At 41.0% G+C, this 48,171-nt stretch carries 38 protein-coding genes, 14 tRNA genes and 2 pseudogenes; 23 read left to right on the top strand and 31 right to left on the bottom strand.

The genetic code is table 11. The features are described 5' to 3' along the window. Nucleotides 1-146 precede the first annotated feature (146 nt). From NQT65_RS19855 to NQT65_RS19840, 4 genes are all read right to left on the bottom strand, one after another. A tRNA-Glu gene (locus NQT65_RS19855) sits at nt 147-222 on the bottom strand. A gap of 85 nt (nt 223-307) precedes the next feature. After that, nucleotides 308-383 (bottom strand) — tRNA-Glu (locus NQT65_RS19850). A gap of 141 nt (nt 384-524) precedes the next feature. After that, nucleotides 525-600 (bottom strand) — tRNA-Glu (locus NQT65_RS19845). A gap of 36 nt (nt 601-636) precedes the next feature. Next, nucleotides 637-712: transfer RNA gene (locus tag NQT65_RS19840), tRNA-Ala, on the bottom strand. Between the two features lie 949 nt (nt 713-1,661). On the opposite strand from NQT65_RS19840, the gene NQT65_RS19835 reads away from it, so the two are divergent. From NQT65_RS19835 to NQT65_RS19810, 6 genes are all read left to right on the top strand, one after another. Then, a tRNA-Val gene (locus NQT65_RS19835) sits at nt 1,662-1,737 on the top strand. A gap of 145 nt (nt 1,738-1,882) precedes the next feature. Next, nucleotides 1,883-1,958 (top strand) — tRNA-Val (locus NQT65_RS19830). Between the two features lie 49 nt (nt 1,959-2,007). Next, nucleotides 2,008-2,083, top strand: a tRNA-Val gene (locus tag NQT65_RS19825). A 33-nt stretch (nt 2,084-2,116) separates the two neighbouring features. Then, nucleotides 2,117-2,192 (top strand) — tRNA-Val (locus tag NQT65_RS19820). Between the two features lie 45 nt (nt 2,193-2,237). Continuing rightward, nucleotides 2,238-2,313: transfer RNA gene (locus NQT65_RS19815), tRNA-Val, on the top strand. A 578-nt stretch (nt 2,314-2,891) separates the two neighbouring features. Next, entirely contained in the window at nt 2,892-4,532 is a 1,641-nt protein-coding gene (locus NQT65_RS19810) for a response regulator (RefSeq protein WP_138685621.1), read from the top strand. A gap of 56 nt (nt 4,533-4,588) precedes the next feature. Here the strand turns inward: NQT65_RS19810 and msrB are convergent, their stop codons facing one another. From msrB to NQT65_RS19775, 7 genes are all read right to left on the bottom strand, one after another. Beyond that, nucleotides 4,589-5,029 (bottom strand): peptide-methionine (R)-S-oxide reductase MsrB, encoded by a 441-nt coding sequence (msrB, locus tag NQT65_RS19805; protein ID WP_064384881.1) that lies wholly within the window; start codon nt 5,027-5,029, stop codon nt 4,589-4,591. 294 nt (nt 5,030-5,323) lie between these two features. Beyond that, nucleotides 5,324-5,764 carry a hypothetical protein gene (locus NQT65_RS19800; RefSeq protein ID WP_055018776.1) on the bottom strand — a complete coding sequence of 147 codons (441 nt, stop codon included), beginning with the start codon at nt 5,762-5,764 and terminating at the stop codon, nt 5,324-5,326. 11 nt (nt 5,765-5,775) lie between these two features. After that, entirely contained in the window at nt 5,776-6,282 is a 507-nt protein-coding gene (locus NQT65_RS19795) for a DUF2919 domain-containing protein (protein WP_004588866.1), read from the bottom strand. A 9-nt stretch (nt 6,283-6,291) separates the two neighbouring features. Next, the gene (ligA, locus tag NQT65_RS19790) at nt 6,292-8,310 is read right to left on the bottom strand and encodes an NAD-dependent DNA ligase LigA (RefSeq protein WP_256851907.1); all 2,019 of its coding nucleotides are present in this window, start codon (nt 8,308-8,310) and stop codon (nt 6,292-6,294) included. Nucleotides 8,311-8,382: 72 nt separating this feature from the next. Next, nucleotides 8,383-9,138 carry a cell division protein ZipA gene (gene zipA, locus NQT65_RS19785; protein ID WP_256851906.1) on the bottom strand — a complete coding sequence of 252 codons (756 nt, stop codon included), beginning with the start codon at nt 9,136-9,138 and terminating at the stop codon, nt 8,383-8,385. Nucleotides 9,139-9,210: 72 nt separating this feature from the next. Next, a complete protein-coding gene (locus NQT65_RS19780; protein WP_256851905.1) occupies nt 9,211-12,606 on the bottom strand; it encodes a chromosome segregation SMC family protein in 3,396 nt (1,131 codons plus the stop codon). Nucleotides 12,607-12,673: 67 nt separating this feature from the next. Beyond that, nucleotides 12,674-13,405, bottom strand: a complete 732-nt coding sequence (locus NQT65_RS19775) for an RNA methyltransferase (RefSeq protein WP_256851904.1) — start codon at nt 13,403-13,405, stop codon at nt 12,674-12,676. Nucleotides 13,406-13,567: 162 nt separating this feature from the next. On the opposite strand from NQT65_RS19775, the gene NQT65_RS19770 reads away from it, so the two are divergent. The 3 genes and pseudogenes from NQT65_RS19770 to NQT65_RS19760 all read left to right on the top strand — a co-directional run bounded on the left by NQT65_RS19770 (nt 13,568) and on the right by NQT65_RS19760 (nt 16,251). Further along, nucleotides 13,568-14,677 (top strand): YjgN family protein, encoded by a 1,110-nt coding sequence (locus NQT65_RS19770; RefSeq protein WP_054983478.1) that lies wholly within the window; start codon nt 13,568-13,570, stop codon nt 14,675-14,677. Between the two features lie 9 nt (nt 14,678-14,686). Then, on the top strand, nt 14,687-15,709 hold the full coding sequence (locus tag NQT65_RS19765; protein WP_256851903.1) for a M48 family metallopeptidase: 1,023 nt from the start codon (nt 14,687-14,689) through the stop codon (nt 15,707-15,709). A 181-nt stretch (nt 15,710-15,890) separates the two neighbouring features. After that, nucleotides 15,891-16,251: pseudogene (locus tag NQT65_RS19760) on the top strand (DoxX-like family protein). Between the two features lie 53 nt (nt 16,252-16,304). Here the strand turns inward: NQT65_RS19760 and speB are convergent. Continuing rightward, on the bottom strand, nt 16,305-17,228 hold the full coding sequence (gene speB / locus NQT65_RS19755; RefSeq protein ID WP_029772730.1) for an agmatinase: 924 nt from the start codon (nt 17,226-17,228) through the stop codon (nt 16,305-16,307). A gap of 3 nt (nt 17,229-17,231) precedes the next feature. Continuing rightward, on the bottom strand, nt 17,232-19,145 hold the full coding sequence (gene speA, locus NQT65_RS19750) for a biosynthetic arginine decarboxylase (RefSeq protein ID WP_256846709.1): 1,914 nt from the start codon (nt 19,143-19,145) through the stop codon (nt 17,232-17,234). A gap of 251 nt (nt 19,146-19,396) precedes the next feature. Here speA and NQT65_RS19745 point away from each other — a divergent pair, with 251 nt between their 5' ends. Together NQT65_RS19745 and NQT65_RS19740 are read left to right on the top strand one after the other, a co-directional pair. After that, a complete protein-coding gene (locus NQT65_RS19745) occupies nt 19,397-20,260 on the top strand; it encodes an alpha/beta hydrolase (protein WP_256851901.1) in 864 nt (287 codons plus the stop codon). A 2-nt stretch (nt 20,261-20,262) separates the two neighbouring features. Beyond that, nucleotides 20,263-20,868 carry a TetR/AcrR family transcriptional regulator gene (locus NQT65_RS19740; protein WP_126007634.1) on the top strand — a complete coding sequence of 202 codons (606 nt, stop codon included), beginning with the start codon at nt 20,263-20,265 and terminating at the stop codon, nt 20,866-20,868. A gap of 43 nt (nt 20,869-20,911) precedes the next feature. Here NQT65_RS19740 and NQT65_RS19735 read toward each other — a convergent pair whose 3' ends face one another. The 4 genes from NQT65_RS19735 to NQT65_RS19720 all read right to left on the bottom strand — a co-directional run bounded on the left by NQT65_RS19735 (nt 20,912) and on the right by NQT65_RS19720 (nt 25,396). Further along, entirely contained in the window at nt 20,912-21,244 is a 333-nt protein-coding gene (locus tag NQT65_RS19735; RefSeq protein WP_256851900.1) for a YnfA family protein, read from the bottom strand. A gap of 120 nt (nt 21,245-21,364) precedes the next feature. After that, complete coding sequence (locus NQT65_RS19730) at nt 21,365-22,234, bottom strand: MYG1 family protein (protein ID WP_256851899.1); 870 nt, start codon at nt 22,232-22,234, stop codon at nt 21,365-21,367. A gap of 268 nt (nt 22,235-22,502) precedes the next feature. Beyond that, a complete protein-coding gene (locus NQT65_RS19725) occupies nt 22,503-22,973 on the bottom strand; it encodes a GNAT family N-acetyltransferase (protein ID WP_004588851.1) in 471 nt (156 codons plus the stop codon). A 158-nt stretch (nt 22,974-23,131) separates the two neighbouring features. Further along, nucleotides 23,132-25,396, bottom strand: a complete 2,265-nt coding sequence (locus NQT65_RS19720; protein WP_256851898.1) for a sensor domain-containing phosphodiesterase — start codon at nt 25,394-25,396, stop codon at nt 23,132-23,134. Between the two features lie 385 nt (nt 25,397-25,781). On the opposite strand from NQT65_RS19720, the gene cysZ reads away from it, so the two are divergent. Next, on the top strand, nt 25,782-26,495 hold the full coding sequence (cysZ, locus tag NQT65_RS19715) for a sulfate transporter CysZ (RefSeq protein ID WP_276537929.1): 714 nt from the start codon (nt 25,782-25,784) through the stop codon (nt 26,493-26,495). A 49-nt stretch (nt 26,496-26,544) separates the two neighbouring features. Here the strand turns inward: cysZ and NQT65_RS19710 are convergent, their stop codons facing one another. The 14 genes and pseudogenes from NQT65_RS19710 to hemA all read right to left on the bottom strand — a co-directional run bounded on the left by NQT65_RS19710 (nt 26,545) and on the right by hemA (nt 41,668). Beyond that, nucleotides 26,545-27,084: a hypothetical protein gene (locus tag NQT65_RS19710; RefSeq protein WP_256851896.1), complete on the bottom strand. Its 540-nt coding sequence runs from the start codon at nt 27,082-27,084 to the stop codon at nt 26,545-26,547. After that, nucleotides 27,085-30,399 carry a PKD domain-containing protein gene (locus NQT65_RS20270; protein WP_256851895.1) on the bottom strand — a complete coding sequence of 1,105 codons (3,315 nt, stop codon included), beginning with the start codon at nt 30,397-30,399 and terminating at the stop codon, nt 27,085-27,087. It lies immediately after the preceding gene. A gap of 17 nt (nt 30,400-30,416) precedes the next feature. Continuing rightward, complete coding sequence (rlmM, locus tag NQT65_RS19700) at nt 30,417-31,502, bottom strand: 23S rRNA (cytidine(2498)-2'-O)-methyltransferase RlmM (protein WP_138685611.1); 1,086 nt, start codon at nt 31,500-31,502, stop codon at nt 30,417-30,419. A 17-nt stretch (nt 31,503-31,519) separates the two neighbouring features. Continuing rightward, nucleotides 31,520-31,888 carry a DUF423 domain-containing protein gene (locus NQT65_RS19695; protein ID WP_024034182.1) on the bottom strand — a complete coding sequence of 123 codons (369 nt, stop codon included), beginning with the start codon at nt 31,886-31,888 and terminating at the stop codon, nt 31,520-31,522. Next, nucleotides 31,885-32,520, bottom strand: a complete 636-nt coding sequence (locus tag NQT65_RS19690) for an alpha/beta family hydrolase (RefSeq protein WP_126007642.1) — start codon at nt 32,518-32,520, stop codon at nt 31,885-31,887. Before NQT65_RS19690 ends, NQT65_RS19695 begins: the two co-directional genes overlap by 4 nt. Nucleotides 32,521-32,522: 2 nt before the next feature. After that, on the bottom strand, nt 32,523-33,419 hold the full coding sequence (locus NQT65_RS19685; protein WP_004588843.1) for a transcriptional regulator GcvA: 897 nt from the start codon (nt 33,417-33,419) through the stop codon (nt 32,523-32,525). 128 nt (nt 33,420-33,547) lie between these two features. Then, complete coding sequence (kdsA, locus tag NQT65_RS19680; RefSeq protein WP_054983446.1) at nt 33,548-34,402, bottom strand: 3-deoxy-8-phosphooctulonate synthase; 855 nt, start codon at nt 34,400-34,402, stop codon at nt 33,548-33,550. A gap of 9 nt (nt 34,403-34,411) precedes the next feature. Beyond that, complete coding sequence (locus NQT65_RS19675; protein WP_256851894.1) at nt 34,412-35,665, bottom strand: DUF819 family protein; 1,254 nt, start codon at nt 35,663-35,665, stop codon at nt 34,412-34,414. Between the two features lie 14 nt (nt 35,666-35,679). Next, nucleotides 35,680-36,507, bottom strand: a complete 828-nt coding sequence (locus tag NQT65_RS19670) for a tetratricopeptide repeat protein (RefSeq protein ID WP_004588840.1) — start codon at nt 36,505-36,507, stop codon at nt 35,680-35,682. 283 nt (nt 36,508-36,790) lie between these two features. Further along, nucleotides 36,791-37,165, bottom strand: a complete 375-nt coding sequence (locus NQT65_RS19665) for a SirB2 family protein (protein ID WP_256851893.1) — start codon at nt 37,163-37,165, stop codon at nt 36,791-36,793. Between the two features lie 312 nt (nt 37,166-37,477). Continuing rightward, nucleotides 37,478-38,419: pseudogene (locus NQT65_RS19660) on the bottom strand (DUF3369 domain-containing protein); the annotation flags it as partial. Nucleotides 38,420-38,476: 57 nt separating this feature from the next. Then, complete coding sequence (gene prmC, locus NQT65_RS19655; protein ID WP_126007648.1) at nt 38,477-39,316, bottom strand: peptide chain release factor N(5)-glutamine methyltransferase; 840 nt, start codon at nt 39,314-39,316, stop codon at nt 38,477-38,479. A 2-nt stretch (nt 39,317-39,318) separates the two neighbouring features. Next, nucleotides 39,319-40,404, bottom strand: a complete 1,086-nt coding sequence (gene prfA / locus NQT65_RS19650; protein ID WP_004588836.1) for a peptide chain release factor 1 — start codon at nt 40,402-40,404, stop codon at nt 39,319-39,321. Between the two features lie 7 nt (nt 40,405-40,411). Beyond that, nucleotides 40,412-41,668, bottom strand: coding sequence for a glutamyl-tRNA reductase (gene hemA, locus NQT65_RS19645; protein WP_004588835.1), 1,257 nt, complete (start codon nt 41,666-41,668; stop codon nt 40,412-40,414). 83 nt (nt 41,669-41,751) lie between these two features. Here hemA and lolB point away from each other — a divergent pair, with 83 nt between their 5' ends. From lolB to NQT65_RS19590, 11 genes are all read left to right on the top strand, one after another. Beyond that, a complete protein-coding gene (gene lolB / locus NQT65_RS19640) occupies nt 41,752-42,339 on the top strand; it encodes a lipoprotein insertase outer membrane protein LolB (protein ID WP_256851892.1) in 588 nt (195 codons plus the stop codon). Between the two features lie 2 nt (nt 42,340-42,341). Next, the gene (gene ispE, locus NQT65_RS19635; RefSeq protein WP_256851891.1) at nt 42,342-43,199 is read left to right on the top strand and encodes a 4-(cytidine 5'-diphospho)-2-C-methyl-D-erythritol kinase; all 858 of its coding nucleotides are present in this window, start codon (nt 42,342-42,344) and stop codon (nt 43,197-43,199) included. A gap of 90 nt (nt 43,200-43,289) precedes the next feature. Next, nucleotides 43,290-44,237 (top strand): ribose-phosphate pyrophosphokinase, encoded by a 948-nt coding sequence (locus NQT65_RS19630; protein ID WP_004588832.1) that lies wholly within the window; start codon nt 43,290-43,292, stop codon nt 44,235-44,237. Nucleotides 44,238-44,388: 151 nt separating this feature from the next. Then, nucleotides 44,389-45,003, top strand: a complete 615-nt coding sequence (locus tag NQT65_RS19625; protein WP_004588831.1) for a 50S ribosomal protein L25/general stress protein Ctc — start codon at nt 44,389-44,391, stop codon at nt 45,001-45,003. An 18-nt stretch (nt 45,004-45,021) separates the two neighbouring features. Then, nucleotides 45,022-45,606 carry an aminoacyl-tRNA hydrolase gene (pth, locus tag NQT65_RS19620; RefSeq protein WP_024033868.1) on the top strand — a complete coding sequence of 195 codons (585 nt, stop codon included), beginning with the start codon at nt 45,022-45,024 and terminating at the stop codon, nt 45,604-45,606. A 33-nt stretch (nt 45,607-45,639) separates the two neighbouring features. Beyond that, nucleotides 45,640-46,731, top strand: a complete 1,092-nt coding sequence (gene ychF / locus NQT65_RS19615; RefSeq protein WP_004588829.1) for a redox-regulated ATPase YchF — start codon at nt 45,640-45,642, stop codon at nt 46,729-46,731. Between the two features lie 743 nt (nt 46,732-47,474). Further along, a tRNA-Met gene (locus NQT65_RS19610) sits at nt 47,475-47,551 on the top strand. A gap of 67 nt (nt 47,552-47,618) precedes the next feature. Next, nucleotides 47,619-47,703, top strand: a tRNA-Leu gene (locus NQT65_RS19605). A gap of 37 nt (nt 47,704-47,740) precedes the next feature. After that, a tRNA-Gln gene (locus NQT65_RS19600) sits at nt 47,741-47,815 on the top strand. Nucleotides 47,816-47,820: 5 nt separating this feature from the next. Further along, nucleotides 47,821-47,897, top strand: a tRNA-Met gene (locus NQT65_RS19595). Between the two features lie 93 nt (nt 47,898-47,990). Then, nucleotides 47,991-48,075, top strand: a tRNA-Leu gene (locus tag NQT65_RS19590). The last annotated feature ends 96 nt before the right edge of the window (nt 48,076-48,171 follow it).

Raw genomic sequence — 48,171 nt, 5'->3', positions numbered from 1 at the left:
TGCTATTTCTAAGTAAGATGAGACCGAGCCTGCGAGGCGAATGGCATTATCTTCTCAAAAACGTTTTCTGTGTCACTAGGACAACTGAATGGTTTGACTCGTTTCAGACGAGTTTTTAATAACACTAACCTACTATAAATAGTAAGTGGCGTCCCCAAGGGGATTCGAACCCCTGTTACCGCCGTGAAAGGGCGGTGTCCTAGGCCTCTAGACGATGGGGACACTAAAAAGTGTCACTAGGACAACTGAATGGTTTGACTCGTTTCAGACGAGTTTTTAATAACACTACCCTACTATAAATAGTAAGTGGCGTCCCCAAGGGGATTCGAACCCCTGTTACCGCCGTGAAAGGGCGGTGTCCTAGGCCTCTAGACGATGGGGACACTAAAAAGTGTCACTAGGACAATTGATAAGTTTAACTCATATCATGAGGTGCTAAGGTAATACGTTTAATACACATAAAGACTCGAGCTTTAAGTGCTACGCTATTCTCTTGGTAAAACCACGCCTAACTATTTGTTAGATGGCGTCCCCAAGGGGATTCGAACCCCTGTTACCGCCGTGAAAGGGCGGTGTCCTAGGCCTCTAGACGATGGGGACACAGAAAACTGCTACCCTAGGACATGCACAAAGATTTGGTGGAGCTATGCGGGATCGAACCGCAGACCTCTTCGCTGCCAGCGAAGCGCTCTCCCAGCTGAGCTATAGCCCCAAACCTTTTAATACCTAACGTGTTTAACACGTTGTGTATCGCTGAGTGCGGGGCGCATTCTATGCACCCCCCAAAATAAAGTCAACAGTTTTTTATGCCACTTTATTTAAATGGTTTAATTTTCAACAAACTGGCTATCAGACATGCAAAAAAATACAATTTCGACAAAATTCGGCCTGTACTTCATCTCACAGTACTATAAACAGGTTAATTATCTATTTATACCTCGTTGATGAAGTAATAATGTTTAACATAAAAGGTATACATTTATATGCAAATTGAGTTGGGGTTAAAAAAGTACTAAAACCAAGGCTAAACCCCGTATTTAAGTGTGTTATTAAAATGCGAGGGCTCTATTCGATAACCTTATTATTAAATGCTCAACCCTTCCCTTTTTAAGTTGCTTGTACAAACATATAAAAATTGAAGTGAATTAGGCCGTCGTTAAAAGTGCTAGCAAATAATTCGTGCTGTTTTTAAACACTATGTTCCAGTTTGGGTAATAGGCTCTATTTTGTTGTCATTGTGCCAAAACCCATGGCGTTAATTAAAGTTTATTCGCACTAATGGCAATACAGATAACTGCTTATGCCCTTACCCCTTTAAAAAGTACCGTATACCAGTTCAATAATTTAAAACCTTATATAGTCATAAATCTTCTTTTTGATAAAACGTCACGCGTACTGTATCAATTTCAACATCGCCTTTTATTAGCTTATTTAAGCAATGCTTTTTATTGCAAGTAAAAATAAGGCAGTCACTTAGCTCAGATTCAGCTGTTAATTTACCCTAACAACTTAAATTTGATGATAAAGTAAACGCCAACCACCCTCCACTGTTTATAAAACCTTCATTCAGCACATTTTTATCATTCAAGTGTTGACACATTTGCAACTCTATCTATAATAGCGCCCCACAACAACGCAGCAATGTAATGTTGTTTAGATGTGGGTGATTAGCTCAGTTGGGAGAGCATCGCCCTTACAAGGCGAGGGTCACTGGTTCAAGTCCAGTATCACCCACCACTTTATTAAGTGTACACATCTAAAATTCTATATGAGTTGTTAACTCAGTTAGAAAAGAGAGCGTCACTGTTTTTAGTAAAAGAGGGTGAGGTTCACTGGTTAAAGTCCAGTACTATTATTAATAGTAGCGTTTTAATTTATATGTGGGTGATTAGCTCAGTTGGGAGAGCATCGCCCTTACAAGGCGAGGGTCACTGGTTCAAGTCCAGTATCACCCACCACATATAAAGCCTATTATTATATTAATAGTCGCGTTTTAAAATTTAATATGGGTCGTTAGCTCAGTTGGGAGAGCATCGCCCTTACAAGGCGAGGGTCACTGGTTCAAGTCCAGTACGACCCACCATTCTTAGAATGGTGCATATTAAATATATAATTTGGGTGATTAGCTCAGTTGGGAGAGCATCGCCCTTACAAGGCGAGGGTCACTGGTTCAAGTCCAGTATCACCCACCAAATTATACTAAACGTTAAATTGATAAAGTCATACCTATTATATGTGGGTGATTAGCTCAGTTGGGAGAGCATCGCCCTTACAAGGCGAGGGTCACTGGTTCAAGTCCAGTATCACCCACCACATATAAACACTTCAAAATACCTAAGTTAAAAACTTCCAAAAATATCACTCTTAATTTGTCTTTTGCAAAACGATTAATCTATACGCTATAAAATTATATAAAGGTAATTAACTCAGTTATAAGAAAAAGAGAGCATCGCTGTCCTTTACAAATAATGGCGAGGGTCACTGGTTTAAGCCAAGTAATCACCCACCACATATAAACATTTCTAAAGCATCTAAACTCTTCTTAATAATTATTATAAAAATCCTATTTGGGTAATTAATCTAGCGGTAAGAAAAAGAGAGCATCGCCGTCCTTTACAAATAAAGGCGAGTGCCACTGGTTCAAGTCCAATATCACCCGCCACGTACAAACACTCCACAAAAACCTAAATTATTTTAACTATTATTTAGAGCTGCTTTTTACCTATTAATTAAACATTGATTTTAAATCGCTAAGGCCAGGATAATATGAAGCCATCTAAACGTATGAAAATAACTTAATCTTCTAATAACCTCGGCTAATAGTTAAATTCCCTTGTAAGCAGCTAAACTGTTGATTATAGTCTGTGATAAATCAAACAACATGTAAGCCAATGCCAACTAAGATCTACGCCAAAGCCAAAATACTGATAGTGGAAGAGCAGCCCCTCGCTCAAAGCTATATGAAACAGTCGCTAGAAAGGCTTGGCTTTCGGCAATTGCACTTTGCCGATCATGCAATTGCAGCAAAAGAGCAATGTTTGGTTGAGCAATTTGATTTAATTGTATGTTCATTTAATTTAAGCAAACACCAAGACGGCTACCAACTCTACGAAGAACTCCGTGTTAAGCAACTGATAAAAAACTCCACCGCGTTTATTTTTATTTCTGCAGAAACCAGTGGTGCGCTAGTGCATAGCGTTTTAGAGCTTCAACCCGACGACTTTTTGGTAAAGCCATTTACGGTACAAGAGTTAAAAACGCGGATTGAGCGTATTCTAAAACGTAAAAATGAGCTTCAGAGCATTTATACATTAGTAGATGATGGCAACGACTCTAAAGCAATAAAAGTAATCGATGCTGCTTTAAATAAAAAAAACAATATATACAGCCCTATCCTCCTTCGCTTAAAAGGAGATGCACTGCTTAGGCTAAACCGCAGTGAAGAAGCTAAAGACTTTTTTACCTCGGTGCTAGACATACAAAAATTTGCCTGGGCTAAAGTTGGTTTAGTAGAAGCCCTGATTGCTAATAATGAGCATATTCTTGCTCAACGCATGTTAAAAACCATGCTTGAGCGCCATGAAACACGTTTAGTTGCACTGGATTTACTCGGCCGATTAGAAATAAAACTAAACCAATTTGAATTGGCACAAGATTTTTTAAGCCAAGCAGTCGATATCGCACCACGTAACATCCAAAGACAAAAATCGTTAAGCAATGTTTCGTTAATAAACCACGATTACGAAAAGAGCTATTTAACCCAAAAAGACATAGCCAGCTATGCGCGTCATTCTATTCATGACAGCCCCGACATCTATCTCAATGCTGCCCGTGCCGGTATAGACTTTGCTTTAACCACAGATCAAACAGACCAAATACAACGTATTTCGCGTCAAACTAATAAATACATAAATGATTTAAAAAAGCAGTTTCCTAACAACGCAAATCAATCTCAAATTGATGTACTTAATGCGCGTTTACACTATTTAAAAGACGAGCACCAAAAAGCCAAGCGCTTGATAGAGCAACTTGATGACGACGATACGTTAATACGCTCTGTAGATGGGGCACTTGATAAAGCAAAAGCGTTTCACGAGCTGGGTTTTCATCAAAAAGCACAAACATTATTTAACCAAATAATTAGCCATTGTAAGCGCCACCCCAATATGAGTGATACAACTTACCTGCGTTACATTCAACAGCAGCAAAGTGAGCGTCGCGATATTAAAATGGGCCCTAAAGAGCTTAACAACCATGCAGTAACTCAATTTAATAGAGGGCAATTAAATACGGCGTTAGAGGCGTTTACGCAAGCATTTAGAGTAATGCCGCGTAACCCAAGCATTGCGCTTAATTTATTACAGTGTTTGTTTGATTCGACAAAACAAAAAGGCGGCACTTTTAACTTGGTTATTGCTAAAAAGTGTTACGCCCTTTTGAGTAATTCTACACTGCAGCCAGATCAGTCGCAGCGATTAGATAAAATTTTGCATATGGCAAAAGAAATGAAACTCGATATTCAATCCCCCTAGCGCTAACTAGCGGCTAAAAATAGCTGTTTTATCTAGATTGAAGGCTAACTATATAATTAAAGCTTTTTCATTGCAGCGGCATTTACACAATAGCGCAAACCTGACGGTGCTGGTCCATCAGGAAAAATATGCCCTAAGTGTGCATCACACACATTACACACCACTTCAACGCGCTGCATACCATGGCTTAAATCGTTCACATAACCAATTGCATCGACAGTTGCAGGCTGCGTAAATGATGGCCAGCCTGTGCCGCTATCAAACTTTTCATCGGCATCAAAAAGTAAATTATCGCAGCATACACACGCGTATTTACCCGGTTCTAGTAATGTGCAACTTTGTGAGCTGTGTGGGCGTTCTGTGCCCTTTTTACGTGCCACATAATATTGCTCATCACTTAGCATTGCCTGCCATTGCGCGTCTGTTTTTACAACCTTTTCGCGTGGCGTAGGATTGCCATTATTCGCAAAATTTATAACATCATTCCAAGTAAGCATAGTAGCCTCCTTCGGTATTAATAAGTGATTAGGGTCTGTTGATCTTTCAAGGTTAAATTTGCAGCAGTCTGTTTGGTATTTAGGCAAGGCAGAGCCTATGCAGTGTGGTTATTCCCCATAATTGGGCGATAACGTAGCATTAATGCCAAACAGACGCTGCCCAACGGGTTCTTCCTAGGGGCTATTTACTCTTTGTTGCTCAGCTTTTACTTAGCCCACTAGGTTACAAACTTCGCGCCGCGATTAAATAGCCCCTAGTTTGAACAAACTTTAATCCGCAAAGTTCAACAGCCCCTAACTAAAGCGAATAGTTTGCTTTTCGTGATCTGAAAGTATGCGCTTCATGTAGGCGTCTATGTCATTTTTTTGTGCGGGTAAACTTACACTAAATTGTCGCTCGTTATTGCTATGAATAATAAGCTCATCGTTCTTACTTTCTATATGTTCAATGTTGCCAATAACAAGCCATTGCGGGCCAAATTTTTTATCAAAAAAACCTGCCAAGCTAAATAACATTAAGTGCTGTGCATCGCGCTGAATAAAATTATCAAGCGTATTGCGCTTTTTAAAGGCGGGTGTCAGCCTGTAACAACACGAACAAAACACAAATAACCATAATCCTATTACGGCAGAAAACCAAATATGATCAGTTAACGATGTAAACAACACCAAAGCGCCTAAAATAATGCCAATACCAAGCACTACAAGGGCAATTTTTTTATTAATGTTATCCATTTAGCTCCCTTTTATTTAGCGTTTTTATCATCTGCTTTTTCGGTAGGCTCTGGCCAATCGTTAAAAAACACCTGCAAATAACGACTCTTTGCCAAGTACCACATTACCCAAAACACAATCACCATTTGCACAGCTAAAAATAGTGAAAACCTGTAATGACTATGTGCAGCTTGTATTGTTAACCAGCTTAAATCAGTTATTGCGCACACCAGTAACGGCCAGCGCATGTAGCGCCACACCATCGCTAAACGCGCACTTTGCTGATGAGAGTCGCGCGGTCGTCTTAAGCAAAATAAAAAAGTGGGCACTATCGCAATAGCGCCAATCGAAATTGCGATAAAAAAATCGTTTTTAGATTTAAAAAATAGCGACATTAAATCAAGCTCAGGGCGACGACTCAGCGCCGCTATAACCCAAATAAAATACGCACGTAGTAACACCAATAAACTTAGATGAAATGCAATTGGCGTACGGTAGCTTCCGTATTTATCCCAGTACTCGGGTCCATATCGGCTCATTTTACTACCCTAAGCATTGTACTTATCAAACAGTGCAATTAAGTCGTCTTCGCTAAGTATGTCTATGCCTAAATCTTGTGCTTTAGTTAATTTAGAGCCGGCTTTTTCGCCCGCCACCAATGCATCTGTTTTAGCCGACACACTACCGGCTACTTTTGCACCTAACTGTTGTAAGCGTGCTTTAGCATCGTTTCGGTTTAAAGTATTAAGAGTGCCAGTTAATACATAGGTTAGCCCAGCTAAGGGTTGCTCATCCTCTGAAGGCGGCGTTAGCGCTGGCCAATTAATACCTTGTTCAATTAAAGCATTAACCACATCTACATTATGTTGCTCATCAAAAAAGCCTCGAACATGAGTTGCTACAATAACGCCTACATCGCTCACTTGTGTAAGGCTTTCAATACTTGCTTGGGTTACCTTTTCAAGTGTTAAAAAATGATTTGCTAAGTTTTGCGCTGTGGCCTCGCCTACCTCACGAATACCCAGCGAATATAAAAACTTTGCAAGCGTAGTTGTTTTTGCAACTTCAAGCGCATCCACTAAGTTTTTAGCCGACTTAGGGCCCATACGCTCAAGTGACTCAAAGTGACCTTGTTTTAATATAAATAAATCTGCGGGGGTTTTTACCAGCTCTCTATCAACCAGCTGATCAACTATTTTGTCGCCTAAGCCATCTATATCAAGCGCTTTGCGTGATGCGAAATGCTTTATCGCTTGTTTACGCTGAGCTTGGCACACTAAGCCACCGGTACAACGAGCCACGGCCTCGCCTTCTACTTTTTCAACGTGTGAGTCACAAATGGGGCAACTGGCAGGAAATACAATGTCGCGTGCATCATCTGGGCGGCGCTCAAGTACTACTTGTGTAATTTGCGGAATAACATCGCCGGCGCGGCGTATAATTACTGTATCGCCTACCTTTACGCCTAAGCGGGCTATTTCATCGCCATTGTGCAGCGTTGCGTTTGATACCGTAACACCGCCTACAAATACAGGCTCTAAACGCGCTACCGGCGTTATAGCGCCTGTGCGGCCAACCTGAAATTCTACATCAAGTAACTGGGTTATTTCTTCTTGCGCAGGAAACTTATAAGCAATTGCCCAGCGCGGTGCACGTGCAACAAACCCTAAACGCTCTTGTAAGGCTTTTTGGTTTATTTTAATTACTACGCCATCAATTTCATATTTAAGCTCACTTCTGCGCGTTAAAATATCACTGTAGTAATCTAAAGCCGCTTGCGTACCTTCAACTAACTTTGTTTCTGGGCACAGCGGTAAACCCCAATCAGTTAATTTTGCCAATTGTTGGTAGTGATCCTCAGGGATTATGCCATCGGCCACCAGCCCTGTGCTATACGCATAAAACATTAGCGGGCGCTTAGCGGTAATTTTTGAATCAAGCTGGCGTAGACTACCTGCGGCTGCATTTCGAGGATTTACAAATACTTTTTCGCCTCGTTTTTCGGCTTCGCTGTTTAGTTTTTCGAACCCTGCGCTATCCATAAATACTTCGCCACGTACTTCAAGCTCTGCTGGGTAATCGCCACGCAGCTTAAGGGGCACATTGCGGATTGTTTTTACATTTTGTGTGATATTCTCGCCAGTAAAACCATCGCCACGAGTTGCGGCCTGCACAAGCACGCCGTCACGGTAAATAATCGACACAGCCAAGCCATCTAACTTGGGCTCACAACAAAAAGTGAGCTCATCTTGGCTCATTAAACGCTCTTTAATGCGGCGGTTAAAGGCGCTAAATTCTTCTTCACTAAAGGCGTTATCAAGCGATAACATAGGCACTTGGTGAGCAACTTGTTCAAATTTACTCAGCGCAGCGCCTCCTACCTTTTGAGTGGGTGAGTCTGGCGTTAAAAATTCTGGGTTTTCTCTTTCAAGGGCGCTTAACTCGCGCAATAGTCTGTCGTATTCTGCATCAGGAATACTGGGTGTATCAAGGACATAATAATTGTAGTTGTGTTGCTCTAACGTACTACGAAGATGATTAATTTGCTCACTAATGCTGCTAGACATTTAAACCTCAAAAAACATAAAAAAAGCCACTTTTAGGTAAGTGGCTTAATAAAAATAATGTGTGCGTATAAATTACGCAGAAAATGCACGAACCTGCTCAACATATTGACGAACGCGCTCAACGGTCATTTCTTCACGCTCGGCATCTAAAATTTGTGCACCAAATTCATCGGCAATTTTCTTAGCTGCGCTATGTAACATATTAAAAGCAGCTAGCCCATCGCCTTCACAAGGTAAAGTCATAAATAAGCTAACCCCTGCGGTACTAAACTGTTCCATATTATCAATATCAAACGTACCTGGGTTATACATATTTACTAATCTAAATAACACTGGACCTTGCCCTGCAGGGTCTATGTGGCGATTAAAAAAGCCTTCTTCTGAATATTTAAATCCTAAGGTATTTACTGCAGGCAATAACTTACTGCCTTGCATGCTTAGCCCCTCAGGCATTTGAATATGCACAATAACAAAGTCAGACACATCTGCTGGCGCTTCTTTTTCGCTCTCTGGATCTGGTTCTAGCTCTGGCTCTTGAACTACTTGCAGGTCGTCTTCAATGGGTGTTTGCGCCACGCTAGTATCTATTTGCGGCTCGTTTGCATCAAAGTTTAACTCACCAAATTGCGGCTCATCTCGCTGGGCAACAACCGGCTCTTTAGGTTCAACTGGTGTATGCGAAGGTGTATCTTGCATTGGTTCAACCCGCTCTGAAGGCGCTACCTCTGGGCTGTCTTTTTTTCTAACTGACCATAAACCATGTACTAATAAGCCACCTATGACAAGTACACTGATCACAATTAAAACCAATCTTAGTTCTTCGGCCATCCCCTCACCTTTTATTATTTGTTATGCCTAAACCCGTGTATTAATTAACACTAATACGCTTAAAATAAACTGTTATGTGTGTGCAAGTTGCACTGCTTGTTCTATATCTACTGCTACCATGCGTGATACGCCTGGCTCTGCCATAGTAACGCCAGTTAAACGCCCTGCCATTTCCATCGCAATTTTATTATGACTAATATAAATAAACTGCACCGATTGTGACATTTCTTCAACCAAACGGCAAAAGCGTACCACGTTAGCATCATCAAGCGGCGCATCTACTTCATCCAGCATACAGAATGGAGCTGGATTGAGCCTGAATATAGAAAACACCAATGATAATGCGCTCAGCGCTTTTTCTCCACCACTTAACAGATGAATTGTCGAATTTTTCTTGCCTGGTGGCTGTGCCATTATACTAACACCACTTTCGAGTAAATCGTCACTGGTTAATTCTAAATACGCGCTACCACCGCCAAATACTTTTGGAAATAGCTCGGCAAAGTCGTTGTTCACTTGATCGAAGGTAGCTTTAAAGCGTGTTTTGGTTTCGCTGTCAATTTTACGAATCGCCCCTTCAAGCGTATTTAACGCTTTGGTTAAATCCTCAAGTTGATTATTCAGATAATCGCTGCGCTCTTTAGCTTGTTCAAACTCATCTATTGCGGCTAAATTAACTGGACCTAGCTTATCTAATTGATGCACAAGCCCACTGATCTGATTTTGCGCTGCATTTAAACTCAGTGAATCAGGCAGTGTATCTAAAACACTTTTTAAACTTTGCTTTAATTCTTCAAGCGGCTCAAGTGCTGCCTGCGCTTTTATAATTAGGCTTTGCTCTTCAATACTTAGCTTTTGATGTTGTTCTTGCAAACCTGTCAGCTCACCTTGAGAGTGCTTAAGGCTGGCTTGTTTACTTATAAGTGTTTGCTTTGCCTCGTTAAGCTTTTTTTGTAACGCAACCAAGCTAGCTTCGCCCTGCTGATGTTTTATTAAAAGCTGTGCTATTTGCTCAGTGAGCTCTTGCTCGGGTATAAGCAACGCTTCCATTTGCGCTTGCAGCTCTTTTGCTTCTTCTTGCGCACTAATGAGCTCTTGCTCAGCATGATTAAGCTTTGATTGACTAAGCTGCCACTCACTGTGTGCTTTTTGCTCTTTTAACGTGGCCTGATGCGCTTGTGTTTTATATTGCTCAAGTGTAGCTGCAGCTTGGCTGTATGCAGTATTACTGCGTGTGCAAGCGGCGTCGGCGCTTGCCAGTTCGTCAGCTAAATTATGTTGCTGTTGATGTAACACTTCAAGCGCACTGTTGTGCTCATCGCGCGTTTTTAATAATTGTGATTGCTCAGTGGTTAATGCACGCTTTTGTTGCTGGTACTTTTCTAGTTGCTGTAAAAATTGTGCTACTTGCTCTTTTAACATGTCGCTGCGCGTAGTGGCCACGGCAATGTTTTGTGCTAATTGATGAATTGCGTTTTTAAGTACCGCTAACTCATCACTCAGCTTTTGCTGCTGTGTTTTTAGCGCATTAAGATTCTCAAAATCCCTTGCGAGGGTATTTTCGGCCTCTACTAAGCTCGCTGTTTTTTGCTTTAACTGTGTGTGTTTTAAAAGTTGTGAGTTTTCGGCGTTTTTGTCTGCGCTACGGTGCCAGTTTCGAGCATGTAAAGCACCGCTTTTATCCATAACCGCAATATAAAACGTATCATTTAACACAGCGAGTTCGGCGTTTTCGCTGTACGCAATACGGGTCAGTAAATCTGGATAAACACCCTCAGTAATTAACGCCGCAACGCTATTTACTGGTATTTCACTCTTATGCGGCCACACACTATTGTTGCTTTGCACATCGGCTACATTTAGGTGCTCAAGCGTTTGCAGTGCCTGTTCAACTATATGTTCAAACCCTGGTTTTACCTGTAATTGATTAAATAAAGTGTGCTGCTTATTGTCATCTTCAATCCCTAAACTACTTTTAAGCCCAGCAATGCGAGCTTTTAGCTCATTAACGTGCTGTAAGCTTTGCTGATGTTGCTGCTCAGCGTCATTTACTAAATCGGTTTGCTCTTTAAGCGCTGCGGTGCAGTGTGTTTGCGCCGTTTGCTTACTGGCAAGCTCTTGAGTTAGGGTTTGTTTGTATTTTTGTTGCTCGGCTAGTTGCTGCTCTAAGTGGCTACTTTTAATATCGTCAATTTGGCTATTTAGTTGGCTTAGCTGTGTGTTTACATGGGTTAAGGCTTGCTCTGTTTGCTTAACACTACTTTGCTGCGCCTGTACTTTATTATTAAGCGCGTGTTGTTGTTGATTAAGGCTTTGCCACGCGTTTGTGTGCTTATTTTTTTCATCTGCTAAATCTGCAAGTGTAAGGGTAAGCTCTTCAACTTGTTCGCTGCACTCTAAACTGTACTCGCTTATCTCTTGGTGGCTCACAGATAACTGCTCACACACATTTTGTTGCTGTGTTTTTAGCGCTTCACTTTGCAGCTTTCGCTGCTCAAGCTTAACCACACTTTGTTTAAGTGTTTGCGTTTGCTGTTTAATATTAATGTGTTGTTGTTCGGCGCGGGTCAGTTCTGTGTGGGTAACGTGTTGCTGATGCTGCGCATCGTTAAGCGCATCTTGCTCTGCATTTACTTGAGCCTCTAGGCTTGCAAGCACATCGTCGTGGCCTGAGTGAGCCGTTTTAAAAAAGGCGATTTGCTCATTAAGCTTTTTGATTTGCTCACTTTTTTCAAGCTGTTGTTGATGCAGCTTTTGCCATTTCAATACAGCCACTTGGCCTTTTAAGGTACGCTCTTGCGCTTTTAAATCGCGGTATTTTTTCGCATCAACCGACTGCACAGCCAGTTTATCTAGTTGCGCTTGTAACTCTTTACGCACATCAAGTAAACGCTCAAGGTTTTCGCGGGTACTTTTAATTCGGGTTTGCGTTTCGCGGCGGCGTTCTTTGTATTTAGACACACCCGCGGCTTCTTCTAAAAATACGCGCAGCTCTTGAGGTTTGCTCTCGATTAAACGCGAGATCATCCCTTGCTCTATAATTGCGTAACTACGCGGGCCAAGCCCGGTGCCTAAAAATATATCGGTAATATCGCGCTTACGACATTTGCTCCCATTTAAAAAGTACAGCGATTGGCCATCGCGTGTTACTAAACGCTTAATCGCTATTTGGTTTCTGTCGGCAAATGTATTAGGTAAATCACCTTGAGTGTTATCAAAAATAAGCTCTACTGAGGCTTGCGAGATAGGTTTACGATTAGTTGAGCCATTAAAAATAACATCGGTCATGGCATCGCCACGCAAGTTTTTAGCTGAGCTTTCACCAAGCACCCATCGCACAGCGTCAATCACGTTTGATTTGCCACAGCCGTTAGGCCCAACAACACACGTCATTTGATCAGGAAATGGAATTTTAGTGGGCTCTACAAACGATTTAAAGCCCGCTAATTTAATAGTGCTTAAGCGCATCTTATTGTTATTACCGATTATTATTGTTATTACTTACAAACAATTTAACTCATAAACAGTTAAAAAGTTAAGTTTGGCGTTTAAAGTTATCTAAAATAATACCTGTGGCCATTGCCACATTAAGTGACTCTGCCTCACCAAAAGCCGGTATGGTTATTTTGTCGCTTACTAATTTTGCACACTGCTCGCGTATGCCATGCGACTCACTGCCCATAAGCAATACACCCTTTGCGCTAAAATCCGTTGTATGTACGCTTTGCCCATCTAAAAATGCCCCATAAATAGGCATATTTAATGTTCGTAAGTATTCAGGTAGCTCTACTTGGCTTACCGACACTCTGACAAACGAACCCATGGTAGCGCTAATTGTTTTAGGGTTGTAAGCATCGGCGCTGTCGGTACTTGTTACTATATGTTTAATGCCATACCAATCGGCAACTCTGATAATAGTGCCTAAATTGCCCGGATCAGAAACCCCATCAAGCGCCAATATTAAGCCGGTATTATTAGGTAAATCAGCCTTTGGCATATCAACCACTGCAATGGCCGCGTTATTACTCACTAAGGTACTGACTTTAGTCAGCGACTCTTCTTCTGCTGGCGTAAAATCTACTTCTGGAAACTGGTTTTGGTGAGTATTTATAAACGCCTGTGTTGCAAATATATCAACCGCCTTTAATGGGCTGTTTAACAACTCAAGTACGTTTTTTTCACCTTGTACAAGGTATTGATTATATTGCTTTCGGTACTTTTTTTGGCCAAGTTGGCGAATAAGCTTGAGTTGGTTTTTTGAAATCATAACAGCCCCATAAAATTATCGCCCTAGTATACCAGAGATGATTTAAAGTGCAGCACCACATATATTAAAAGCAGCGCCATTGTAGGCTGTAAGGCTATTAAAGATTGAGCTTTGCACCAAATTTAGGTAAATTAACAAAAAAACAACATGGATATAATTTTAATGGAATCAATACACCCTACTCCCCCAGAAACCACCCCTGCAGTAAGTGAACCTGCTGCCCCTATTTTTAGCGGCAAAGTACAGTTTAGCGGTAAAGGCGGTGAGTTTTTTGGTATTTGGATAGTCAATATTTTACTGAGCGTACTTACTTTAGGTATTTACTCGGCTTGGGCAAAAGTGCGCACAATGCGATACTTTTATGGCCACACCCGCATTGACGGACACAGCTTTGACTACTTAGCCACCCCTATGCAAATTTTAAAAGGCCGTATTTTAGCGGTTATTGTATTTTTAATTTACTCCTTTGGTAGCAGCTTTTTTCCTCTTGTAGGCTTACTATTTGCGGTTGCTTTTATCTTTTTAATGCCGTGGATTATTAACCAAGGCCTGCGCTTTAATATGCGTATGACCCGTCATCGAAATGTACGCTTTGCATTTAAAGGCGATTACGGCGAAGCCTTCATTAACTTTATTCTTTTACCTATTGCCAGTATTTTTACCCTTTATTTATTAATGCCGTATGTTTTAAAACGTATCGACACGTACATACATAGCAATATTAGCTACGGTGACACGCCATTAACCGTAAACCTTAAAGGTGAAACCTACTACTTAACCGCCCTTATTTGCTTTGTTGTGAGCTCTATCACTATGGTGATATTTATGGCTGTATTAGGCTTATTTGGGCTTGATTTAATGAATGTAGAAAACCAACAAGCTGCACAAGATCCAGCCAAAATGGGCATTATGTTTGGTGGATTAATGATTGCTTACGTATTTATGATTGCGATAGTAACCGCTGTTTGGGCTGCGGCTATTCGTAATCATATTTTTGATAACAGTCAATTTGAAGACGTAGCGTCATTTAAATCAGAGCTTAAGCCTATTCCTTTTGCCATATTACTATTAACCAATATGCTGGCAATCGTGTTTTCTTTAGGGCTTGCCTACCCGTGGACCAAAGTGCGTACATCGAGAATGCTTGCCGAGGTTACAACCGTTAATATTTACCCTAGTGCGCTAAATTTAGTTGATACCGCGCAACAAGAGCAGTCATCGTTTGCTGAAGAAGCAGCCAATGTATTTGATATTGACCTATCGCTAACCTAAGAGCTTATTATGCACGTACAGGGACATTACTTCCCCAAGGCATCAAGCAATTACCAGCAAGGTGTCGCTAGTATTAGCGACACCTGTGTTGAGATTAGCTACGATGACCAGCTTATTTCAAGCCATGCAATAAGCGATATAACACTCACCTCTGGCCTAGCTGGGCTTGCTGATGAACTAAATTTTAATGATGGCAGCCGCTTTATTCCTACTGATGTAAATTATCGCTGGCCTTTTAAAGCAAATAAGCATGACCTACTAAAGCGCCTTGAAAAAAGTAAATGGGCTATTATCGCGGCCGTTATTTTTACACCGCTTTTTATGTGGTTAATGCTTTATAAAGTTGTGCCCGCTATTGCTGTTTACAGTGTTGATACTCTGCCGCGCAGTGTAGTAGAGCAAATGGGTGAACAAAGCTTTACCATAATTGAAAAGCTCGCGCTTGATGACAGTGAGCTGCCTAATGAGCAACAAACTAAAGTACAACAACACTTTAATACCATGCTTAATGCGCTCTCGCTTGAGCCATCGGTTTATAGGTTATCGTTTTATAAATCAGAGGCCTTTGGAGCGAATGCGTTTGCAATGCCCCATGGACGTATTGTCGTAACCGATGAGTTAGCAAATTTATTAGCCGATAAACCCAACGCACTAAAAGCCGTATTACTTCACGAAATTGGCCATGTAGTCCACCAGCATAGCGTACGCATGACTGCGCAATCGGCAGCCAGTACCATTGTACTTGCGGTTATATTTGGTGATTTAGAAGGCATAGCAGAAGTGGTACTAGGTACGGGGGCATCTTTTGCACAGCAAGGGTTTTCTCGTGATATGGAGCGCGAGGCAGATAGCTATGCACTCATTCAACTTGAAAACTTAGGGTATTCAAGCAACGACTTTGCCGATGCCATTGAAGCATTACAAGGTGCGCACACCAGCGAAAACGAACACCTTGAAAAGGTAAATAATTTGCTCGAATATTTATCTAGCCACCCAAGTGCACAAGAGCGAATAGACAATGCGAGGAAATAACCCCGGTTATATACAAATTGCTCGCTACATAGTGAGTTTAAGTTGAGTATACTAATTCGATTAACTATAGGAGCTATTTTAACGATAAATAAATCATTTAGTAACTAGGCAAAAAATTTTGTGTTTAGTGGTTCTAAATAGAGATTTTTTAACGACGTTAGTAATTGATTTAGTACGTTAAATTGTTCAAATAGTTATTTGGGTTAGTATCATTCACGGCTTTTTTCCAAAGCTTTATCATATTGCCCCGCTTGAAAAACTAATGACTGGTAGTGCGGGTTTTTCAGCAGAAGTGTCCGACTTAATTACACGTTCGGCGGGTATTGGCGAAATTATATTTGGCGTGTGCTTATTAGTGTTTTATAAAAATAAGCACATCGTTATTTTAAATATTTTAGCGCTTTTAGGGCTTTTGTTAGCGGTTGTAGTAATGCAGCCACAATTACTCATTGAAGCATTTAATCCAGTAACCACTAACTTGCCGCTGATTGGCTTAAGTTTTATTTGGTTAAAAGAAATTACTAAATAATCGGTATCTTTAAAATAAAAAAGGTATGCCTGCGCATACCTTTTTTGTAGTGTTTAACTTATAGCGTTAATACTTATTTTTATGTGTCCACAGGTGCAATAATTCACTGGCAATTGTTGCTGCGGCAATAGCGGTAAGCTCACTTTGGTCGTACGAGGGTGAAACCTCTACCACATCCATTCCCACCATATTTATGCCTTTAAGTGCGCGCAGTATTTTAAGCACTTTATCTGATGTTAAACCACCGCATACAGGTGTGCCTGTACCTGGTGCAAATGCAGGGTCTAAACAATCTATATCAAACGTTAAGTAAACGGGTAAGTCGCCTACTCGCTCACGAATTTGCGCTGCTATTTCATTAGCGTGCAAATCGTTAGCTTGCATTGCATCAATCACTGCAAACTCATGCTTTGATTGGTCAAAGTCGGTACGAATACCAATTTGGATACTGTGCTCTACATCAATCAGCCCTTCCATGGGTGCATGATAAAACATAGTGCCGTGATCAAAACGCGAGCCATTGCTGTATGTATCAGTGTGCGCATCAAAATGAACCAGTGCCATTTTGCCATGTATCTTTGCATGCGCGCGCAATAGCGGAAGCGTTACAAAGTGATCGCCACCAAGGCCTAAGAGCGTTGCCCCTTGGCGAAGTATTTGCTCTGCAGCCATTTCTAGCTGTGCCGTAAAATACTCAGGATCGCCTACCGGATAAGTAAAGTCCCCCGCATCAGCAACCGTTAAACGCTCAAACAAAGGAAATGTCCACGGGTATTTAGTGTCTTCCCAGGCTAAATGTACCGACGCTCTGCGAATGGCATCGGGCCCTAAGCGAGCACCGGGGCGACCCGATGTTGCTAAATCAAAGGGTAAGCCTAGTACAACGACATCTGCATCAATGGCATTAATGTTTTGCACCATAGGACGACGTAAAAACGTCATCCCGTTTGAATACAATGAGTGGTCAACATGACCAAACAAGCTAGACATTGCTTATAACTCTTCTAAATAAGTGTAGCCATTAAGGCCGCTTTGCAACTCGTCTAAAACGCTTTGCTGTTCATTTTTATCTATTTTTGCAGACACTAACTGCGCGTACGACTGCTGAAAGCTCTCAACATCTAAATGTACATAGCGCATCATATCGGCTACGGTATCGCCTTGGTTTATCTCACTAATACTGGCAACGCCTTGCTCATCCATATTGATAATAGCGCTGTGCGTATCGCCAAATAAATTGTGCATATCACCTAAAATTTCTTGGTACGCACCCACTAAGAAAAAGCCCATTAAGTAAGGTTTATCAGCACTGTACTCAGGTACGGGTAATGTGCTTTCAATACCTTGGCCATCAACATAGTGCTCAAGCGCGCCGTCTGAATCACAGGTAATATCAAGTAATACAGCACGTTTTTTTGGTGCTTCGGTTAAACCACTTAATGGCAATACCGGAAACACTTGATCAATCCCCCACGCATCAGGAAGCGATTGAAAAAGCGAAAAGTTTACAAAAAACTTATCGGCTAAACGTGCGTTCAACTCGTCAATAATCGGGCGATGGAAACGGTTTTTGTTATCCATGTGTTTGTTAAGCTCATAACAAATACGTAAGTTAACTTGCTCTGCCCACGCACGCTGCGTTAAATCTAAAAGTCCAAGTGCAAACTGGTTATGCGCCTCAGCTAAATCCCCTTGGCTGTCGTGGTAAATTTCAATCAGTGCGCGGTCGTCAGTTAAATCGGTTAACTGCACAAACGATGCCCACATATTATTTAATAAAAGCGGTGCATCTGCTGCTGGCGCTACTAACTCTTCTGGCGTGTAACTTTCAGTACCAATAACATTAGAAATAAGCACCGCATGGTGCGCCGTTAGTGCACGCCCCGACTCAGAAATAATCGTCGGCATGGGCTGCGCGTATTGCTTACAGGTATCGCCTATGGTGTACACAATATTATTTGCATACTCAGCTAAGCTGTAGTTCATTGAGTTATGCGATTGGCTGCGGGTACCATCGTAATCAATAGCTAAACCGCCCCCTACATCTAAGCACTCAATGCTTGCACCTAATTTGCGTAGCTCACAGTAAAAACGCGCGGCTTCGCTCACACCTAAACGCACATCACGAATGTTTGCCATTTGCGAGCCTAAGTGAAAATGCACAAGTTGCATTAAATCAAGTTGGCCGGCCTCTTTTAAACGATTAACTACATGCAAAACTTGTGACGCAGATAAACCAAATTTAGATTTTTCGCCGCCACTTGCTTGCCACTTTCCTTTGCCTTGCGATGCTAAACGAACGCGAATACCAATACGTGGTTTAACATTTAGCGCTTTTGCTTGGCTAAGTACCATGTCGAGCTCAGAGAGTTTTTCAAGCACTATGTATACTTTGTGGCCTAGCTTTTCGCCAATCAGTGCTAAGCGCACATATTCTTTGTCTTTGTAGCCATTACATACAATCACTGCACTGGTTTTTTCTGCCATTGCCAAAACAGTTAATAGCTCTGGCTTGCTGCCCGCCTCAAGGCCTAATTGTTTTTTTTCTAATTCGGCTTGGCTTGCTACTATTTCTTCAACCACTTCGCGTTGTTGGTTTACTTTAATTGGGTAAACTAATAAGTAGTCTTTGGGGTAACCATAGTTTTCAATCGCGGTATTGAACGCGCCACATAAACTGTGCACACGATGATGTAAAATTTGTGGAAAGCGCACTAAAGCCGGTAAGCTTAAGCCTTTTTCTTCTAGCTGCTTTGCGATATCTGTTAATGCAATAGTTTGCTCTGGGGCGTGAGCCTTTGGCGCAACATACACATCACCTTGATCATTAATACCAAAAAAACCTTGGCTCCAATGACGAACATTGTAACTCGTGCGAGCTTGTTCTAGTGATGTTGTCTCTTTCATTTATCTTTCTCTTTTATTTAATGAATGCCGGTTCGGCCAAGTGCGCGCATTAAAAGAAAAATAGACTTTTAAGTCCAACAAGTATTTTTACTCGTAACGAGTGATTTTTAGTGTTGAGAGAAAAAACACCTACACCTTAGCTTTTACAGCTAACCGCCTTTAGTAAAGCAAGCTGGTTATGCGGCTAAAAAATAAGTACAGCTGTACTTTTTTAAGATAAAATAGAACAACTGTACTTATTTGGTATAAACATGAAACAAATTTATTTTAATCAAAACAAGCCACCTAAATTTTCTAAAATAACAAAGGCTGCCACTTTTGGTCTGACCAAAACATTTCCTAAACTCAGTGCCCGCCTTGCTATGAAGGTATTTTGTAACCCGCATAGCCGACGCCAATACGAATTTAGAACATGTATACAGCCAATTAATATTAAACTTACTACCGAGCTTGGCGCTGTAAACCTGTACTATTTTAGCCTAGCCGAAAACACTAAAACGGTATTTTTATCTCATGGCTGGGCCGATAGCACTAATCGGTTTACTGCTTTAATAGATGAACTACTTGAAAAAGGCTTTAATGTTTACTCAATTGATCACATAGGCCATGGCTATTCGCACGGCAATACCTCGCACTTATACGGGTATATGCAGGGCCTAACAGCGGCTTTTGAGTACTTTAATGGGCAAAATATTACAATTAATAGAGTCGTTACACACTCTATGGGCGGTGTTGCTTTGTTAAACTTAGCGCCTCATTATTTAGAGAATAAAAAAATTGTGATGATCTCTGCCCCTGCACAAATATTTGAAGCCATGTTTGCTAAGGTCAGGCAAGTGGGTATTTCTGAGCTCATGCTAGAAAATATGCTTAATAAGGTATCGGATAAATATGGTATTAGCTGGCAAAACCTTCACCCTGATCATTCTAAAAATAAAATTAACGAAAACATGTTGTTTATTCATGATAAAAATGACTCAGTGGCAAGCTTTGAGGCAATAAAATTATTAACTGAGAACACACCTGCAACACTTGTGGCCACACAAGAGCTGGGGCACGTGCGCATTTTAAAAAGCCAATACGTGTACGACCAAATAACACGCTTTATGGATTAACGATGAAAAAAAGTGAGAGCACAAAACGCAATATTTTGCACAAAGGAATGGCCTATGCGGCTGCACATGGTTTATATAGCTTGTCGATAGGAAAAATAGCGGCAGTGACTAACATGTCGCGTACCGGGGTGATCTCACACTTTGCCAATAAAGAAGATATGCAAGTGGCTATTTTGGCCTACACCGAAGAAGAGTTTAGAAAACAGGTTGTTGATATATCTGTTGATGAAGATGCGTTAATTCATTTAAATAATTTTCAGCAACGCTGGCTTGAGTGGCTCAATTTTTTAGATACGGTATCGCCTGGTAAGCAGGCAAGTTGCCCGCTCATTAAAGCATCGGTAGAGTTTAAAGCAAGCCCCAACTGTTTGGTAAGGCAGTTTATGCAAGACCAACACTTAAAAATGATTAACTACCTCACTAAACTTGCAGTTAACTGCCAAGCACAAGGCTACTTTAGCCAAGACAAAGAGCCAAGCATTTTTGCGTATGAGTTTTATGGCTTATATACCGGGCATGTTGTACAAACAAGCTTAATAGATAATCCAGCTTTATCGCTTACTTATAAAAAAGTAGTTGGCAATTTAATTGCGCGATATATGCGTTAACAGTGGCCTGTAAGGCGTTTTCCACCTTAATATGGCGTACTTTTTAAGCGCTTTTAGGTGCAAAAATAATAATAGCCATGCCCAGTAAGGCAACCGCCCCGCCCACTACATCCCACATTGTAAGCTTTACGTCATCAACAGCCCATAACCACAGCAAAGCCATACATATGTACACACCGCCATACGCGGCATACACCCGTCCAGCGGCTGTTGGGTGTAACGTAAGCAACCACGCGAATAGCGCTAAACTGACTGCTGCAGGTATTAAAAGGAATATGGATTTATCTTCTTTAAGCCAAAGATAAGGTAAGTAACAGCCAATAATTTCTGCCAGTGCGGTAATAATAAATAGCGCGATAGTTTTTACTTCAAACATAAAACCTCACGTGATTTAAATAACGAGAGCATAATAAAGCTAAGTAACTGCAAACTAGTTACTTAGCTAAATAGTACTAATTTGGGTAAAAAAATTTTACCCATATTTAAGTAAAACAGGTTACTCAGCTAAGGCCACGTCGGCCAGCTTCATTGTACTTTCGAACGATTTAGTACCGGCTATAAATAAGCCATTGTGGCAAAATACAGCGTCGTCTAAGCCTGTTTCAGCTTGAAACTCTTCATCAGATAAACCAGCCCACGCTTTAGGCAGTGACTTTCTGTCTTCAAACGAACCAGGCTCTACTGGTACAGTTTGAATAATCCATTGGCCGTTTTGCGAAGGGTAAACCATAAATAAAGCGTCGCTTGATAAATGGTGTACTGTTTTTTTCCATGGTGTGTATTTTTCTAAAATAATCACGCGGGGATCTTTTGCCTCTTCTATTGCTTTTGCAACAATATCTTTGGCGTTAATGCTTCCTTTTGCTGAGGCAATAAAACGGGTTAATAAACGCGCGGCAAACTCAACGGCTTCATCAAAGCATTCATCAAAGTTGCCTTCCTCTTCCCATGTTGGATTAAACATAGAAAGCGTTTGGCTAAGCGTTATGCCCTCAACCACACCCTTAACGTAACCACAATCTATGGCATCAATTGTAGAGACTAAACCAGCGTCAACTCTATCAGCCACCGCTTGGTTATTATCACACAGTGCTAAACCATACTTTTTCCAAATTAAGCCAAATGACGAGTATGGCGTGCCATTTTCGCGCTCGCCTGCGCCGCCGCGTTGGTGGTGATCAAAGCGTCCTGTGTCAGGGTTGTATTCACCACCTACATCAACAACAATATCGGCACTTTCTATTATTGCTTTATCGCGGGTTCGTACCAAGTTAAAGGCAGGCAATACATGCTTAAGTACCGCAATACTAAACACGTCATCGGCATGGAAATTACCACTGTGGGTTACTACTGTTAAATCGCTCATTGGTTTTGGGCTACTTTTAAAAAAGATAAAATTCTCACTTATGAAGTGCTAAATAAAGGTTTATACCCGTTTGCTTAATCAAGTAATTTATTTTGAAGCAAAAAAGCTTGTTTATAGCCAGGTTTTGCCTCTTAAAATCATTAAGTATTACTGTGCACAGGTATTAAATATACGTGGCGAATTTTATACGAAGATAGCAGTGAAAAACAGTGAAGTATTTTTTGCGCCTACAGAGTCAGCTATAGGCACACAGTAGTAAATAGCTTATTTATTCTGGCTCAGGGCTCAGGGCAAGCTCCATAAATACACTTTGTGGGTTATCTTGATACGAGCCAAAGCTTGCACAGCGCGCAAAACCTAAATCTTCATATAGACTAATTGATTCGGTTTGCTTTGGGCCTGTTTCTAATCGGATAAGTGGAATTTTTGTTTCGCCGGCGTAATGCAGTAAGTTTTGCATTATGCGTCTTGAAAAACCTCTACCACGGTAACTTGGTTTTACGTATAAACGCCTTATTTCGCCATATAGCGCGCCGTCATTTTGCTTAACAATAGCGCCACAGGCAATAATGCCATCTTCGTTTTTTAAACCAATTGCGTAAACGTTGTCTTTGCTTAATTCTTCTAATTTGAGAGATTGGGCTGTAGCCACGGGGTATAAGGAGTTTATCAGTCTATCTATATCTGCAAACACATTAACTACATCAGGATCCTTAGGGGTTAATTCGACTAACTGCATCTCTTGTCGTCCATTTTATTATTTTGAATCGTTATAGTGACTTCATAATATATACTTAATACGCGTGTTCCTAGTGTTGTTTAAACAAAATGTTTTAATAAGGTAAAAATAGCTTTATTAAAACGTTAGCTTAATTTACAAAAACTACGCACAGCCTGCTAAGCACTTAGGCTTTGCTTTTTTAATTGATGAGCATGCCACTTAATATAATTACTGGCATTCATAGGTTTTGCGACTAAATAGCCTTGTATACAATCTGCATTGAGCAAGTTTAGTAACTCAAATTGCGCCTCTTGCTCTACACCTTCAGCAACAACAGTAATGTCTAAACTTTTGCCCAGGCTTATAATCGTATTAACAATATTAAAGCCTTTGCCTTTATCTAAAATCTTATCGATAAAGCTTTTATCAATTTTTATTTCCTGTACGGGGAAAGCATTTAAATGGGCTAAACAGGAATACCCTGTACCAAAGTCGTCAATAGAAAACACAAAACCTTGTTCTTGTAGCTCCGTCATTTGCTTTATTGTGCTGTCAATATCGCCCGATAGCATGGTTTCGGTGATCTCAAGTTTAATATGCTGCGGTTTTATGTTGAACTCTTTAATTGTAGAGCAGAGCTCACGGGTAAGCTGCGCAGAATTAAACTGTATATGACTAATATTTATAGATACGCTAAAGTGCTCATCTATCATGTTTTTTTCATTAAGTTGATTAATAAGGCGGCATATATTGCGAAGCACTATGTTTTGCAGTTTTTGAATCAGGCCATATTGCTCTGCAATAGGAATAAACTGATTAGGCGCAATAACCCCTTTATTAGGGTGTATCCACCTTATCAGAGCTTCTGCACCTACTATCTTCCCTTGCATACTAATTTGCGGCTGAAAATACGCACAAAATTCGTTATTTGCGATTGCTCTTACAATATCCGTTTCTAATTCGGCTTGGTTTTCGAGTAAAGTTTGCAGTTTAGGGTCATAAAAGCTGCAGCTATTGCCACCTTTTGCCTTAGAGCGGTACATGGCGGTATCTGCAAATTTTAATATGTTATCGGTGGCTGTGTGCTCTTCGTTAATTAAGCAAATACCTATACTGCAGCTAACTTGAAATGCCAGCTCTCCTATTGCAAACTTATCATTAAACACGCCTTGTACTTTTTTAGCGACTATTTCGGATTCAATACAGGCTTGGTGGTTATGCTCGCCAATGTATTCGAGTAAAATAATAAATTCGTCACCGCCCACTCTAGCTAAAGTATCAGATGATCGTATTACGCCACCTAAGCGTTTTGCTAATTCTATTAATACTTGATCTCCGGCTCCGTGGCCTAATGAATCATTTATTCTTTTAAAGTTATCAACATCTAAAAACAGTAATGCGCCCGTTTTTTTGGTGCGTTTAATACGCTCCACACACTTTGCTAGGCTGTCGCTGAGCATTCGTCTATTAGGGAGCCCTGTTAGTGGATCAAAAAACGCAAGCCGTTGAACTTCTTGCTCGGCTTTTTTGCGAAGGGTCACATCTCTTGCCATCCACACTACGTGCTTAAGTTCTGGTTTTTCTGGCTGGTAGTTAGTAAGTGCAGCCGCTCTTCCTTCAAAGGTTATGTGGCCTTTGGGCACAGCTAAATCGTACTCAAATATTTGCATTTCATTGGTGAGAATGGTTTTTTTAATAATCCCCATGATCATGTCGGCATCTTTAACTGGGAACAAGTCTTGCACATTTTGACCAATTAAGTCGGTAGGCGATTCAAGTAATAAGTCACTCGAGGTACCGTAAATATCGGTATAGACGCCCTCTTCGTTCAAAATCAAAATAAGATCGGGCATCACTTGCGTAAATGCTTTAAATTTTTCATTACTTTTTTGCAGGTCTGCCACTAGCTGCCTAGCTTTGAGCGACTCTGCGCTTTTTTCTAGTGCTATGCTAGAAAAGTGTACAAAATAGTCAATGAGTTCTAAATCTTGCTGTGTAGGTGCTTTAGGGGCGCCGTGGTAAATAGCAAAAGTGCCTAATATTTCACTGGTGGTTGAAATAATCGGGGTTGACCAACAAGAATATAAACCGTAGCTGTGCGCTAAATCTTTGTAACCTTCCCACAAGGGCGAAAGGTCAATATTTTGCACAATAACTTGCTCATTTTTATAAGCCGCGGTGCCACAAGCCCCGACATTCGGGCCTATAAACACACCATTTATAGCCTTTAAATATTCATCGTCAATATTTGGGGCAGCACGATGAAATAACTGATTACCTGTTAAAGACAGTATTGAGCATCTTGCAGAGCTGTCTTCAATAACTTGCTCTATAGCTAAACAAATATCTTGTAAAACATCGTCTAAGGCAATGCCTAACGCGATTTTAGATAATATATCCTGCTGGTGAGATAACAATTGTTTTAGTTTTGCAGTATTCATACTTCACCATGCATCTAGGTACTTTTATGTTGCTACGCACTTTAAAAAGTGCAGTGCATCAACAAATTCCTGCTCTTAGTTCATATATTTAAAATGAGTATAGTTAATAAACTTACAGCGCGAGTTTTATTATTACGATTATGGAAATTGTTTTTTAATAAAATAGCTAAAAAACAACTTTAGTATGCGTTAAGCCTACATTATTTTGCAACAAAAAATAAACATCCATAACAAAAACAATCCAGCCAACACACTCTAAAACTTTTTAAAAATTTTGCAGGTTTAACACTTTGTTACTTAAAAAGGCTGTTCAAAATTATCAGTCTAATTATACTGCATGCAGATATGAGTCTTTTTTGAGGTTACTGTGCAGATCATACAAGGTATGGAATATTTTTTTTCAGGCTTTAAATTAATTAGCCAAAAAGGCCTTAAGCGCTTTGTGCTTATTCCACTTTTACTTAATATTTTATTGTTTGGTAGTTCATTATTCTTTTTATTTGGTTGGTTAAGCGACAGCTTTAATTATATAAACAACATGTTACCTGAGTGGCTAAGCTGGCTTGAATGGTTAATGTGGCCCATTGCCGTGCTTGTGGTGCTATTTAGTTACAGCATGCTATTTACGGTCATAACCAACTTTATTGCGGCCCCTTTTAACGGACTACTCAGCGAAAAAGTAGAGCTTTATTTAACGGGTCAAAAAATAAATGACGACGGTTTAGCTGATTTAGTAAAAGACATTCCACGCATGGTAAGCAGAGAGTGGACAAAGCTTTGCTATTACTTACCCCGCGCTATTGGCTTTTTTATTTTACTGTGGATTTTACCCGTTATTGGACAAGTGTTATGGGTTTTATTTACATGTTGGATGTATGCTGTGCAATACAAAGATTTTGCCTTCGATAACCATAAAGTAGGCTTTAAGCAAATGAAAGACGATTTAAAGTCTAAACAAGGTTTATCTTATGGCTTTGGCTTTGCTGTTATGCTGCTCACTGCAATCCCATTTATTAACCTAATTGTTATGCCCGTTGCTGTGTGTGGCGCTACTCGTTTGTGGGTAGATAATTATCGCTCTAAATACCGAGCGGGCTAAATAACACTACGGCAAATAATAAAAGCACCTTTTGGTGCTTTTATTTTATCTATATCAACTTAAGTGCAGTGTAATTTAGTCTTGCGCGCCTTGGCAGTGCTGCACTTTTTTCATCTTGTAAAGTAAACGCTGTGATCACTATCGAGAATAACTGCTTTTTAAAAGTAATGTTAATGACTTCGCCTATTTTAGTTTTATAAGTGTGTTGCTGATTAAACAATTTAAGTTCACCGTTTCCTAATTGCTCAACATACAAATAGGGGGTGTGCAAAGGCAGTTTTAACCTTATAACATTTAAACTGCTTTGCTCCTGTACTGCAACCCACTCCCCATCTTTATAAAGCGTATTAAAACGCGTTATGCCCTCGGGCTGTAGTACAGAGTCGTTTTGTATTAAACACGTGCTGCACCCGTTTACACGCCTTTGCTGCCAATTTACTGGCTTGTTATTATAATAAAGCGCATCAGTTAGTAACCATTCACTACTATGGCTACTACTGGCTTTATTAATAGCGCCTTGGCTACAGGCAGCAACTAAACAAATAATAGCTCCTTGTAAAAGTGCAGCTTTTATAAATCGGTAGCTCATTTAGCGCTCTTTAATTGCTTTAATTTGATTAATTATAGCCTCGCTTGGCGCTGCTTCTTTTATATAGCTAGGCAATGAAGTAGAAACAGCTTGAACACGCTGCTGTTGATACAGCTTATGGCTCATCGTATTTGCCACACCAAATCGGTTACCTGCACTTTGTGAGTAAAACTGTAAGTTAATCATGCTCCACTCATCGGTATCCGTTAATACAGTAATTTGCGAGTCTTGGTTTGCATCAAAGTTAGTTAATGTATCGCCTAAAATTGCATTACAATTATAATCGACCGCCTCAGAGCCAGGCCTGTTTAATCCTGCGCTTTCATCAATAGCACTTTCATTTATATTTGCAGCGCTGCCGTTTGAATAATCAATGATAAAATCATCCGTTGATCCTGTTTGATTATTGGTATTTGGCACAAGGTCGCAGTTAATGTTGTTGGTATAAAACCGGTCGTAATAACGATCACCTTCGTTATTACCTATGCTTGCAAGCCCCGTTAATTGATATAGATAATTCATTGAGCTTAAATGATTTGGCTTAAAGTTCACTTCTTCGTCGCCGCCATGATAAAGCCCTAAATTATGCCCCAACTCATGAAAAATAGTAGACGCTTGGTAATTATTCGTCACATTTTGTGATGTTTGATCATCAACGGATAACCCCCATCCGCCCATAGTCAGCATTAGGTCATTACCATTTATTTCGGCAATACCCGAGCCACTAATGCTGCCATCTTCGTTACCACTGTTTGCCATTAATAAATAATGAAAAATTGGGCGGCGCGTTGTATCGGCATATTCCATCTTATAGGCAAATAAATTAGCGGTACCTTGGTCATATTCAAAGGGCGTGTAGCTGTTAAACGGTACGGTTGTACCGCCTCCTAAATCAAAGTTAGCGGTGGAAATACCTGTGCTTTGGTCAAACAAATCGCCTACATCAAAATGCACTGTGTAACCGTTACTTGCAAATACGCTTACTACTTTTTCTAATGCTGTACGCTGTGGCGTAATACCTATATCGGTACTGTCCATATAATCAATTTCTATAAATATATCTTTTTGATTTTCCCGTGCGCCCCATTCATATAAAGGCAGCCCGCCAAATGTTGTGCCTTCTTGCTCACTGCAATCAGGGATCCCATCTAAATCTGTATCGGTATCACAGCTAATATCATTTTGCCCTGCCGGCGTATTAAACACTGAGTAAACCCAATCACTTGCTTGATTAGTATCTGTTGCATTAAGCGCACGTTTTAAGCTTGACCCTTGTTCGGCCTGCATTTGTGGTGCGTTATCGCCTTGCCATTGCGTGGCACTAACCGGTTGCTGGGTAGAATTACCAAATTTAACAAAGTCGATTGTTTGTGTGGCGGCGCTATTTAATAACTCTGCAAAGCCATTTATATACCAGTAAGGACGTAGCGCATCACTTTGGTTACCCACCAGCACAATTTTAGGGTTATTAAGTGCCGCACTTGCTAAAAACTCATCACCAAAACGACTTTGCAGTAAAATATAACTGCCGTTTTCTAATACTTTGTTGGGTAATGTAAATACTTGCTCTGCGCTCACTGAGCTATCAAGCATATTAATTGCGCGCGTTTTTAATGAATAGTTTTGTAAATTAACAGCCTCTCCAGTGCCGTTATAAATCTCTACCCAGGGCGTATCATTAGTAAATTGCACCGATATGAGTTCGGTTATTTTTAAATCTTGGGTTGAGGTGGTAAATTCACTCACTTGGCCTGCTGTCGCAGCAGTACCAGAAAAATTAACTAATTGGTCATTTACACGCACTTTGTAAAGCGTGTTTTCTGAAAAATCAGCGCTTAAGTTAACGTTTTTAAAATAGTCACTCGTCTCATCAGGCGCACCAGATACGCTCTCTACATTAAGTGCAACGCAGCTTGCAAAATCATCACTTGATACCTGAACACTGCCTTCACAGCTCCCCGCGCTACTATTTACGGTTAACGAACTGCTCAGCATCACATCTGAAAACGTAATGCTGATGGGGATGTCAACCAATACCGGTTCATCTGCCCCATTAGGCGTTATTTCTGTCACCGTTGCAGCGCTGGTATCAATAATTGTCGTATTAAGCAAAAAGTTGGTGCTGTCTTCACCATCACTAGCAGTCAGTGTGTAGCTTTTTGCAGAAATACTATTTACAGGCGGTGTATAGCTAAAGCGCAGCGCTTGGGCATCAATAACACTCACCTGCGCCCCTTCTAGATCATTTGGAAAAGTAATTTGTACCGTATCGCCATCGGCATCATTTACCGTCAAATTAAATTCAGCACTTAAGTTATATTGCACCTCAACGGTTACATCATCTGCCACAGGCGGATTGTTAGGCGGCACCACAATCACCGTTTTTTGGGCGCTATTAGTTGCATCGTCGTTATCTCTAACGGTGGCTAAAAAGGTAATATTGGTATTTTGAGCAACCGTTGGAGCATTAAACGTAATGCTGGAGTCGGTTTGCGTAAATTCGACCACGGGGCCGTTTGTTTGCTGCCAGCTTAGCTCGCTAATGGTGCCATCGCTGTCCTGCGCTGTAGCTGTTATTGTCAATGACTCATTTTGCATTGCCTCGTCAGGCCCAGCTAAGGTAACACTAGGTGCGCTATTTAATTGCGTAATAAGTACCGTCGCACTGCTTTGTACAGTGCCCCCGGCATTGTCGGTTACAGTAACACTAAAACCAAGCGTTTCACTTTCACTTACATTTGGGGCGGTAAAGCTTAATTCACCTTCAGTTTGGCTAAATTCGATGGAGGAGCCAGCAGATTGTACCCACACTATGGTGCTAATTGTGCCATCTATGTCTTGTGCATTAGCAATTAAACTCACTTGGGTATTAGCCAGTGCACTGCTTGGGCCTGTGATATTAACTGTGGGAGGCGTATTTTGAACCGTGATAGTCCCAGAAAACACTTGCTCTGTAGTGGCGCCGTCATTATCGGTTACTAGCACCGAAAAACTAAAATCAGTGTCGCTTTCTACACTGGGGGCCGTTGCTGTGAGTATGTTGCCATTGGCAGTAAAGGTAAATTCAGGCCCCGACAGCTGCTGCCATTGATAACTAGACACCTGCCCGTCACTATCGCTTGCCTGAGCCGTAATAGTAAAGGTTTGGTTAGCAACAATAACGCTGCTGCTTACATCAACACTCACAGTAGGGGCGGTATTGCCAGTTGAGCCACTATCGGTGGCGTCACTATCGCTGCCACCGCCGCCGCAACCGGCTATTAAAAGTGATAAAAAAAGTAATCCTAGCCATTTATAAACATTATTTAATACCACTTTTATGCCTCTATGATTTAGCTATACAAATTTTGGGGCACCTTAACAACGTTTAAATGAACGGTGATTTCCTCACGATCATGATACAAATGCTTAGCTTGCAACTCATAGGTTATACCGTACTTAGTAAGCTCTTCTTTGATCATCGTTAGGCATTCATAAACACTATCAAAGCGTTTTTTCATAGGCAGCTTTAAATTAAATATCAGCTCTTTGGCGTATGCGTTTACTGCCCAGTCAATCATTAGATTAGTCACTTTGGTTGGTTTTTCCACCATATCGCACACTAACCAGTTAATATTTCTTTTTTCTGGGCGGTATTTAAAACCATCGGCTCTAAAGTGTTTAACTTGGCCTGTTTCCATCAAATTATCGTTCATTGGGCCATTATCTATTGCGCTAACAAACATGCCTCTGCGTACTAATTGATAGGTCCAACCGCCTGGGCAAGCACCTAAATCAACCCCTCGCATGCCTGGTTGTACTCGCGCTTCTCGCTCTTTTTCAGGGATAAAAACATTAAAGGCTTCGTCAAGTTTTAACGTTGAGCGGCTCGGTCCGTCACTTGGCATGCGTAAACGTAAAATGCCCATAAAAAACGGCGAATTATTATAGCTATACGAATACCCTACATACGCGGCATTGTTTGCTAAAAATAGTACATGCATTACCGGGCGGTTTGCCTTTGGCTCACGCAATACCGTGTTTTGTTTTTCGAGTGCTTTTTTTAACGGCGTTGATATTTTTTTACAAAAGGTAAGCAGCTCTTTGCCTTCGTTAGTATCGGGAGTTTCTACGCGCAACTCACTACACAAAGGAAAATCCTTTGCGGCTTCTTTTAATGCAGTGACCCTATCTTCTACCGGCATATTTTCGATTAACGTGCCAGCAAACCACTGGCGCGCAAATACCATATTTTTAAAGTCGACCTTTTTGATTATTTCGTCGCTGTGTTGCGCTTCAAAACATTCATAAATCACGTAGCCGGTATTTGGTTTGGCTTTTACATAGCCAGCAAAACCTTGCTCGGCAGCATGAAACGTTATTTCAGCAGCCGCATCGTTTTCAAAACCACTACGACAATAAATCACAACACTAGACATATTAACCCTTAAACTCTTTAAAACTTAAATCGTGCAACTTGCACTAAAATAACAACCCAACCAATTATAAAACATAACCCACCTAATGGGGTTATTGGGCCTAACCACTTCATGCCGCTTAGGGCTAATAAATATAAACTGCCACTAAAAAGCAGTGTACCGGCAATAAAAAAACCTCCCGCCACGGTTAAATTAATACCCCACTTAATAAGAATCGCCACGGCTATAAGCGCTAAACCATGCACCATTTGATACTCAGCTGCGGTTTTAAATACCCCGAGTGAATACTCAGTTAAACGGCTTTTTAAGCCATGCGCGGCAAATGCCCCTAACATAACCGACAGCATGCAAAAAAAGCTGCCCGTGAGTAAAAATAATTTAATCATAATTGCTCCACTCTATTGGCTATAAATTTCCCTGCTTCAAGCGCTGCAGTTTCACGATTTTGCAGCTCGCTCACACCACTTTTTTTGCGTGGTTTAAGTGAATGGTCGCCATCGCTAAGCCACACATAACTTGGCTGTTTTGGCATAGAAAGTGTTTTAAGCTCTTCACGGGTGCCAAAGGTATCTCGCTCGCCTTGTAAGACTAAAAACGGGCAAGGTATGTCTGCAAAATGATCGGTGCGTAGCTTTTCTGGCTTACCGGGCGGATGAAACGGATAGCCAAACGCTAATACACCTGCAATCGGTTGTGTAGAGCTACAAGCAAGCATAGACGCCATACGCCCGCCCATCGACTTGCCGCCAATAAATAACGGTAAATTAGGTTGCGCATTTGTTAGTACTTGCTCGTAATAAGCTAACAGTTTAGGGGCTCGCTCTGGCGGTCTACGTTTTTGTGTTTGTTTAGCAATTTGCATGTATTCAAAATCAAATAAACCTACATCAATACCCTGCGCACTAATGAGTTTAGCCATATGCTGCATAAAATCAGAATCTGATCCAGCTCCGGCACCATGCGCAAATATAAACTGTGCAATAGCCGGCTGCGTTGCGCTTTTAAACCATTCAATCATTATTAATACTCTTGTTCTTGTTCAACTAAGCTCAGCATCCAATCTTTAAACGAGACTATTTTACCCAGCTCTGTTTGCGACTCTCTAATCACTAAGTAATACGCGTTTTTACTCTCTAAGCTGTGGCTAAATGGGATCACTAAACGTCCCGCGTCAATATCGGGTTTGGCAAGCACACTATTGCCTATTGCTACACCTTGACCGTGCACCGCGGCTTGGAGCACCATTGATGAGTGGCTAAATATAGGGCCTTGATTCACTTGTACATTACGTACACCCGCCGTTTTCATCCAGGTTTTCCAGTTACGGCGCGTGGTATCGTGTAACAAGGTGTGCTGGGCTAAGTCACTCGGTTGATTAAGCGGTTTATGCCCGCTTAATAACAGTGGGCTACATAAAGGCACTAAATACTCGGTGTGCAATTTGTAAGTTTGAACCCCACTCCAGTGGCCTCGGCCGTAGTAAATAGCAATATCTACATCATCGGTTAACGAGTTTTCGTCTTGGTCTTGCGCTTTTATACGCACATCTATTTCGGGGTGGAGTTCGTTAAATAAACTTAATCGAGGTACCAACCACTGAATTGCAAAACTCGGGGTTAAACTTACGGTAAGCGAGCCTTTTGCACCGCGAGCAAGTAGCTTTTCGGTGGCATCTATCAGCTGGGTAAAAATTTCTTTAATATCTAAAAAGTAGCCTTGGCCTTCTTCGGTTAATAATAACGAGCGATTTTTACGTAAAAACAATTTCAAGCCTAAATGCTCTTCAAGGGTTTTAATTTGATGGCTCACTGCCGCTTGCGTTACATACAGCTCTTCTGCTGCTTTAGTAAAGCTTAAATGGCGTGCCGCGGCTTCAAAAGCTTTAAGTGCGTTTAATGGGGGGACTCGTCTTGACATAGTAACCAAGCTTAGAATTAGTTTTTCTTATGCGTAAGATTATATACAGCATCGTTGTGTGTGTATATTAATGGAATAAAAAAAGCGACCTAAGTCGCTTTTTAACTATTACCTAAATAGGTGTTAAATTATAAATCGCTTGCGCTTGTATCAAGTGGTGCAAAGCTTTTAATTAAATCATCTACCGCTTTCATTTGCGATAAGTACCCTTCAAGCTTGCTAAGTGCCAATGCACACGGGCCATCACACTTTGCTTCATTAGGGTTAGGGTGAGCCTCAATAAATAGGCCCGCAATGCCCAGTGCCATGCCGCTGCGAGCAAGCTCGGCAGCTTGTGCACGGCGTCCATCAGCAGAGTCTGCTCGCCCGCCTGGGCGCTGTAGTGCATGGGTGGCATCAAAAATAACCGGTGCCATGGCTTTCATGTCATCCATACCTAGCATATCAACAACTAAGTTGTTGTAGCCAAAGCTTGAGCCGCGCTCACACAGTGCCACATTATCATTACCTGCTTCATTAAATTTAGTAATGATATGACGCATTTCGTGTGGGGCTAAAAACTGTGGTTTTTTCACATTAATAATGGCACCCGTTTTAGCCATAGCTACCACTAAATCGGTTTGGCGTGCTAAAAATGCAGGTAACTGAATTACATCAACCACTTCAGCAACAGGCGCTGCTTGGTGTGGTTCGTGCACATCGGTTATAAGCGGAATATTAAAGGTATTTTTAATCTCTTCAAATATTTTTAAGCCTTCTTCCATACCAGGGCCGCGGTATGAATTTATTGATGAGCGATTTGCTTTATCAAACGAGGCTTTAAATACATAAGGAATATTTAATTTAGACGTTACTTCTACATAGTGCTCTGCAATACGCATTGCTAAATCGCGCGACTCTAAAACATTCATACCACCGAATAATACAAATGGTTTGTCGTTTGCCAGCTCAATGTTATTAATATTAATTACTTGGTTGTTCATTTAAATTCCTTAAGGTGCAACTGCTTGCATCATTAATCCACAAATGTAGGCCATATATGTACCTACACCATACCCTAGTACAGCTAATAAAACGCCCACTGGCGCAAGCGAAGGGTGAAACGCAGAAGCCACCACAGGCGCCGACGCAGCGCCACCAACGTTAGCTTGCGAGCCCACCGCCATATAAAATAACGGGGCTTTTATTAGTTTGGCTACAATCAGCATTAAACTTGCGTGTGTTAGCATCCAAATAGCCCCAATTAAAAATAACCCAGGGTTACTAAATATAGCGGTTACGTTCATATGTAAGCCAATTGATGCCACTAAAATATATAAAAAGCTTGAAGCAACTTTTGATGCGCCAAACGCTTCTATTTGCCTTACTTTAGTAAATGATAAACTAATACCAATAGTGGTTGAAATAACAATTAGCCAAAAGAATTTACTGTTTAAGCTGTACTCTTTAGCCCACGCATAATTGTTTGCAAAAAACGGCCCTAAAAAGTCGGCACAAAAATGAGCTAGCCCCGTTATACCAAATGCTATGGCAATAATGGTCATGTAGTCATTGAGTGTCGGCATGCGGGCATGCTCTGCATGGTATTGCTCAACACGGTTTTTTAAATCTTCTATGGCGGTTGTATCAGCCCCTGTTGCGGCATCAATTTTTTTATGGTTTGCGGCCATTAGTAATAAAACAGCCATCCAAATATTCGCGACAATCACATCAACGGTCACCATAACCGAGAATATATCGCCGCCCACTTCAAACATTTCTTTCATTGAAGCTTGGTTAGCGCCGCCGCCAATCCAGCTGCCGGCAACCGTTGTCATACCACGCCAAACAGCTTCTGGGCCGTGGCCGCCTACTAAATCAGGGCTAAATACACTAACCACTAAAATAGATAAAGGCCCACCAATCACAATACCCAGCGTGCCCACTAAAAACATAATTAGCGCTTTGGGGCCTAAATTAATAATCGCTTTTAAATCAATACTAATGGTAAGTAAGATTAAACATGCTGGCAGCAAATAGCGCGAAGCAACATAGTAAACATTTGAACTATGCCCATCTACAATGCCAAACGTATTGAGTAAAGAAGGTAAAAAGTAACACAGCAATAATGCTGGTACATATTTATAAAATGCTTTTAGTTTGGGGTTTTCGCTGCTAGAGGTTTTAAAAATGAACCCTAAAATTATAGCAAGCAAACCCAGTACAACAGCATCATTAGTAATTAATGCAGTGTGAGTATCAGCCATATTTGTTCCTATTCTTAATGGTGTGTTTTATTATTATCTTCAAGTTCTTCTAGTTGATGCTGAATAATTTCAATTGCCGGATCGTCCGGGCACTCATCAATAAAAAACTGTAAATCATCGCGTGCCATTTTAGGACAATCTAACTGATTGAGTAAGTAACCTCTGTCGCGTCTCTCGTACGGGTCATCGCCTAATAGCTCCATTAGCAACTCAACACATACCAGCGCGTGGCCAAATTTATTTTCGCTAATAAACGACCATTTTTGCTGCGCTAAAAACAATTTATAAACTTCATCGTTATAAATAAGTTCAAGTGGCTCTTGCTCTTGGCCATTTTCTTCATCCGCATTTTCAGGAATGATGTACCAGCTTTGTTGCCCACTGCTAGGCTCAATAATGTAGCCTTCTTCATCACTTATTGCGACATGCACGCTAATATCGCCCTGATTAATACACACACTGGCATCTAATTGCGCTTGCTCAAGCAAATGGCTCAATAAAATACCTAATGTGGTTATAGAGCCGCTGCGCATAGTGAGTGTATAGCTTAAGCTATTTATTTTATGCTCTGGCACCTTTAGCCCAGAGGCACTAAATAGCCATTTGCTATAAAAAATATCAAGAAGGGCTTCTAATCTATCGTGTGGGTCTTTTTGCTTTGCGCACATAGCAGTGATCTGCTGCTCAAAGTCAGTTAATACAGAAAAAGTTGGCGCTAAATCTATTTGAGGGTCCCATTTCGACTCTGCATTAATACACCGATAAAGTGGCGGTGGAGTAAATTCATCATATGCATCATCTAAATAAGATTCGTCGTGTTCGTCATACCCGAGGGTGGTCATCAATACTACAACATTTATTAAAAAACGAAGGCGTAGTTTACCTAATTTTGCGGATAGTTACCAATACAGCGAAGCTCCCACCCGTAATTATACCCCAGAGGTGTGCTTTATAGTAAAAGGAGTAGGCCAGCCTGGCTGAAAAATGGTGAAGGCTATGAGACGGGCAAAGGTGTATTAACTGTTACTCAAGTTCCTTGGGGGTTTAAGTCCCATACTTATAAGTATCGTGCGTGTTTAAAAAGCATATACACGCACCGACACTTAACTTGCAACAGAGTAGCTATTATAAAAGTAGCGGCGATTTTGCCGTTGCCAAATACCCTATCGCTAAAATCACAAGCGTGTTAACTACCACATACATAACTTTTGGCAGCGTATTAGTTTGTTTAGCACTAATAATACCTATCGCAATATAAATCACTACAAGCACTATTTTTTCTAATAACCATAGTTGCTCAAAGGGGTTTATTTTTGCCATGAACACCAATGTTATTGCAGAAATAAGTAATAAAGTGTCAATGCTGTGACTGCCAATAAAAACCAGTTTATTTTTGGCAAGCTTGCCACTGCCCATACGCGAAAAAGAGCGGATGTAAAATAAGATAACGCTTAGCATAGCAATTGCCATGTGTGAGTGTTTTACTGCTAAATAATCCATAAGCCTCAGTACTTTTTGTTTTGTTAAATTTAGTTAAGTGCGTTTAATACCATTCCGCTTAATTAAGTGATCTATTTTGAGGATGGAAAAACGTGTTGATAGCTAGGCAAAAAATTTGCTATTTAGTTGTTCTAAATAAGAATTTTTTAACGCTGATAGCAACATGTTTAGCCCCTCAACATGATTAAGTATTATCGCGGCTTGTATAATACCAAGCCCTACGCACTGCTTTGGCTATTATGCCTCACAAACTAAAAAGCACATAGTCGCAAGGCTATGTGCTTTTTAAATTTATAGTAACGATTAACGTTGTTGTCGTTGCACGTTCTCAAATGCTAGTTGTACATTTTGCGAAAAAATCTCAATTAAATTACGTTGCGTATCGGTTATATTTTTAGGGATCCCCGATATAAATAACATCGAATTGTGATTGTATTCGCTACTACAATAAGCAAATAAGTAGTTATCTTTATAAATTATGCTTTTATCTTTAAGTGCTTGATGACACGCCTCTAGTTGCTCGTTTTGCAGCACCGCATCTAACTCTTTACCCTCGCTTTGCTCAAACTCACCGGTACCAGAGCGTACTATTAGCTTATCGTTACTATTTTCTTGCGTATTTTGCGCCACTAACGTAGTGGCATACACCGCTTGATCAGCAATGCCTAATAACGAGGTAAGTTGCTGCATCACCCCTTCAATAAACTGTTCTATTGAACGTGTGGCAAATATATCGCGCGAGGCAACAATAATTTTTTCAAGCCCTTCGCGAGATTGCTCTATAGAAATAATATCGCGATACGAGCGTAAGCTCGACATAATCACAGTAAACAGCTTTTGCGCTGTCAGCTCTGTTTTCGATTTATAGTCGTTAATATCGTAATTAATAATAACTTGGCGTTCAGGCGCCTGCCCAGGCTGACCGGTTCTTAAAATAATGCGAATATGATTATTATTAGCTTCTTCGCGAATAAATTTAGCAACCTGTAACCCAGCGTCATCTGTTTCCATTACCACATCTAGCAGTACAATAGCGGCATCTGGGTGCGCATTTATTAATTCTTTTGCTTCAGCGCCCGAGTATGCGCTTAAAAATTCTAAACGTTTATTCTGAAATTCAAAATCACTCAACGCAAGCTTTGTAACAGCATGAACTTCAGGTTCGTCATCAACGATTAATACTTTCCAAGTGCCAAGCTCTACTTCACTTTCTAACTCATCTGGCTCATCTGAAAATAAAAAATCACCCATCATATTAAAGGTTCCTTAATGCATTTATAGAACACACAATCATGGCTGTTTATTATCAAATTAAGGCCACTGTGCGAGCGTTACACGATCGTTATTTCCCAAGTCTTTTACTGTTTTAATATTTATATACGCCATTTGCTTAAACAAATGCCGAACAGCTTCACCCTGTTCAAAACCATGTTCTATTAAAAGATAGCCACTAGGGAGCAAATAGTCACGTGATTGTGTAATTATTTGTTTTATATCAGCCATTCCTGCCTCATCGGCCACTAACGCAGAAAGAGGTTCAAAGCGCACATCCCCTTCTTTTAAATGTTTATCGTCGTGTTCAATGTACGGGGGGTTGGTCACAATTAAATTAAACTGCTCATTTTTCAGCGCGCTAAACCAGTTACTTTGCTTAACTTGCACATTATTAATGGCTAAACGCTGCTGATTCCGAGTCGCTAAGGCCACCGCATCTGCTACTTTGTCGACTGCTGTAATTTGCCATGTTGGCATTTCACTACCAAGTGCAAGTGCAATAGCGCCGGTGCCAGTGCCTAAATCAAGCACTTTTGCTTGCTCAGGCACGGTAAGTGCTAAAGCTTGCTCAACGAGTGTCTCGGTATCAGGTCTAGGAATAAGCGTCGTGGCATTCACCTCGAGCGCTAAGCTCCAAAATTCGCGCTGGCCAATAATATGCGCTACGGGTTCACCATTTAAACGCCGTTCACAAAATTCATCATATTGGCGCTGTTCCTCGCTGCTAAGTAGGTTATCTGGCCAGGTAAATAAGTAACTGCGGGGTTTTTGAAGAATATGTAATAGCAGTACTTGTGCGTCTAATTTAGCGCTGTCGCTAGTTGGTGCAAGTTTAGTTGCACCAACCGCTATTGCCTGCTCAAGCGTGTGGTTCACAATTACTCATCGCCCATTGCGGCAAGTAAATCAGCCTGATGCTCTTGCATTAATGGATCGATAATTGCGCCTAAATCACCAGTTACCACTTCGTTTAAGCGATAAAGCGTTAAATTAATACGGTGATCGGTAATACGCCCTTGCGGGTAGTTGTAAGTACGAATACGCTCAGAGCGATCACCACTGCCCACTAGGTTACGGCGCTCAGAGGCCTCAGCCGCATGACGTTTTTCATCTTCGGCTTGCTGTAAACGCGCGGCAAGTACCGACATCGCTTTAGCACGGTTTTTATGTTGCGAACGCTCATCCTGACACTCAACCACAACACCCGTTGGAATATGAGTAATACGAATTGCCGAGTCGGTTTTATTTACGTGCTGACCACCGGCGCCCGAGGCTCTAAAGGTATCTACTTTTATATCGGCGGTGTTTATTTCAATGGCTTCAGCTTCTGGAATTTCGGCCATTACTGCGACCGTACACGCAGAGGTATGTACACGCCCTTGCGACTCAGTCTCTGGTACACGTTGTACACGGTGAGCGCCCGATTCAAACTTAAGCTTACCGTACACACCTTCACCGCTAATGTTTGCGATAACTTCTTTGTAGCCGCCGTGTTCACCTTCGTTGGTGCTCACCACTTCAACTTTCCATTTTTGTGTTTCGGCGTAACGGCTGTACATTCTAAATAAATCGCCTGCAAAAATAGCCGCTTCGTCACCACCGGTACCCGCACGTACTTCTAAAAATACATTGTTGTTATCTTTAGGATCTTTAGGAAGCATAAGCACTTGTAGCTCATCTTCTAATGATAAAATTTGCGCTTTAGCTTCTTTATATTCTTCTTGCGCCATTTCACGCATATCTGGGTCTGAATCTTTTAACATTTCTTCAGCAGTCGCTACATCGTCTTGCGCTTGTTGGTATGCTAAAAATGTTTTTACAATTTCTTCAAGCTCAGAGTATTCTTTTGAAAGAGCACGAAAGCGGTTTTGATCACTAATGACCGACGGATCGCTCAGTAGCGCTTGTACTTCTTCGTAGCGCTCTACTAAGGTTTCTAATTTACGATATACAGACTCTTTCATTTAACTGTTATTCCTGATCAATACCTAACATTTTTTTCAACTGAGTTAGTTGTGCCACTTCACCTTTTTTAGCCGCATCTTGAATTGCACGGGTAGGCGCGTGCATTAAGCGGTTGGTTAATTTATTGGCCAACTCTAATATAATTTTTTCTGCGTCTTTACCTGTATTTAGCTGACTAACCGCCCGCTCAACAAGTTCTGACTTAATGGTTTGTACGTCGTTTCGGTAGTGGCGAATTAAATCAACCGAATCGAGAGAGCGAACCCACATTTCAAATTCTTTTACGCGCTCGCTTATTATTAATTGTGCTTGTTCTGCCGCCTGTTCACGCGCGGCCATATTCTCGCTTACAATGGCTTGTAAGTCATCAACGGAATATAAATAGGCTGCGTCAAGCTCGCCTACTTGGCTTTCTATATCGCGCGGTACGGCAATATCAATAAACAGCATAGGTTTATGGCGGCGCTGTTTTAATGCTTGCTCCACCACCCCTTTACCTATTATTGGTAACGTACTGGCGGTTGAGCTAATAACAATATCGGCTTTGTGTAAACGCTCAGGTAGTTGTGCCAGCGCAATCACATCGGCTGACACTTCCTGCGCTAAACCGCGTGCACGCTCAATGGTTCTGTTGGCAACCGTAATTTGTTGCGGCTCATTTTGATATAAATGTTTAGCTACAAGCTCTATTGTTTCGCCGGCACCAATTAATAACACATTGGTTTTATCAAGCTTGCCATAAATATGTTTTGCTAAATTAACCGCTGCAAACGCCACCGACACAGCACTGGCACCAATATCGGTGTCGGTACGGACCTGCTTAGCTACCGAAAAGGTTTTTTGAAACAACCTATCAAACTTAACGCCTACGGCATCGTGTGTTTTGGCGCTATGATAAGCTTGCTTAATTTGCCCTAAAATTTGCGGCTCGCCCAATACCAATGAATCTAAGCCGCACGCAACACGCATTAAATGATTAATGGCTGCATCACCTTGGTGGCAATATATATTTTTGCTCAGTTCGTGTTCATCCAAACCATGGAAACTGGCAAGCCATGCTAGCAGTGCTTGGGAATTTGACTGCTCAAGGCTACAATAGATTTCTGTACGGTTACAGGTAGATACAATAACGGCTTCGTTAAAGTCGGCATGACCGCTTAATTGCTGGAGCGCCTCAGACATTTGCTCAGGCGAAAAAGCCACTTTTTCACGTAATTCTACGGATGCGGTTTTGTGATTTATACCAAGTGCTATGATGGTCATATTTGCCAAATATTGCTGCGCCCTACTTTAAAGGCGGCAATTTTACCAAAAATCAGCGGAATATGGAAAGTAAGGAACAACATTTGATTAGACATTATTTAATTTTATTCACTCTTTTTTTGTTTTTAGCGGGCTGCGCCCACCAAATTGATACAAAAACAACGCTTTACGATGATTGGAAACCACGCTTAGCAGCGCAAAAAACCTGGCAAGCACAAGGTAAATTAGCGTTTATAAGCCCTGATGAGCGCCAATCTGCAAACTTAAATTGGCAACAAGACGAAAAACAAAACAACTTAGTGCTCACTACGTTTATTGGTACTCGTATATTGTCGCTTAAACAAACCCGCACAGGTGCGGTACTTGATTACGACGATAAAGCATACACAGATACTAACGCCGCGTTATTATTAAAACGCTTAACCGGTTTTGACCTTCCAGTTGATAACGCTGATAACTGGTTAAAAGGCACGTTAATGTCGCAAACATTAAAAGTAGACGAACTTGGCCGTGCACAACAACTTATTTGGTACGATAACAGCAATAAAAAGTGGCAAATAACGTATTCAAACTATAAACAGCAAGGTGGCTTTTGGGTTCCTGGCAATGTCACGCTAAAACATCAGCAAATTAAAATCAAAATTCAACTCTACAATTGGCAATTTAATTAAGTATGAATACTAAAACAGCTTTTTCGGTCATTGCACCGGCAAAACTTAACTTATTTTTACACATCAATGCGCGCCGTGATGACGGTTATCACGAACTAGAAACCTTATTTACCTTTTTAAATTTTGGCGACACACTCGACTTTTCAGTTAACGAAGCCCCTACTATTTTAATAACAGGTGATACGAAAGGCATAGCAGATTGCGATAATCTCATCTATAAAGCCGCGTTATTGCTTAAAAATCACTGTGGCATTTCATCAGGTGTAAAAATAAATCTCACTAAACGTTTACCTATGGGTGGTGGCGTGGGAGGCGGTTCATCCGATGCAGCCACCACGTTACTTGCACTTAATAAAATGTGGAATACACAACTAAATATTGATGAATTAGCAAACTTAGGCCTGCAATTAGGCGCCGACGTGCCGGTATTTATTCGTGGTAAAAGCGCCATAGCACACGGTATTGGCGAACAATTGGTTGACGTAGAGCTTGAACAAAAATGGTATTGCGTTGTGCACCCTAATCAGCATGTCAGTACCGCTAAAATATTCACTCACTCAGATTTAAAACGCGATACACCAAAAATTTCAGGTGATTGGCGAACCCATAAATTAACCAACGATTGTGAGCCTTTAGTTAAAAAGCTCTGCCCCGAGGTTGAAAAAACCCTGCAGTGGTTGCTAAAATACGCCCCGTCGAAGATGACCGGAACAGGTTCATGTTGTTTTGTCGAATTTGCTAGCCAAGTTCAAGCACAAGATGTACTTGATAACCTCCCCCATACTTGGCAGGGTTTTGTTGCTTCTAGCGCAAATGTCTCACCTGCTCATACGGAGCTTGCCGCCATATTCGATCAATGAAGTAACGTACAAGTAATCATAAGTTAACGCGTAGTGGGTTTTACCTATTTACCCGTTAGTCCAAAAATTCAGTGCCTGAGGAACCCTACCGTGCCTGACATGAAGCTCTTCGCTGGTAACGCAACACCTGAGTTAGCTCAAAAAGTTGCAAAACGTTTGTATATTGAATTAGGCGATGCTGTTGTTGGCCGTTTTAGCGACGGTGAGATCAGTGTTCAAATAAATGAAAATGTTCGTGGCTCGGATGTTTTTATCTTGCAATCAACCTGTGCCCCTACTAACGATAACCTAATGGAACTTATCGTTATGGTTGATGCTCTACGTCGTGCATCAGCAGGTCGTATTACTGCCGTCATTCCTTATTTTGGTTATGCACGTCAAGACCGTCGAGTACGTTCTGCGCGCGTTCCAATTACCGCTAAAGTTGTTGCCGATTTCTTATCAAGTGTAGGTGTTGACCGCGTTCTTACGGTTGATTTACACGCTGAGCAAATACAAGGTTTCTTTGACGTACCAGTAGATAACGTATTTGGTAGCCCTGTATTACTTGAAGATATGGAAGAGCGTGAGTTTGAAGACGTTGTTGTAGTATCACCAGATATTGGTGGTGTAGTACGTGCCCGTGCTATTGCAAAACTACTTCACGACACAGACCTTGCTATTATTGATAAACGTCGCCCTCAAGCTAACGTTTCTCAAGTAATGCATATTATTGGTGATGTTGAAGGCCGCGACTGTATTATCGTAGATGATATGATTGATACCGGTGGTACTTTATGTAAAGCCGCAGAAGCACTTAAAGAACACGGTGCTAAACGCGTATTTGCCTATGCAACGCACCCTATTTTATCTGGCAAAGCTGCAGAGAACATTCGTAACTCAGTAATTGATGAAGTAATTGTAACTGACTCAATTCCGTTATCTGATGAATTAAAAGCGCTTGATAAAGTAAAAGTACTGACTCTTGCTGACATGTTAGCCGAAACAATTCGTCGCATCAGCAATGAAGAATCTATTTCAGCGATGTTTGAACACTAAAATCACACATTCGTTGGAACATATAAGCGCCTTTTGGCGCTTTTTTTGTATGTGTTGTTTATTTTATCGGGGGGCGGTGTTATGATAGCGCGCCTTTTGGGTAGGGACCTTGGTCGCAAAGGCCCTAACACTTTTAATTATTGGAGACATTATGTCTAACGAAACTTATACTTACAACGCTGAACTTCGCGTAGAAACTGGTACTGGTGCGAGCCGCCGCCTACGTCGCGAAGACAAAGTACCTGCTATCCTTTACGGTGCAGATAAAGAAGCGGTATCGCTTACTCTTGCTCATAAAGACATGATAAAAGCACAAGAAAGCGAAGGTTTTTACACGCACATTCTTACGCTAAATGTTGGCGGCGAGTCTGTTGAAGCTATCTTAAAAGATATTCAACGTCACCCATTCAAGCCAAAAATCACTCACCTTGATTTCCAACGTGTAGATGCAACTCACAAATTAGTAACTAAAGTTCCTCTTCACTTCATCGGTGAAGAAGCAGTTACTAAAGCTGGCGCAACTGTTGTTCACCAGTTAACTGAAGTTGAGATTTCTTGTCTTCCTAAAGCACTTCCAGAATTCGTTGAAGTTAACGTTTCTAATTTAGTAGTTGGTGATTCAGTTCACATTTCTGACCTTGAACTTCCTTCAGGTGTTCAGTCTGTTGAACTAGGTAAAGGCGAAGGCCACGACCTGTCAGTAGTTACAATCAAAGCTAACAAAGCAGCTCCTACTGAAGAAGAAGCTTCAGACGCTGCTGAATAATATTTAAGGTCTTGCACCTTGAATTCTATTCAAATGCTTGTGGGCCTGGCTAATCCAGGCCCCGAATACGCAAACACACGCCACAATGCAGGTGCTTGGTTCATTGAAGAACTCGCAGCACGCTACAACTGCACGCTCAAACACGATCCTAAATATCACGGCCTAACTGGCAAAGTGATCATCCAAGGCCAAGAATTCAAATTATTGATCCCCACCACCTACATGAACTTAAGTGGTAAAGCGGTCGGTAGTTTAGCCAATTTTTTCAAAATCCCCGTGGAAAACATACTTGTTGCCCATGACGAAATGGATTTAGACCCAGGCGTTGCCAAACTTAAAAAAGGTGGCGGTCATGGCGGTCATAATGGCTTAAAAGACATTATTGCAAAAATGGCAAACCAAAAAGATTTTATGCGTTTACGCATAGGTATCGGTCATCCAGGGCATCGTGAAATGGTTACCGGTTGGGTGCTTGGAAAAGCAGCCAAAGAAGACCAAGAAAAAATGGATGCAGCGGTTGATGAAGCAGTTCGTTGTATGGAAATACTTGCAAAAGATGGTGTGTTAAAAGCACAAAACAGACTACATTCTTTTAAACCATAATCGTTTAAACGAATCTTAACAAGGTATCTTACTATGGGTTTTAAATGTGGCATCGTTGGCTTGCCTAATGTTGGTAAATCAACGCTTTTTAATGCACTAACTAAAGCGGGTATTGAAGCCGCTAACTTTCCTTTTTGTACCATCGAACCTAACACAGGTGTAGTACCGGTACCCGATCCTCGCTTAGACGAGCTAGCAAAAATTGTAAATCCTCAACGTATTCTACCTACTAGTATGGAATTTGTTGATATTGCTGGTTTAGTAAAAGGCGCATCAAAAGGTGAAGGTTTAGGAAACCAATTTTTAGCAAACATTCGTGAAACGGATGCAATTGGCCATGTAGTTCGCTGTTTTGAAGACGAAAACGTAATTCACGTTGCAGGTACTATTGACCCTGCTGACGATATTGACGTTATCAATACCGAATTAGTACTTGCCGATATGGACAGCGCTGATAAAGCAATTTTCCGTAACGCTAAAAAAGCGAAAGGCGGCGATAAAGACGCTAAAGAGCAAAATGCAGTACTTGAAAAAGTAAAAGTACACTTAGACGAAGGGTTAACACTTCGCTCTTTAGAGCTTACTAAAGAAGAAAAAGCAGCAATTAGCTCAATTAACTTCTTAACTATTAAGCCTACTATGTACATTGCTAACGTAGCTGAAGATGGCTTTGAAAATAACCCACACCTTGACCGTGTACGTGCTATTGCAGAGTCTGAAGATGCTGTAGTAATTCCGGTGTGTGCTGCAATCGAATCTGAGCTTTCTGAACTAGATGAAGAAGACAAGCTTGAATTTATGGCAGACCTAGGTTTAGAAGAACCAGGCCTAAACCGTGTTATTCGCGGGGGTTACGAGCTATTACATTTACAAACCTACTTCACTGCAGGTGTAAAAGAAGTACGCGCGTGGACTATTCCAGTAGGTGCAACTGCGCCGCAAGCGGCTGGTAAAATTCACACCGACTTTGAACGTGGCTTTATTCGCGCACAAACCATTGCTTATGACGACTACATTGCCTTTAATGGCGAAGGTGGCGCTAAAGAAGCCGGTAAAATGCGTCAAGAAGGTAAAGAGTACATTGTTAAAGATGGCGATGTAATGAACTTCTTGTTCAACGTATAATTACGCCTAAACAATCTGTTTATAAAAGCCCGCTTAATGCGGGTTTTTTTATGCCTTTACCCAAATAATTTTTATCCAAAAGACAAATGGCCTTAATCATTTTTGGCTTTTTATAGCAATTAGCATAATTAAGCGATCTATTTTGAAGATAGAAAAACCTGTTGATAGCTAGGAAAATTCGCTATTTAGTTGTTCTAAAATAATTTATTAACACAGATAGCGACACGTTTAGTCCCGCAAAATGATATAAGTCTTATTACGGATTGGTATTATACTAACGAGCTAAGTTAAATACTTTATTTAACGTAAGAAATACGCATCAGTAGTAAGCAAATTGCCCTACCAACTCCCCCCGCGCGGTGATTAATATGTATTTTTAACGCAACTAGTGCAAGTTATGCCTACTTAAAATGACTGAATAGCCTGGTTGTTAAGTATCATAACTTCATTCAATAGCTAAAATACCCAATAAACTCGGCTTTAATACAACTTGATCGCAAAGCGACTGCTGAAATACTCAGCAGTTTTTATATTAACGGTTTTAAGTTGTTATTACTTAGTGTACTTTGACAGTTGATTTACAGTTAAAAAAACAGCAAATTTATTAAAATTTAGCCTCTTAGCTTAATTTTCCTGCAAACAAACCCTGTTAAGTGTTTTTTTGCAAAAAAGGTGTTGACGGATTTGGGTCATATCAGCATAATACGCCCCGCACTCAGCGATGAAGTGATAACAAAAGAGATGGCTAAGTAGCTCAGCTGGTTAGAGCACATCACTCATAATGATGGGGTCACAGGTTCAAATCCCGTCTTAGCCACCATTTTTCTTTTGTTGCTCAATGAAGAGTTTAAAATAACTACCTTCCTTTGATTATTCAAAGTGAAAATGCGGGAGTGGCGGAATTGGTAGACGCGCTGGATTTAGGTTCCAGTATCTTAGGATGTGAGAGTTCAAGTCTCTCCTTCCGCACCATGTTCTGATATGAACTAAACTATCAATTGTTTTCTGTTGGGATATCGCCAAGCGGTAAGGCACCAGGTTTTGATCCTGGCATTCCCAGGTTCAAATCCTGGTATCCCAGCCAACAATGGCTAAGTAGCTCAGCTGGTTAGAGCACATCACTCATAATGATGGGGTCACAGGTTCAAATCCCGTCTTAGCCACCATTTCTTTTTTAGAAGTGGCTCTGCAAGAGTTAAATTGCAGCTCAATGAAGAGTTTAAAATAACTACCTTTCTTTGATTATTCAAAGTAAAAATGCGGGAGTGGCGGAATTGGTAGACGCGCTGGATTTAGGTTCCAGTATCTTAGGATGTGAGAGTTCAAGTCTCTCCTTCCGCACCATGTTCTCGATAAGAACTAAAATAATCAGCTAATTCTTTGTTGGGATATCGCCAAGCGGTAAGGCACCAGGTTTTGATCCTGGCATTCCCAGGTTCA

This window comes from Pseudoalteromonas agarivorans (genome assembly GCF_024518735.1).
GTDB classification, from domain to species: Bacteria; Pseudomonadota; Gammaproteobacteria; order Enterobacterales; family Alteromonadaceae; genus Pseudoalteromonas; species Pseudoalteromonas atlantica.
Note: the sequence above shows the minus strand (reverse complement) of the source record. Positions and strands in the feature narration are given on the sequence as shown.

Coding starts and splice junctions, on each gene's coding strand:
- ispE (WP_256851891.1), top strand. CDS start 42,342: ATGAATACTAAAACAGCTTTTTCGGTCATTGCACCGGCAAAACTTAAC.
- ligA (WP_256851907.1), bottom strand. CDS start 8,310: ATGTCTAGCAGCATTAGTGAGCAAATTAATCATCTTCGTAGTACGTTA.
- NQT65_RS19730 (WP_256851899.1), bottom strand. CDS start 22,234: ATGAGCGATTTAACAGTAGTAACCCACAGTGGTAATTTCCATGCCGAT.
- NQT65_RS19720 (WP_256851898.1), bottom strand. CDS start 25,396: ATGAATACTGCAAAACTAAAACAATTGTTATCTCACCAGCAGGATATA.
- ychF (WP_004588829.1), top strand. CDS start 45,640: ATGGGTTTTAAATGTGGCATCGTTGGCTTGCCTAATGTTGGTAAATCA.
- NQT65_RS19690 (WP_126007642.1), bottom strand. CDS start 32,520: ATGATTGAATGGTTTAAAAGCGCAACGCAGCCGGCTATTGCACAGTTT.
- NQT65_RS19740 (WP_126007634.1), top strand. CDS start 20,263: ATGAAAAAAAGTGAGAGCACAAAACGCAATATTTTGCACAAAGGAATG.
- msrB (WP_064384881.1), bottom strand. CDS start 5,029: ATGCTTACTTGGAATGATGTTATAAATTTTGCGAATAATGGCAATCCT.
- NQT65_RS19710 (WP_256851896.1), bottom strand. CDS start 27,084: ATGAGCTACCGATTTATAAAAGCTGCACTTTTACAAGGAGCTATTATT.
- NQT65_RS19685 (WP_004588843.1), bottom strand. CDS start 33,419: ATGTCAAGACGAGTCCCCCCATTAAACGCACTTAAAGCTTTTGAAGCC.
- NQT65_RS19735 (WP_256851900.1), bottom strand. CDS start 21,244: ATGTTTGAAGTAAAAACTATCGCGCTATTTATTATTACCGCACTGGCA.
- NQT65_RS19770 (WP_054983478.1), top strand. CDS start 13,568: ATGGAATCAATACACCCTACTCCCCCAGAAACCACCCCTGCAGTAAGT.
- kdsA (WP_054983446.1), bottom strand. CDS start 34,402: ATGAACAACCAAGTAATTAATATTAATAACATTGAGCTGGCAAACGAC.
- NQT65_RS19745 (WP_256851901.1), top strand. CDS start 19,397: ATGAAACAAATTTATTTTAATCAAAACAAGCCACCTAAATTTTCTAAA.
- cysZ (WP_276537929.1), top strand. CDS start 25,782: ATGGAATATTTTTTTTCAGGCTTTAAATTAATTAGCCAAAAAGGCCTT.
- speA (WP_256846709.1), bottom strand. CDS start 19,145: ATGAAAGAGACAACATCACTAGAACAAGCTCGCACGAGTTACAATGTT.
- rlmM (WP_138685611.1), bottom strand. CDS start 31,502: ATGTCTAGTGTTGTGATTTATTGTCGTAGTGGTTTTGAAAACGATGCG.
- NQT65_RS19780 (WP_256851905.1), bottom strand. CDS start 12,606: ATGCGCTTAAGCACTATTAAATTAGCGGGCTTTAAATCGTTTGTAGAG.
- prfA (WP_004588836.1), bottom strand. CDS start 40,404: ATGAAAGAGTCTGTATATCGTAAATTAGAAACCTTAGTAGAGCGCTAC.
- speB (WP_029772730.1), bottom strand. CDS start 17,228: ATGTCTAGCTTGTTTGGTCATGTTGACCACTCATTGTATTCAAACGGG.
- NQT65_RS19670 (WP_004588840.1), bottom strand. CDS start 36,507: ATGACCACCCTCGGGTATGACGAACACGACGAATCTTATTTAGATGAT.
- NQT65_RS19675 (WP_256851894.1), bottom strand. CDS start 35,665: ATGGCTGATACTCACACTGCATTAATTACTAATGATGCTGTTGTACTG.
- zipA (WP_256851906.1), bottom strand. CDS start 9,138: ATGGCCGAAGAACTAAGATTGGTTTTAATTGTGATCAGTGTACTTGTC.
- NQT65_RS19775 (WP_256851904.1), bottom strand. CDS start 13,405: ATGATTTCAAAAAACCAACTCAAGCTTATTCGCCAACTTGGCCAAAAA.
- NQT65_RS19625 (WP_004588831.1), top strand. CDS start 44,389: ATGTCTAACGAAACTTATACTTACAACGCTGAACTTCGCGTAGAAACT.
- hemA (WP_004588835.1), bottom strand. CDS start 41,668: ATGACCATCATAGCACTTGGTATAAATCACAAAACCGCATCCGTAGAA.
- NQT65_RS19725 (WP_004588851.1), bottom strand. CDS start 22,973: ATGCAGTTAGTCGAATTAACCCCTAAGGATCCTGATGTAGTTAATGTG.
- NQT65_RS19765 (WP_256851903.1), top strand. CDS start 14,687: ATGCACGTACAGGGACATTACTTCCCCAAGGCATCAAGCAATTACCAG.
- NQT65_RS19665 (WP_256851893.1), bottom strand. CDS start 37,165: ATGGATTATTTAGCAGTAAAACACTCACACATGGCAATTGCTATGCTA.
- NQT65_RS19695 (WP_024034182.1), bottom strand. CDS start 31,888: ATGATTAAATTATTTTTACTCACGGGCAGCTTTTTTTGCATGCTGTCG.
- NQT65_RS19800 (WP_055018776.1), bottom strand. CDS start 5,764: ATGGATAACATTAATAAAAAAATTGCCCTTGTAGTGCTTGGTATTGGC.
- NQT65_RS19810 (WP_138685621.1), top strand. CDS start 2,892: ATGCCAACTAAGATCTACGCCAAAGCCAAAATACTGATAGTGGAAGAG.
- NQT65_RS19795 (WP_004588866.1), bottom strand. CDS start 6,282: ATGAGCCGATATGGACCCGAGTACTGGGATAAATACGGAAGCTACCGT.